48 protein-coding genes are annotated in these 50,842 nt (G+C 71.7%); 17 read left to right on the top strand and 31 right to left on the bottom strand.

From position 1 onward, the window contains the following. The 7 genes from hisIE to VFO26_RS04560 form a co-directional block, all read right to left on the bottom strand. Positions 1-494, bottom strand: a 494-nt coding sequence (gene hisIE / locus VFO26_RS04590) for a bifunctional phosphoribosyl-AMP cyclohydrolase/phosphoribosyl-ATP diphosphatase HisIE (protein ID WP_325113711.1), incomplete at its 3' end; no start/stop codon positions are given. Further along, positions 476-1,216, bottom strand: a complete 741-nt coding sequence (hisF, locus tag VFO26_RS04585; RefSeq protein WP_325113710.1) for an imidazole glycerol phosphate synthase subunit HisF — start codon at positions 1,214-1,216, stop codon at positions 476-478. The genes hisIE and hisF, both read right to left, overlap by 19 nt. Next, on the bottom strand, positions 1,198-1,800 hold the full coding sequence (gene hisH, locus VFO26_RS04580; RefSeq protein ID WP_325113709.1) for an imidazole glycerol phosphate synthase subunit HisH: 603 nt from the start codon (positions 1,798-1,800) through the stop codon (positions 1,198-1,200). The genes hisF and hisH overlap by 19 nt, the downstream gene beginning before the upstream one ends. A gap of 280 nt (positions 1,801-2,080) precedes the next feature. Beyond that, positions 2,081-3,667, bottom strand: a complete 1,587-nt coding sequence (locus tag VFO26_RS04575) for an aminotransferase class I/II-fold pyridoxal phosphate-dependent enzyme (protein ID WP_325113708.1) — start codon at positions 3,665-3,667, stop codon at positions 2,081-2,083. Next, positions 3,664-4,803 (bottom strand): histidinol dehydrogenase, encoded by a 1,140-nt coding sequence (hisD, locus tag VFO26_RS04570; protein WP_325113707.1) that lies wholly within the window; start codon positions 4,801-4,803, stop codon positions 3,664-3,666. The genes VFO26_RS04575 and hisD overlap by 4 nt, the downstream gene beginning before the upstream one ends. Beyond that, positions 4,800-5,687: an ATP phosphoribosyltransferase gene (gene hisG / locus VFO26_RS04565; protein ID WP_325113706.1), complete on the bottom strand. Its 888-nt coding sequence runs from the start codon at positions 5,685-5,687 to the stop codon at positions 4,800-4,802. The genes hisD and hisG overlap by 4 nt, the downstream gene beginning before the upstream one ends. Next, entirely contained in the window at positions 5,684-6,025 is a 342-nt protein-coding gene (locus VFO26_RS04560) for a YerC/YecD family TrpR-related protein (RefSeq protein ID WP_325113705.1), read from the bottom strand. Before VFO26_RS04560 ends, hisG begins: the two co-directional genes overlap by 4 nt. Before the next feature lie 22 nt (positions 6,026-6,047). On the opposite strand from VFO26_RS04560, the gene VFO26_RS04555 reads away from it, so the two are divergent. Beyond that, on the top strand, positions 6,048-6,776 hold the full coding sequence (locus tag VFO26_RS04555) for a 1-(5-phosphoribosyl)-5-[(5-phosphoribosylamino)methylideneamino] imidazole-4-carboxamide isomerase (RefSeq protein ID WP_325113704.1): 729 nt from the start codon (positions 6,048-6,050) through the stop codon (positions 6,774-6,776). Here VFO26_RS04555 and VFO26_RS04550 read toward each other — a convergent pair. Genes VFO26_RS04550 through VFO26_RS04540 form a run of 3 tightly spaced genes read right to left on the bottom strand, consistent with a single transcriptional unit; the run spans position 6,773 to position 8,254 of the window. Continuing rightward, positions 6,773-6,898 (bottom strand): hypothetical protein, encoded by a 126-nt coding sequence (locus VFO26_RS04550; RefSeq protein ID WP_325113703.1) that lies wholly within the window; start codon positions 6,896-6,898, stop codon positions 6,773-6,775. The genes VFO26_RS04555 and VFO26_RS04550 overlap by 4 nt on opposite strands. A gap of 39 nt (positions 6,899-6,937) precedes the next feature. Further along, the gene (locus VFO26_RS04545) at positions 6,938-7,279 is read right to left on the bottom strand and encodes a heme-binding domain-containing protein (RefSeq protein WP_325113702.1); all 342 of its coding nucleotides are present in this window, start codon (positions 7,277-7,279) and stop codon (positions 6,938-6,940) included. 57 nt (positions 7,280-7,336) lie between these two features. After that, positions 7,337-8,254, bottom strand: a complete 918-nt coding sequence (locus VFO26_RS04540; RefSeq protein WP_325113701.1) for a hypothetical protein — start codon at positions 8,252-8,254, stop codon at positions 7,337-7,339. Between the two features lie 185 nt (positions 8,255-8,439). On the opposite strand from VFO26_RS04540, the gene VFO26_RS04535 reads away from it, so the two are divergent. Next, positions 8,440-9,066: a hypothetical protein gene (locus VFO26_RS04535; protein WP_325113700.1), complete on the top strand. Its 627-nt coding sequence runs from the start codon at positions 8,440-8,442 to the stop codon at positions 9,064-9,066. Positions 9,067-9,113: 47 nt separating this feature from the next. On the opposite strand, the gene cofH is transcribed toward VFO26_RS04535, so the two are convergent. Then, the gene (cofH, locus tag VFO26_RS04530) at positions 9,114-11,477 is read right to left on the bottom strand and encodes a 5-amino-6-(D-ribitylamino)uracil--L-tyrosine 4-hydroxyphenyl transferase CofH (protein ID WP_325113699.1); all 2,364 of its coding nucleotides are present in this window, start codon (positions 11,475-11,477) and stop codon (positions 9,114-9,116) included. Between the two features lie 80 nt (positions 11,478-11,557). Between cofH and VFO26_RS04525 the strand changes: the two genes are divergently transcribed. Further along, positions 11,558-12,682: a hypothetical protein gene (locus VFO26_RS04525; protein ID WP_325113698.1), complete on the top strand. Its 1,125-nt coding sequence runs from the start codon at positions 11,558-11,560 to the stop codon at positions 12,680-12,682. A gap of 24 nt (positions 12,683-12,706) precedes the next feature. On the opposite strand, the gene VFO26_RS04520 is transcribed toward VFO26_RS04525, so the two are convergent. The 10 genes from VFO26_RS04520 to VFO26_RS04475 all read right to left on the bottom strand — a co-directional run bounded on the left by VFO26_RS04520 (position 12,707) and on the right by VFO26_RS04475 (position 22,094). Then, on the bottom strand, positions 12,707-13,951 hold the full coding sequence (locus VFO26_RS04520) for an ABC transporter substrate-binding protein (RefSeq protein WP_325113697.1): 1,245 nt from the start codon (positions 13,949-13,951) through the stop codon (positions 12,707-12,709). 70 nt (positions 13,952-14,021) lie between these two features. Beyond that, the gene (locus VFO26_RS04515) at positions 14,022-15,005 is read right to left on the bottom strand and encodes a branched-chain amino acid ABC transporter permease (RefSeq protein ID WP_325113696.1); all 984 of its coding nucleotides are present in this window, start codon (positions 15,003-15,005) and stop codon (positions 14,022-14,024) included. Continuing rightward, a complete protein-coding gene (locus VFO26_RS04510) occupies positions 15,002-15,886 on the bottom strand; it encodes a branched-chain amino acid ABC transporter permease (protein WP_325113695.1) in 885 nt (294 codons plus the stop codon). The genes VFO26_RS04515 and VFO26_RS04510 overlap by 4 nt, the downstream gene beginning before the upstream one ends. Next, entirely contained in the window at positions 15,886-16,593 is a 708-nt protein-coding gene (locus VFO26_RS04505; RefSeq protein ID WP_325113694.1) for an ABC transporter ATP-binding protein, read from the bottom strand. Before VFO26_RS04505 ends, VFO26_RS04510 begins: the two co-directional genes overlap by 1 nt. 25 nt (positions 16,594-16,618) lie before the next feature. Next, complete coding sequence (locus tag VFO26_RS04500; RefSeq protein WP_325113712.1) at positions 16,619-17,329, bottom strand: ABC transporter ATP-binding protein; 711 nt, start codon at positions 17,327-17,329, stop codon at positions 16,619-16,621. Positions 17,330-17,418: 89 nt separating this feature from the next. Beyond that, complete coding sequence (locus VFO26_RS04495) at positions 17,419-18,417, bottom strand: VWA domain-containing protein (protein WP_325113693.1); 999 nt, start codon at positions 18,415-18,417, stop codon at positions 17,419-17,421. Then, positions 18,414-19,142 (bottom strand): hypothetical protein, encoded by a 729-nt coding sequence (locus VFO26_RS04490; RefSeq protein WP_325113692.1) that lies wholly within the window; start codon positions 19,140-19,142, stop codon positions 18,414-18,416. Before VFO26_RS04490 ends, VFO26_RS04495 begins: the two co-directional genes overlap by 4 nt. Further along, on the bottom strand, positions 19,139-20,125 hold the full coding sequence (locus tag VFO26_RS04485; RefSeq protein ID WP_325113691.1) for a VWA domain-containing protein: 987 nt from the start codon (positions 20,123-20,125) through the stop codon (positions 19,139-19,141). The genes VFO26_RS04490 and VFO26_RS04485 overlap by 4 nt, the downstream gene beginning before the upstream one ends. Beyond that, the gene (locus tag VFO26_RS04480; RefSeq protein WP_325113690.1) at positions 20,122-21,051 is read right to left on the bottom strand and encodes a DUF58 domain-containing protein; all 930 of its coding nucleotides are present in this window, start codon (positions 21,049-21,051) and stop codon (positions 20,122-20,124) included. Before VFO26_RS04480 ends, VFO26_RS04485 begins: the two co-directional genes overlap by 4 nt. Further along, positions 21,048-22,094, bottom strand: coding sequence for a MoxR family ATPase (locus VFO26_RS04475; protein ID WP_325113689.1), 1,047 nt, complete (start codon positions 22,092-22,094; stop codon positions 21,048-21,050). The genes VFO26_RS04480 and VFO26_RS04475 overlap by 4 nt, the downstream gene beginning before the upstream one ends. Before the next feature lie 170 nt (positions 22,095-22,264). On the opposite strand from VFO26_RS04475, the gene VFO26_RS04470 reads away from it, so the two are divergent. The 7 genes from VFO26_RS04470 to VFO26_RS04440 all read left to right on the top strand — a co-directional run bounded on the left by VFO26_RS04470 (position 22,265) and on the right by VFO26_RS04440 (position 29,240). Next, positions 22,265-23,425, top strand: a complete 1,161-nt coding sequence (locus VFO26_RS04470; protein WP_325113688.1) for an acyl-CoA dehydrogenase family protein — start codon at positions 22,265-22,267, stop codon at positions 23,423-23,425. Between the two features lie 6 nt (positions 23,426-23,431). Beyond that, the gene (locus VFO26_RS04465) at positions 23,432-24,358 is read left to right on the top strand and encodes an acyl-CoA dehydrogenase family protein (protein WP_325113687.1); all 927 of its coding nucleotides are present in this window, start codon (positions 23,432-23,434) and stop codon (positions 24,356-24,358) included. Then, positions 24,358-25,974, top strand: coding sequence for a long-chain fatty acid--CoA ligase (locus tag VFO26_RS04460; protein ID WP_325113686.1), 1,617 nt, complete (start codon positions 24,358-24,360; stop codon positions 25,972-25,974). The genes VFO26_RS04465 and VFO26_RS04460 overlap by 1 nt, the downstream gene beginning before the upstream one ends. A gap of 9 nt (positions 25,975-25,983) precedes the next feature. Further along, on the top strand, positions 25,984-26,763 hold the full coding sequence (locus VFO26_RS04455) for an enoyl-CoA hydratase/isomerase family protein (RefSeq protein ID WP_325113685.1): 780 nt from the start codon (positions 25,984-25,986) through the stop codon (positions 26,761-26,763). A 42-nt stretch (positions 26,764-26,805) separates the two neighbouring features. Further along, a complete protein-coding gene (locus VFO26_RS04450; protein WP_325113684.1) occupies positions 26,806-27,720 on the top strand; it encodes a quinone oxidoreductase family protein in 915 nt (304 codons plus the stop codon). Then, positions 27,717-28,409 carry an SDR family oxidoreductase gene (locus VFO26_RS04445; RefSeq protein WP_325113683.1) on the top strand — a complete coding sequence of 231 codons (693 nt, stop codon included), beginning with the start codon at positions 27,717-27,719 and terminating at the stop codon, positions 28,407-28,409. The genes VFO26_RS04450 and VFO26_RS04445 overlap by 4 nt, the downstream gene beginning before the upstream one ends. Before the next feature lie 216 nt (positions 28,410-28,625). Next, positions 28,626-29,240 (top strand): transposase, encoded by a 615-nt coding sequence (locus VFO26_RS04440; protein WP_325113682.1) that lies wholly within the window; start codon positions 28,626-28,628, stop codon positions 29,238-29,240. A 123-nt stretch (positions 29,241-29,363) separates the two neighbouring features. Here VFO26_RS04440 and VFO26_RS04435 read toward each other — a convergent pair whose 3' ends face one another. Next, on the bottom strand, positions 29,364-30,569 hold the full coding sequence (locus tag VFO26_RS04435; protein ID WP_325113681.1) for an acyl-CoA dehydrogenase family protein: 1,206 nt from the start codon (positions 30,567-30,569) through the stop codon (positions 29,364-29,366). 18 nt (positions 30,570-30,587) lie between these two features. Here VFO26_RS04435 and VFO26_RS04430 point away from each other — a divergent pair, with 18 nt between their 5' ends. The 4 genes from VFO26_RS04430 to VFO26_RS04415 are packed head-to-tail and all read left to right on the top strand — an operon-like array spanning position 30,588 to position 33,780. Continuing rightward, complete coding sequence (locus tag VFO26_RS04430; protein ID WP_325113680.1) at positions 30,588-31,607, top strand: LLM class F420-dependent oxidoreductase; 1,020 nt, start codon at positions 30,588-30,590, stop codon at positions 31,605-31,607. Beyond that, positions 31,604-32,335, top strand: coding sequence for an ABC transporter ATP-binding protein (locus VFO26_RS04425; protein WP_325113679.1), 732 nt, complete (start codon positions 31,604-31,606; stop codon positions 32,333-32,335). The genes VFO26_RS04430 and VFO26_RS04425 overlap by 4 nt, the downstream gene beginning before the upstream one ends. Then, positions 32,332-33,069, top strand: a complete 738-nt coding sequence (locus VFO26_RS04420) for an ABC transporter permease (protein WP_325113678.1) — start codon at positions 32,332-32,334, stop codon at positions 33,067-33,069. The genes VFO26_RS04425 and VFO26_RS04420 overlap by 4 nt, the downstream gene beginning before the upstream one ends. A gap of 42 nt (positions 33,070-33,111) precedes the next feature. After that, positions 33,112-33,780 (top strand): histidine phosphatase family protein, encoded by a 669-nt coding sequence (locus VFO26_RS04415; RefSeq protein ID WP_325113677.1) that lies wholly within the window; start codon positions 33,112-33,114, stop codon positions 33,778-33,780. 70 nt (positions 33,781-33,850) lie between these two features. Here VFO26_RS04415 and VFO26_RS04410 read toward each other — a convergent pair whose 3' ends face one another. The 3 genes from VFO26_RS04410 to VFO26_RS04400 all read right to left on the bottom strand — a co-directional run bounded on the left by VFO26_RS04410 (position 33,851) and on the right by VFO26_RS04400 (position 38,899). Further along, positions 33,851-35,095: an ABC transporter substrate-binding protein gene (locus tag VFO26_RS04410; protein ID WP_325113675.1), complete on the bottom strand. Its 1,245-nt coding sequence runs from the start codon at positions 35,093-35,095 to the stop codon at positions 33,851-33,853. Positions 35,096-35,187: 92 nt separating this feature from the next. Beyond that, positions 35,188-36,981, bottom strand: a complete 1,794-nt coding sequence (locus VFO26_RS04405) for a M3 family oligoendopeptidase (protein WP_325113674.1) — start codon at positions 36,979-36,981, stop codon at positions 35,188-35,190. A 10-nt stretch (positions 36,982-36,991) separates the two neighbouring features. Beyond that, on the bottom strand, positions 36,992-38,899 hold the full coding sequence (locus VFO26_RS04400) for a thioredoxin domain-containing protein (RefSeq protein ID WP_325113673.1): 1,908 nt from the start codon (positions 38,897-38,899) through the stop codon (positions 36,992-36,994). Between the two features lie 78 nt (positions 38,900-38,977). Here VFO26_RS04400 and VFO26_RS04395 point away from each other — a divergent pair, with 78 nt between their 5' ends. Then, on the top strand, positions 38,978-39,382 hold the full coding sequence (locus VFO26_RS04395) for a hypothetical protein (RefSeq protein ID WP_325113672.1): 405 nt from the start codon (positions 38,978-38,980) through the stop codon (positions 39,380-39,382). On the opposite strand, the gene VFO26_RS04390 is transcribed toward VFO26_RS04395, so the two are convergent. Next, positions 39,379-40,047 carry a DedA family protein gene (locus VFO26_RS04390; protein ID WP_325113671.1) on the bottom strand — a complete coding sequence of 223 codons (669 nt, stop codon included), beginning with the start codon at positions 40,045-40,047 and terminating at the stop codon, positions 39,379-39,381. The two genes, VFO26_RS04395 and VFO26_RS04390, sit on opposite strands and share 4 nt — an antisense overlap. A gap of 64 nt (positions 40,048-40,111) precedes the next feature. Between VFO26_RS04390 and VFO26_RS04385 the strand changes: the two genes are divergently transcribed. After that, a complete protein-coding gene (locus VFO26_RS04385) occupies positions 40,112-41,308 on the top strand; it encodes a CoA transferase (protein ID WP_325113670.1) in 1,197 nt (398 codons plus the stop codon). Continuing rightward, on the top strand, positions 41,305-42,723 hold the full coding sequence (locus VFO26_RS04380; protein ID WP_325113669.1) for a malic enzyme-like NAD(P)-binding protein: 1,419 nt from the start codon (positions 41,305-41,307) through the stop codon (positions 42,721-42,723). Before VFO26_RS04385 ends, VFO26_RS04380 begins: the two co-directional genes overlap by 4 nt. 40 nt (positions 42,724-42,763) lie before the next feature. On the opposite strand, the gene VFO26_RS04375 is transcribed toward VFO26_RS04380, so the two are convergent. The 5 genes from VFO26_RS04375 to VFO26_RS04355 form a co-directional block, all read right to left on the bottom strand. Further along, positions 42,764-45,322, bottom strand: coding sequence for an ABC transporter permease (locus VFO26_RS04375; RefSeq protein ID WP_325113668.1), 2,559 nt, complete (start codon positions 45,320-45,322; stop codon positions 42,764-42,766). Positions 45,323-45,480: 158 nt separating this feature from the next. Further along, positions 45,481-48,060 carry an ABC transporter permease gene (locus VFO26_RS04370; RefSeq protein WP_325113667.1) on the bottom strand — a complete coding sequence of 860 codons (2,580 nt, stop codon included), beginning with the start codon at positions 48,058-48,060 and terminating at the stop codon, positions 45,481-45,483. Then, complete coding sequence (locus tag VFO26_RS04365) at positions 48,057-48,797, bottom strand: ABC transporter ATP-binding protein (protein ID WP_325113666.1); 741 nt, start codon at positions 48,795-48,797, stop codon at positions 48,057-48,059. Before VFO26_RS04365 ends, VFO26_RS04370 begins: the two co-directional genes overlap by 4 nt. 126 nt (positions 48,798-48,923) lie before the next feature. Continuing rightward, on the bottom strand, positions 48,924-50,390 hold the full coding sequence (locus VFO26_RS04360) for an aspartate aminotransferase family protein (protein ID WP_325113665.1): 1,467 nt from the start codon (positions 50,388-50,390) through the stop codon (positions 48,924-48,926). Next, a partial coding sequence (locus VFO26_RS04355; RefSeq protein WP_325113664.1) for an ABC transporter permease occupies positions 50,387-50,842 on the bottom strand: 456 nt, incomplete at its 5' end. The genes VFO26_RS04355 and VFO26_RS04360, both read right to left, overlap by 4 nt.

The following is a 50,842-nucleotide window of genomic DNA, read 5'->3' as shown; positions in this document are numbered from 1 at the left end:
GCGGCGAGGAGGACGTAGCTGTGGAACCAGAGGTCGGCGAGCTCCTCGACGAGCCGCTCGTCGGGCTCGGTGACGGCGGCAAGCGCCGCCTCGACACCTTCCTCCCCGACCTTGCGGGCGACAGCCGCGGGGCCGGCGTCGAGCAGCCCGCCGACGTACGACCCCTCAGGCCGGGTCGCCGCCCGTTCGGCGACGACGCGCCAGAGCCACGGCGCGAAGCACGACTCGGCCCCTGTGTGGCAGGCCGGCCCGCGCGGGTGCACCCGGTAGAGAAGCGCGTCCCCGTCGCAGTCGTCGCGGATCTCCTCGACGGCCATGGTGTTCCCCGACGTCGCGCCCTTGTGCCAGAGCTCCTCGCGCGAGCGGCTCCAGAACCACGCCTCGCCGGTCTCCCGTGTGCGGTTCAGCGCCTCCTCGTTCGCGTAGGCGAGCATCAGGACGCGATCGGTCTCCGCGTGCTGGACGATCACCGGGATCAGCGCCTGATCGCCCATCCCGCCTCCTCCAGCTCAACCTTGAGCTCGGGTAGCCGCTCGGGCCGCTCGTGCACGATGGACGCGATCAGGGCGGCCTCCGCACCGACCTCGAACGCCTCGGCGAGATGGCGCGCCTGTCCGGCGCCGCCCGAGGCGATCACCGGCACCTCGACCGCCGCGACGACCGCGCCGGTCAGCTCCAGGTCGTATCCCTCGCGCGTCCCGTCGGCATCGATCGACGTGAGCAGGATCTCACCGGCCCCGCGCTCGACGGCCTCGCGCGCCCAGTCGACCGCGTCGCGCCCGCGCGGCTCTCGCCCGGCGTGGGTGACGACCTCTCCCCCGCGCGCGTCGATCGCGCAGACGACGGCCTGGGCGCCGAACTCCCCGGCGAGCGCCGTGAGGATCTCCGGATCCTCGAACGCAGCGCGGTTGATCGCGACCTTGTCGGCGCCTGCGAGCAGCAGGTCGCGGGCGTCGCCCACGCTGGTGATCCCACCGCCGGCGGTGAACGGGATCGTGAGCTCCTCCGCCGCCCGGCCGATGACGTCGAGGATCGGCCCGCGGCCCTCGAGCGTGGCCGTGATGTCGAGGAAGACCAGCTCGTCGGCGCCGAGCTCGGAGTAGCGGCGCGCAAGCTCGACCGGCTCCCCCATCTCCCGCAGGTTCCGGAAGTTGACGCCCTTCACAACGCGGCCGTCGGCGACGTCGAGGCACGGGATCACGCGCTTCTTGACCATCGCACGAGGTTCTCGAGGACACGCGCGCCCGCCGGGCCGCTCCGCTCGGGATGGAACTGCGCGCCGGCGAGCGGCCCCGCTTCGACCGCCGCCACGATCGGGCCGTCGTGGTCGACGATCGCCGCGACGACGGCGGCGTCCGCCGGCTCGGCCGCGAAGCTGTGGGCGAAGTAGACGTCGGCGCCCTCCACGCCGTCGAGGAGCTCGCTCGGGCGCGTGGCCACCAGCGTGTTCCAGCCCATGTGCGGGACGCGCGGCGCACGCACGCGGCGGACGGGCCCACCGAGCAGGCCCAGCCCCTCACCGCCTTCCTCGCTCTCCCCGAAGAGAAGCTGCATGCCGACGCAGATCCCCGCGACGGGTCGGCCGTCGGCGACCCGCTCGCGGAGGGCGTCGTCGAGGCCGTGCCGGGCCAGGCCGGCGGCGGCGCTCTCGACGTGGCCGACGCCCGCGATCAGCGCCAGCGGGGCCTCCACGACGAGGTCGGGATCGGTCGTGACGATCGGGTGGACGCCCGCGCGGGCGAGCGCGGAGGAGAGCGAGCGGAGGTTCCCGGCCCCGTAGTCGGCGATCGCGACCCTCATGCGACGCTGGTGGTTGGCCGGGAAGCCGGTGTCAGACACCGTGCGCTGTCAAGAGCGAGCTGTGTCGAGGTCGTGCCGGTCGCTCCACAGGCCCCGGAGCAAGCGTCCCTGTTCGTTCGCCCGACGTGGTCACCATTCCCGCTGCCCCGACCAACTCCCGGTGACACCGGCGAGCCCATGGCCCACGCCGACGTGCGCCCTGTGGATCGATTGGAACGAAACCGGCACGCTTTGGGGTTGACAGAGAACGGTGTCTGACACCGTTCGGCCGCGCGCCCGCTCATGCCATGCCTTTTGTCGAGCGGATGCCGGCGGCCCCGGCAGCGACGGCCTGGCGCAGCGCCTGGCCGAGGGCTTTGTACGCCGCTTCCGCGACATGGTGGTCGTCCACTCCTGCGGACTCCACATGCACGGTGCAGCCGGCCTCGATCGCGAAGCGCTCGAGCGCGTGGCACACGAGCGACACCGCGAGCTCTCCCACCCGCTCGCCCCCGAACGCGAGGTCGATCTCCGCGTGGGCACGTCGGACGAGGTCGACGGCTGCGGTCGCGCGCGCCTCGTCCATCGGAACGACGGCCGACCCGTAGCGGGCAACGCCCTCCCGCGAGCCCAGCGCCTGGGACACCGCAGCTCCGAGACCGGCGTGGACGTCCTCGACCGTGTGGTGGTGGTCGACCGTGAGGTCGCCACCCGCCAGGAGGTCGAGGTCGAACCCGGCATGGAACGCGCAGAGGGTCAGCAGATGATCGAGGAAACCGATCCCCGTCTCGACGCGCGTACGGCCGGCGCCGTCCAGCGACAGAGTGAGGCGTATCGAGGTCTCGGTGGTCGTCCGCACGACCGTCGCCTCCCGACCAGGAGCGAGACCCGGCTCCGCCCCGAGTGCGCGCAGGAGCACGTCGTTCTCGGACGGTCGTCGGACGGTGATCCTGATCGCCCCCGGAAACGAGCGCACGACGATCCCCTGCGCCTCGAGGCGCTCGGCGAGCGGCTCGTCCGTCGGGACGTAGACGAAGTTCGTCGCCGTGGGCTCGCAGGTGTACCCGGCGGCTACGAGCTCGCCGCGGAGTCGCTCGCGTTCGACGATCGTCGCCTCGACGTCGCTGAGGCGAGGATCGCGGAGCGCGGCGGCGGCGATCACGGCCGCCGGACCCGCGATCGGAGCCGGCGCGCGGCGCTCCGTGAGGAGCCCGGCCGTCGCCGGGTGGGCGAGCGCATACCCGACGCGGAGAGCAGCAAAGCCGAACGCCTTCGACATCGTCCGCAGGACGACGAGGTTCTCCAGCTCGTCCACCCAGGGCGCGCACGAGCGGGCCCCGTATTCGACGTAGGCCTCGTCCACAACGACGATCGCGTCCACCCGGCTCCGCGCGAGCTCGACGATCTCCTCCGGCTCGACCCAGGTGCCGGTCGGGTTGTTCGGGTTGCAGACCCAGTGCAGATCGGCGTCGTCGAGCCGACCGACGACCTCCGCGCCGTGGAGCGTGGTGGCTATCCGGTAGAGCGCGTAGGTCGGCGGCTCGATCGCCGCGCGGGCCCCGGAACCGAGGAACGTCTGGGCCGCCAGCAGGATCAGGTCGTCCGCCCCCGCTCCCACGACGACATTCTCCGCAGAGAGCCCGACGTAGGAGGCCGCCGCCTCCCGCAGCTCACGATACGTCCCGTCGGGATACGCCTCGAGCCGTCCCATGCTCTGGGCGAGGGGCACCTGAGGCACGCCCGGGAGCGGCGGCGTGTTCTGGTCGAACTTGAGCACGGCCTCGCGCGGCACGCCGTGTCGCGCCGCGACCTCGTCCACACCCGGCGCCCACACGTACGGCGCGAAACCGGTCCCGACGGGCTGCGCCTTCACGCGCGCGGCGTTCACGCCCTCACCGCCGCGGCGTGCAGCGGGAGGCCCTCGACCCTCGCGAGAGGCGCGACGACCTCGGCGGCCAGGCGCGATCCGTCCTCGGTGGCGGTCACGACCTGGAGCGGCTTGAGAAACGCCTCGATGCCCAGGCCGCCCGTTGAGCGGGCGAGGCCGCCGGTCGGGAGCACATGCGTGGCCCCGGCTGCATAGTCGCCGACCACCGACGAGCAGCCGACGAACACCGAGCCGGCGTTCCGGATCCGCGGAAGCAAGGCAGCGGGGTCGGCGACGTGCAGCTCCAGGTGCTCGGGCGCGTACGCCTCCGACCGGGCCAGCGCCTCGTCGAGCGATGCCACACGCTCGACGCGGACGTTCGCGTGGGTCGAGACGAGCTCCGCGACGGCGCCCGCCAGCGCGGCGTCGTCGGTGAGGAGCAGCGCGTCGCTGTCATCGCCGTGCTCCGCCTGGGCGAGCAAATCGGCGGCCACCCGGCTCGGCTCGGCGCTCGAGTCCGCAATCACCACGACCTCGCTCGGCCCGGCAGGGAGATCGATTCTGACGCGGCTCGACACGAGCAGCTTGGCCGCCGTGACGTAATGGTTGCCCGGGCCGACGATCGCGTCGACGGGAGCGATGGAGTCGGTCCCGTAGGCGAGGGCGGCGACGGCCTGCGCACCCCCGACTGCATGGATCTCCTCGATCCCGAGCTCTCGCGCCGCGACGAGGGTGGCCTCCGCAGGGCTGGGCGTCACCACCACGATGCGGCGGACTCCCGCGACCCGTGCCGGCACGGCGGTCATCACGAGCGAGGAAGGAAGCGGTGTGCGCCCACTCGGCACACAGAGGCCAACCGCGTCGAGCGGCAGCCAGCGGCGCTCGGAGACGATGCCAGGCGCCGCTTCGACAGAAGTGTCGGCCGGTCGCTGCGCTTCGCTGAAGAGGCGGACCGCGTCGATCATCCGGCGCAGCGCGGCGAGAACGTCCTCGTCCACCTCGGCTGCGTCGATCTGTGCCCGCGGCACGCGGGGGCCGGTGGGCCGGGGCCCGTCGTAGCGCTCGGTCCATTCGAGCAGGGCGGCATCCCCGCGCCGACGCACGTCGGACACGATCGGCGCGACCGCGTCGAGAGCCTCGTCGAGCGATCTCCTCACGGGACGAGCCTTTCGATCGGCAGCACCAGGATCGAGGTCGCCCCCGCCTCGCGCAGGACGGGTAGGAGGGTCCAGACCTCGTCCGCGTCGACGGCCGCATGAACCGCGATCTCCCCTTCCTCGGCGAGCTGGAGCACGGACGGCGCACCCATCCCGGGAAGCACGTCGCGAATCGCCGGGAGGTCGTCGACGTGCGCGTTCATCATCAGGTAGCGCCGCCGGCGGGCGGCGACGACGCCCGAGAGCATCAGCTCGAGCCGGTCGACGAGGTCGCGCTGCGCCTCGATCGCGGCACGACCACCGACGAGCACGGCCTGCGAGGACAGCAGCTTGCCGACCGGGCGTAGCCCGTTGGCGCTCATCGTCGATCCGGTCGAGACGAGATCGACGATCGCGTCCGCCAGCCCGAGCCGGGGTGTCGCCTCGACGGATCCCGACACGGGGACGAGCTCGCACACGACGCCGGCCTCCTCGAGCAGCCGCTTGGTCGAGACCGGATAGGCAGTCGCGACGCGCAGCCCGACGAGGTCTGCGACCTCGCGCTGCGGCGCGTCGACCGGTACCGCCGCCTCGAGCGAGCAGCGCGCGAAGCCCAGCTCGGCGAGCGTCACGACGTCGGCGTCAGCCTCCACGACGAGGTTCGCGCCGGTGATCCCGAGATCGACGACCCCGTCCTGGGCGTACTCGGGGATGTCACTCGGCCGTACGAGAAGCAGGTCGACCGGCGCGTTCACGCACGGAACGACGAGCGAGCGCTCGGTCACCTCGAACGAGAGCCCCGCGTCGGCGCACAGGCGCATTGCGGGCTCCGCCATCCGCCCCTTCGCCGGGACTGCGAGCGTCAGCCGTCCGTTCTCGCCGGCACGCGTGAAGGGCACCGTCATCGGCGCCTCTGCGCGCGGCGACGCGTTCGCTCGAGCGCGATGCGGTAGCCGCCCGTCCCGTGGCGCAGCCACTGAGCGACGCGCGTGACCGTCGCGGTCGACGTCGGCACCCGCTGCGCGATCTCGACGTACGGAACGCCCTGCTCGAGCAGGAGCACCGTCTGCCAGCGATGCGCGAGCGCCTCGAGCTCCGGGAGCGTGCAGAGATCGCGCAGGAAGCGTGTGACCTCATCCTTTGTCCGCAAGGTCGTGACGGCGTCCGCCAGCGCAACGAGGCCCGGGACTTCCTCGATGTCCTGTACGCGAATCGTCGGCACGTCGGATCGTGTGCGGCGCATACTTTCATGTTATCATGCTAACGTGTTAGCACGCAAGCAGATGGAGGTCGTCCCCGCCGTCGACGTCCTCGAGGGTCGTGTCGTTCGGCTCTTCGAAGGCAGGCGCGACGCGGTCACGCTGGAAGGGGGCGACCCGCTCGAGCTCGCGAGGCGCTTCGCGGGCGACGGTGCGACGAGACTCCATCTCGTCGACCTCGACGGTGCGTTTTCCGGGCGTCCGTCGCTCGACCTCGTGACGGCGGTCGCCGACGCGAGCGCACTTCCGCTCCAGGTGGGTGGCGGCTACCGCACCCTCGAGGCGCTCGAAGCGGCGCTGGCTGCGGGTGCGGATCGCGTGATGGTGGGCACGGCGGCGCTGTCCCCGGCGTTCGTCGCGTCGGCGACGTCGAGTGTCGGCCCGGCACTCGTCGTGGCCGTCGACGTCCAGGAGGGCAAGGTCGCGGTCGAGGGCTGGACGCGCTCGTCGGAGCTCACCGCGGTCGAGCTCGCGAGTCGCTGTGCGGAGGCCGGAGTGGCCCGGCTGCTCGTGACTGCGACGTCGCGCGACGGGTCGCTGGCGGGGCCGGATCTCGACCTGCTCGCCCAGGTGCTGGCCGTGGGCCTCCCGGTCATGGCGGCGGGCGGGATCGCGTCGACGGCAGACCTGGTCGCGTTGCAGGAGCTGGGCTGTGAGGCTGCGATCACCGGCAGCGCGCTCCTCGCCGGTCGGTTCACGCTGCCAGGCGCGCGTTCGGCGCTCGTCTCGGGCTAGGCGCCACCGGCGATCGGCGGATCGGCGGCGAGGATCTTCTCGGGGCCTCGGACGAGCTCCGCCCGCTCCGCGTCGGAGAGCCACGCGCCGGCATGCAGCGGCTCGTACTGGAGCGGCGGCATCGACCCGTCCCGGACCGCCTCGACGATGTCGCCCGCCTCTCACTGCGGCCTGTCCCACTCCGAGAAGTCGACGTGCTCTCTGCCCCCTTCGACGACGCCGTACACGAGCCAGGAGACGGGCGCCACGTTCGTGTACCACGTCCAGTCCGTCAGGTTCGAGTGGCAGTCGACCACGCGCGCCTGCGGCGAGCTCGCGAGTGCGCGGCGAGCCCAGCGCACTTCTCGCCTAACGGGCGGATTCGTGTGATCGCGTCCGTAGGGCACGGCCTGGGCGACGACGAACAGCGACACGATCAGGACAACAGCGCCGATCAGCCGCTTCCGCACGTGCCGTGGCTCGACGTCGTCGGCGGTCCCGGCATCCGGAGTTCGACCGATCACGCGCGTGGTGAACTCCCGAGCCCTCGGGAGTCGGCCCCCGGACGAAACGACGCCGAATCAGCGCTCGTTGGCGCAGGCGCGGTCGTCCGTCCCGACGAGCCTGTCGAAGAGCGCGTCGTAGACGTCGTCTTGCGACCGGTCGTATTGGCCGAGGGGCGGACCCTCCCACGACACGTCGGGCGTCACGCCCGGCCCCATGACCGTCACCCGGTGCAGGTCGCCGACCGCAGGCCCCCGAGCAGCAGTGTCCGGGTAGCCGGGCGGCGGCGCCTGAGGGACGAAGCTGTAACAGAAGGCGCCGTTGCGGAGATGCAGCACCTTGCCCGCGTCGTGCTTCCAGCCGGGCCCGTAGACCGAGTTGCGCGTGTCGATGTAGACGTAGCGTCCGTACGTGTCGCGCTTGCTGGCGGTCGGCGTCCGCGTTCCGAAGACCGGCGCCCCCGAGTAGGTCAGCCGCCCGAAGAGCCCCTGCCACAGGCCACCGTAGGTCCAGTTCGGCGACACCTCGAGCAACGCCACTGGCCCTGACCAGTGCGACAGATGGAACTCCATCACCGCCTGACCCGCCCTCCAGGGGTCGAAGCCGCGCATCGGCAGCAGCCGCTGCCACGCCTGGACCGCCCAGTGCGTGCCGTCGGGCGCCGTGCACGCCACGACGAGGAACGGCAGCGGCGGTCCGGTGTACGGGCCACACCGATTCGGGAATGTGGCCCAGACGGCTTTCCCGCGCGACTTCCAGCCGCCGCTGTAGTCACGCCGAAAGGACGTCTGCGGGGTCGGCGATCCCGGCCCGAGCGCGTTGATCGCCCCCCACACGAGCAGGTGTCGACGCTTGCCCTTCGCGGTGTACGAGATGAGAGCGGTGGCGCCGTTGACCCGGAGCGTCACGTCAGTGGCATCGACGGCGAAGATCTCCGAGGCCGCAGCCGGCGATACGAGGATCAGCGCGGCCGCGACTACCACGAGCAGTCTCAAGTCGGCAAGAAGCGTAGCGCCCCTCGCAGACCTCTCGGCCGGCGCGAGCCGTGCGGATCTCGGCGCGAAGTCGGCACACACCCGTGACGAGATCACCGCTAGCGTGATACCAGGGACACCGGGGTGCCCCTGGGGGTGGTTGGGGCCGTTCACACCCGAAGCAGTCGGCCGCGTAGCCTTTCGTGATGGGCATTCGCTTCTGCGACGACCGGGGCGCGCGCGGGTTCTCGTGGATCGTCGACGAGCCCGCAACCCGCACCTCACACGCGCTTGCCGCCGACGGGCGCGTGTGGGTCGTCGACCCTGTCCGCCACGAGCCGGCGCTCGAGCGGGTGCGCGGGCTCGGCCAGCCGGCCGGCGTCATCCAGCTCCTCGACCGACACAACCGCGACTGCGCCGCCGTCGCGGCGGAGCTCGAGGTGCCACATCTCCTCGTCCCGGGCACGGTCCCGGGCAGCCCGTTCGAGACGATCCCGGTCCGGCACACGAGACGCTGGCACGAGGTCGCGCTCTGGTGGCGCGCCGAGCGGACGCTCGTGGTCGCGGAGGCGGTCGGCACGAACCGGTTCTTCCGGAGCGGGGACGATCCGGTGGGCGTGCACCTCCTGCTTCGGCTGAGCCCGCCGCGACAGGCGCTGGCTTCCCATGAGCCCGAGCACCTGCTCGTCGGCCACGGCGAAGGGCTTCACGGCCCGTCTGCGGCGACGGCGCTTCGCCACGCGCTCGACGACGCACGTCGCGGGCTGCCGTCGGTCGCGCTCCGGCTCCCCGCCCTCGGGGTCGACGCGGTGCGCCGACGGACCGGCCGCTGACGCGACCCACCCTCGCCGGCGCGGCAGCGCCGTGCCCCTGATCGGCCTCAGCCGGTGAGCGCGGCCGGCCGGAGCAACCGGGCGGGACGCCGCAGCCCTGCCTCCCGCACCGGAGGGTTGAGCGGCTCCGCGAGCGGCGCGGCGCCGAACGAGCGGCGGACCTGCTCCTCCGGCGGCGCGCCGTAGGTGGTCGTGCGCTGGCGCGGCACGCGCCCGGCGGAGCGGATCAGCTCCTCCATCTGCTCCGGCGGCAGCTCCTGCCCCCACTCCGACCCGGCCGCACGTGAGATCGACTCGTTCATCAGAGTCCCACCGAGGTCGTTGACGCCCGCGGCGAGGGCCTGGCGCACGCCGTCCGGCCCGAGCTTCACCCAGCTCGCCTGGACGTTCGTGATCAGAGGATGGAGTGCGAGCCGCGCAACGGCGTGCAGGAGCAGCGCCTCGCCGAAGGTCGGCCCACGCCGCGCGCGTCCCTGCAGGTAGATCGGCGCCTCCATCGGCACGAACGGCAGCGGCACCAGCTCGGTGAAGCCGCCGGTGCGCGCCTGCTGCTCGCGCGCCCGCAGCAGGTGCCGGGCCCAGTGCACCGGCCGCTCGACGTGGCCGAACATGAGCGTCACGTTGGAGTGGAGCCCGACGCTGTGCGCAGTCCCGTGCACCTCGAGCCACTGGGCGGTCGTGACCTTGTCCGGGCAGATGACCGCGCGCACCTCGTCGTCGAGGATCTCCGCCGCCGTCCCCGGGAGCGACCCGAGCCCGAGGTCGCGGAGCCGCGCAAGGTAGGTCTCGAGGTCGAGACCGAGCGTCGCCGCGCCCTGCCACACCTCGAGCGCGGAGAAGGCGTGGACGTGCATCCGCGGCACGGCCTCCCGGATCGCCGACACGACACCGGCGTAGTAGTCGCCCGTGAACGCCGGGTGGATGCCGCCCTGCAGGCAGACCTCCGTCGCGCCGCGCTCCCACGCCTCCTCCACGCGCCGGACGATCTCCCCCTCGGAGACGAGGTACGCAGGCCCACGGAGGTTCGCGGCGAGCTTGCCCTTCGAGAAGGCGCAGAACCCGCAGCGGAAGTAGCAGACGTTCGTGTACTGGATGTTCCGCGTCACCACGTACGTGACCGCGTCGCCACAGGTCTCGCGCCGGAGCCGGTCTGCCGACGCGAAGACGCGCTCGCGCTCCACTCCCCGGGCCGAGAAGAGCCGCACGAGCTCGGTCTCGCCGAGCTCGTCGCCCACGAGCCCGACGGGTGCGGGGTCGCGCGCGACGATGAACGGGACCTCGACGGGCGCGCCCGGGGCCCAGCAATCCTCCCGGGCGAGCCCCTGCGCGTCGGACGCCCGCCGGATGGCGGGCGCCACCGCGGGGTCGGCCCAGCGGTCGAGGTCGGCGACGTGCTCGGGGTAGAGGGGCAACCGCGGTGCGAGCTCGAGCCCGCGCGAGCGGCACGCCTCCCGGAGCCGCTCGACCTGTGGCCACGGTGCCTCCGGGTTGACATGGTCGACGGTCACGGGCGAGACGCCGCCCCAGTCGTCGATCCCCGCGTCGAGCAGCTGCGGGAAGTCGTCGTAGGCGAGGTTCGGCGGAGCCTGCACGTGGACGTCGGGCCCGAGGACGATCCGCGCGGCGGCGATCGACCACAGGTGCTCCTCCGTCGGGGCGTCGGGATGGCCGGCCATGCGCGTCCCGGGCTTGGCGCGGAAGTTCTGGACGATCACCTCGCGCAGGTTCCCGTGCTCGCGGGCGAGTGCCCGGAGGACGAGCAGCGCGTCGATCCGCTCCTCGCGCGTCTCGCCGATCCCGACCAGGATCCCGCTCGTGAACGGGATCGCGAGCTCGCCTGCGAGGCGCATCGTCTCGAGCCGCCGCGCCGGCACCTTGTCGGGCGATGCCCAGTGCGGGCCGCCCCGGGTGGCCAGCCGCTCCGCGGTCGTCTCGAGCATGATCCCCATCGAGGCCGCGACCGGTCGCAGGGCGACGAGCTCGTCGCGCGTCATCACCCCGGGGTTCAGGTGCGGCAGCAGGCCGGTCTCCTCGAGCACGCGCCTCGCGCACCGTGCGAGGTACTCGAGCGTCGTCGCGCAGCCGTGCGCCGCGAGCTCCTCCCGGGCGACCCGGTAGCGGGCCTCGGGACGGTCGCCGAGCGTGAACAGCGCCTCCGTACAGCCTGCCTCCACCCCCGCACGCGCGATTGCCAGCACCTCCTCCTCGGAGAGGTACGCCCGCTCGCCGCGACGTGGTGGCCGGGCGAACGTGCAGTAGCCGCAGACGTCGCGACACAGGGTCGTCAGCGGGACGAAGACCTTTGGCGAGTACGTCACGAGCGTGCCCGTGCCGAGCCCCCGCAGGCGCCGGGCCTCGGCCATCAGGTCGTCCAGCGGGACGGTGAGGAGCTCTGAGGAGAGGTCTGCCATCGGCGTGAGTTGTGTCGCCGGGCGGTCTCCTCGCGCCGGAGTGAAGAGCATACGCAAAGCCCTCGATGCAGAATCGCCGGGTGGCGGCACTCGGCGAGATCCTCGAGCTTCTCCACGACGCCGCCGAGCGAGCGCGCCCGGCACGGCTGACGGTGGTCGAGTGGCGTCATGGGCCGCGAAGCAGCGCGGCGTTCGAGCGCTACATGGCGGCTCGCCAGGGCAGCGCTGCGATGCAGGTCGCGTCGTCCCGCGGAGAGCCCGCCCCGGACGAGACGAGCTGGACGACGACGCTCGTGCTCGAGAGCGCCACGCGCTTTCGCGAGGAGGCAGCGGGCGTGCAGGCGGGGAGGCGCTCCCTGGTTCGCGACGGCGAGCGCTGGGCCTCGTGGGACTCGGACTGGGGTGCCGTGACGAGCGAGAGCGAGCAGAGCACCGCCTCGCCCTCGTCGACCTACGCGTTCCTCCTCGACCCCGTCGGCGTCCTCGGCTCCTTTCTGCTCGAGCCCTTCGGGCAGGCCGAGGTCGCGGGCAGGGACGCGTGGCGCGTGCGGGCGAGGGCACGCCCGGAGCCCGAAGGGTCGGGCTCGGTGGTCTTTCGGCTCGGCCCCGGCGCCGACCGCGTCGAACTGGCGATCGACGCCGAGCGCGGAGCGCTGCTGCGGACCGAGGCGTTCCTCGGGGGCGAGCCGTTTCACCGGCTCGAGGTGACAGAGATCACCTACGGCCAGCGCCCCTCGGAGGACTTCGACCTCACGCTGCCGGAAGGGGTGGTCGCGTCGCGCGGATGGGCCCGGCCCGAGAGGCTTCCGCTCCACGAGCTCGCGGGGGCCGCACCGTTCGCGGTCTTCGTGCCCGAGCGCGTGCCCGACGGCTGGCGGCTCTTCGAGCGCCTGTTCACAGCGGGGCGGGAGCGACCGCCCGTCGAGCCGGAGGTCTTCCTCGGCTACACGAGCCGCGAGGGAGCGTACGAGGTGGGTGTCCGCCAGCGCTCCTCGAGCTCGACACGGGCCGAGTGGCTCGACTGGCAGCCCGGCGACGACGGGCTGGAGGTCGCCGACGCCGGCGAGAACGTCGAGCCGCGCCACCACGTGCGCGTCGTGCGTGGCGGCACGCTCGTCGAGCTCTCCGGCGCTGACCGGACGCTCCTCACCGAGCTGGCACGCTCGCTCGTCCCGGCGCCCGCGGAGGCGCCGCGCCTCCAGTAGGCGAGGAGAACGAAAGCCGCGGTGCTACGACGCGCCGCGGTACCCCCACAGCCCGCCGAAGCTCTTCCAGGCGCCCTTGTGCCAGCGCTGCAGCAGCATCTGCTCGATCGGGAAGTGGTCGCCGGGCCCCGTCTTGAGCGCGATGCCGGGCAGCAGGAACGGGTTCCCCGAGAGGTTCATCCGCTCCGTCACCTCGACGAGCCCTTCCCGCGTCAGGTTCTTGCCGACCTTGCGGATCGCCTCGACGGCCGTCCACGCTGCGGACATGCCGTACACGTGGTAGACGTCGTTGACGTTCGCCCCCGGCGCGTAGCGCTTCATCACGCTGCGGTACAGCTTGATCGCCGCGTCGTTCTTCCAGCGCGGGTCGGTGGGGTCCTTGAGGAAGACGATCGAGACCGCTCCCTCCACGGCCTTGTTCGTGCCACCCTCGGAGGCGAGCTGCATGATGTTCGAGGCGGACGAGACCGCGTTGGCGAGCGACAGCTTCGGCTTCCAGCCCAGCTTGCTCGCGTACACGTAGGCCTGGATCGCGAACTTGGGTGTCGCGAACACCGCGAACGTGTTCGCGCCCGACCCGCGGAGCTTCACGACCTGCGTCTGGACGTCGCTCGCCGTCACCTCGTAGGGCTGTGCGGCAACGATTTTCACGCGCGAGCGCTGGATCCCCTTCTTCAGGCCGTTGAGGAGATCCTTGCCGTAGTCGTCGTTCTGGAACAGCACCGCCACCTTCGCGGCGCCCTGGGTGCGCGCCAGGTACTTGCCGAGCACCCAGCCCTCCGCCTGGTAGCTGGGCTGGAAGCCGATCGTGTACGGGTACTTGCCGGCCTCGGTGCCGAAGACGGTCGCGCCGGAGGCGGCGAACAGCTGCGGCACCTTCTGCGAGTTCAGGTACTCCCGGACGGCGAGGTTGTGCTCGGTGCCCAGCGCGTTGAAGATCGCGAAGACACCCTCCTGCTCCACGAGCTTGCGCGTCGCCTGGACCGTCTGCGCCGGGTTGTAGGCGTCGTCGACGATCTCGTACCCGATCTTCCGGCCGTTCACGCCACCCCGCGCGTTGACGTGCTCGAAGTACGCGTTCGCGCCGCGCGCAACCGAGGCGTACGCCGACGCGGTCCCCGAGAGCGGCGACGTCGCGCCGAGCAGGATCGACGTCGGCGTCACGCCCGGATCGGCCCCCGTGCGACTCGTGCCTGCGAACGCGGCCGTCACGCCGACGGCGAGTGTCAGTGCGAGCGCCGCGAGCGCGAACGCGAGCTTCCTGGTCATCGAAGAGGTGCTCCTTGGGGTCGGGATCGTCTCGGGACTGCGCGTGCCGCCCGATGGTAGCCGCGTGTTGTCAGCGCTTTGTGAGCGCTCGGAGACGAGCGACCAGCCCGGCGACGCCCATCGGCAGGACGAACATCAGCGCGATCAGGAGCACGCCCGAGACGACGGACGGAGCGCCCGGGGACTGCGACACGCGCTGCGACCAGTCCGGCAGGAACTGGATGAAGACCGCCCCGGCGATCAGGCCGACGAGCGAGCCGAGACCGCCGACGACGACGCCGACCAGGAGCAGGATCGAGAGCGCGATCGGGAAGGTGTCCGGGTTGACGAACGTCGTCGCGATCGCGAACAACGAGCCGGCGACGCCGGCGTAGGCGGCGCTCAGGCCGAAGGCGAGCGTCTTGTACCTGGGCAGGCTGACCCCGGAGGACTGCGCAGCGGTCTCGCTGTCGCGCACGGAGCGGAGAGCCAGCCCCGTCCGTCCGCGCAGCAGGAGCCACGCGAGGACGTAGCCGACGAGCGCCACGGTCCACGAGAGGTAGTACAGCCAGTCGTTGAACACGAGCTCCTTGCCGAGGACGGTGACGGGCGTGATCGACGCCGTCAGCTCCGGCGTCCCGAACAGGTTGATGCCGCTGCCCCCGCCGGTGAAGCCCTCGAACCGCTTGATGATCCCCGGTGTGGACACCGCGATCGCGAAGGTCGCGAGCGCGAGGTACAGACCCGACAGCCGGAGCGCCGGGATGCCGAAGAGGAAGCCGACGACGCCGGTGAGGACCGCGGCGATCGGGATCGTCCAGACGTCCTTCACGCCGTGGTCGGTCATCAGGATCGCCGTCGTGTACCCCCCGACCGCCATGAACGCGCCGTGGCCCAGCGAGATCTGGCCCGTGTAGCCCGTGAGGATGTTGAGGCCGATCAGCGCGACGAGGTAGATGCCGACGTAGGCCAGTTGCTGGGCGCGGAACGAGGAGACGAACGACGGCAGGACGGCCACGACGACGACGAGCACGACGAACGCGGCGGCAGCGGGGACCCAGCGGGGCAGCCTCATACCCGCTTCACCTCGCTTCGACCGAAGATCCCGGACGGCTTGACGAGGAGCACGACGAGGATCACGAGGAGCGCGACGGGGAGCCTGAGGTCGGCCCCCACGAAGTCGACGTACGTCCCGATCAGGTTGAGCCCGACGCCGAGGATCAGGCCGCCCACGATCGCGCCGACCGGCGAGTCGATCCCGCCCAGCACTGCCGCCGCGAACGCGTAGATGAGCAGCGCGGCCATGAGGTTCGGGTCCAGGAAGATGCTCGGCGCGGCGAGCATCCCCGCGACGGCGCCGAGCACCGCGGCGAGCCCCCAGCCGAGGGACAGCATCCAGGTCACGCGGACGCCGACGAGGCGGGCCTCGGCCGGGTTGACGGCGGCGGCACGCATCGCCAGGCCGATCTTCGTGTACTGGAACATCAGCCAGAGAACGACGACCGTTCCGAGCACGACGGCGATGGTGCCGATGTCCTGGAGCGAGACGACCACGCCCCCGAGCTCGATCGTCCCTGACGGGAACGGGCTCTGCACCGCCCGCACCTCGCCCGACCAGATCAGGATGACGAGCCCGTTGATCGCGAGCAGCAGCCCGATCGTGACGATCACGACCCGGAGCACCGAGCCCTTCTCGTTCGGGCGGATGATGCCCTGGTGGATCGCGGCCCCGCCCACGAAGGAGGCGCCGAGCGTGAAGGCGAAGGCGGGCCAGTATGCCCACCCGTGGTTCGTCGTCAGCGTCCAGGCAATGTAGGTCGAGAGCGTCGCCATCTCGCCCTGGGCGAAGTTGATCACCCCGGTCGCGCGGTGGATCAGCACGAGGGCGAGCGCGAGCGACGCGTAGATCGACCCGGAGGCGAGGCCCGCGACCACCTGCTGCATGAAGTCGGCCATCAGTAGCCCAGGTAGCTCCGCCGCACGGACTCGTTCTCCGTGAGCTCGAGGCTGGGCCCGGAGACCGCGACGCGGCCGACCTCGAGCACGTACGCGCTCGACGCCGACTGGAGCGCGATCCGCGCGTCCTGCTCGACCACGAGCACGGTGAGGCCCTCCTGCTGGTTCAGCTCGCGCACGATCCGGAAGATCTCGCGCACGACCATCGGAGCGAGGCCGAGCGAGGGCTCGTCGAGCATCAGCAGGCGCGGGCGGGCCATGAGCGCGCGCGCCACGGCCAGCATCTGCTGCTCCCCGCCGGAGAGCGTTCCCGCCGCCTGGTCCGCACGATCCGGGATCCACGGGAACCACTGCGAGACACGCTCGATGTCCGGACCGAGGTTTCGCTCGCGACGGACGTACGCACCGAGACGCAGGTTCTCGGTGACGGTCAGCTCGGTGAACGTGCCGCGCCCCTCCGGGACGTGCGCGATGCCCGCGCGCGCGACCGCCTCCGGCCCACCGCGCAGCGGCTTGCCCGCGAACGTGATCCGGCCCGAGTGGCGGACGGTGCCCGATACCGCGCGGAGCGTGGTCGTCTTCCCGGCCCCGTTCGCGCCGAGGACGGCGACGATCTCCCCCTCCGGCACCTGCAGCGAGATGCCGTGCAGCGCCTGCACCGGGCCGTAGCGCGCTTCCACCCCCTCCAGCTCCAGGAATGCGGTCACACGCGGCCCTCTCCACGCGGCCGGATCATTCCTGCACCCCGAGGTAGGCCTCGATCACCGCGGGATCGGCCTGCACCTGGGCGGGCGGGCCCGACGCGATCTTGCGCCCGAAGCTCAGGACGTTCACGTGATCCGAGACCCGCATCACCAGGCTCATGTGGTGCTCCACGAGCAGGATCGTCAGCGCGCGCTCGTCGCGGAGGCGGAGGATGAAGTCCCCGAGCGCCTCCACCTCCTCGTGGTTGAGCCCGCCGGCCGGCTCGTCGAGCAGCAGCAGCGTCGGCTGCGCCATCAGGGCGCGGGCGATCTCGACCCGCTTCTGGGTCCCGTAGGGGAGCGCCGCCGCCGGCTTGCCCGCCAGTGGCGCGAGGCCGACGACGTCCAGCGCCTCGAGCGCCTCCCGCTCGCCGGCGCTCCGCCCGAGCGAGTGGCCGCCGACGAGGACGTTCTCGAGCACGCTCATCGACCTGAAGAGGTTGATGTTCTGGAAGGTCCGGGCGATCCCGCGTCGTACGATCCCGTGGGCCGGCGTGCGGAGCAGGGACTTTCCGTCGAGCTCCACCTCGCCGGCGTCGGGCGCGTAGAGCCGCGTGATCACGTTGAAGACCGTCGTCTTCCCCGCGCCGTTGGGCCCGATCAGCCCCGAGACGACCCCGCGCGAGACGTCGAACGAGACCCCGTCGAGGGCGACGATACCCCCGAACCGAAGCGTGACATCGCGGACCGAGAGGAGCATCAAGGTGGGTGATCGTCTGTCGGGTGCGGTCGAACGCGGCCGCGGTGGGGCGCTGGTCGCGTGATCCTACGCGTGCCCGCGGCGGGGGTCTACGGCAGCCGGGGGGCGCTCAGCAGCGCGAGGCCCGCACCGCCCGCGAGCAGCAGCGCCGCCGCCGCGACGAACATCGCGGTCACCTCGCGCGGGCGGTCCTCGCGGCCGACCCGCGAGCCCAGCCCCGCGTAGACCTTCTCCAGTGCGTCCGCGCTCTCCGCGTCGAACGCCTGGGCACCGGTGTACTCGGCGATCGCGGCGAGCGTCTCGCGGTCGGGCGGGACGGGGATCAGCTGCTCCTGGCCCGGTGGGCCGGCGAGGATCGTGCCGCCCTCCGTTCCGAGCGCGATCGTGAAGACGGGGATCCCGGCCACCTGGGCGCGCTGCGCCCCCTGACCGGGGCTCAGCAGCCCGCGGGTCTGCGCTCCATCCGAGAGCAGGAGGATCGAGGCGAGCGAGCGCCCGTCGGCGTCCTTCAGCGCTGCCCCCTGGCCATCGCCCTCCGCGGCGGCACCGGTGGCCGAGCGCGCGAGGTCGACCGCGCGGGCCAGGCCGTCGCCGATCGCGGTCCCGAAGCCTGGCCCGAGCACGTCGATCCCCTGGTCGAGCATGGCGCGGTCGACCGTCGGCGAGACGACGACGTGCGGCTCGTCCGAGAACGAGACGACGCCGACGCGAAGGGAGTCGGGCGCCGAGTCCAGGAAGGAGCGCATCGCGTTCTTCGCCGCGGCCAGCCTCGTCGGCTTCACGTCCGTGGCGCGCATCGAGCCCGAGGTGTCTACGACCAGCACGACGCTCGCCCGCTCGTTCGGCGCCTTCACGGTGACCGTGGGTCGGGCGAACGCCACCGCGAGCGCGGCGAGCGCGAGGAGCAGCAACGCGGCGGGGACGTGGCGCTTCCAGGCACGGCGCCGGCCCGCAACCGCTGCGAGCACGTCGAGGTTCGTGTAGCGCACCGCGAAGCGAGGAGGTCGGCGCTGCAGGAGCCAGTAGCCGAGCGCGGCGAGCGGTACGACGGCGAGGCCGACGAGCAGCGCGGGCGCCTCGAAGCTCACCGTGTGCCCCGCGTGCAGAGGGCGTGGAGCTGCAGCTCGATCCGGAGCGACTGCGGCACGGAGGCGGCCACGGTCGCGACGGCGCTGACCGTGCGCCCCGACGTGGTGCGCCGGATGCGAACGGCGCGCAGGAGCGTCGAGCCGGGCTCGTCCGGGATGTGGAAGCCGTAGGCGTGTGTCGTCCCCAGCAGCCGCGTCCCCGCGGGACAACGTCCCACGGCCCGTACCGACGCACCGGAGACGAGCCGCTTGCGGGTCACGCGCCTGTCGATCGGCTTCGCCGGAACGTACGCGGCAGGTCGTCTCACCGCGGTCTCGCCCCGTGCCCCGCCCCCCGAGGTCGGGACGCAGCCGATGAACGGCTGGAACGACGTCGGACGCGGCAGGCCGCCCGTGTAGACGGCCGTGAACACGACCTCGCGCCCGGTCGTCACCCCCGGGCCCACCGGGGCGCCGTTCTCGCCGCGGATGCTCACGTCGGTCGCGCGGTCGGCGACCCGGGCATCGATGCCGGCGACGATGTAGCCCCGCAGGGGGCAGCGCATCTCCCAGACGACGGTGGAGACACCGCCGCGCGTCGGCGCCGGGATCACGACCCACGGCCCGGGGACCGGGAGGCACGTCTGCAGGCCGCGGCACTCGTCGGCCGCTCGGGCTGTTCCCGGGCGGGCGAGCCCCACGGCACACGCCAGCACCACGACGGCCACGATCGAGACCCGCTTCACAGCGCCCGCCTGAACCAGAGAGACGAGAGCGCGCCGCCGAGGAGCAGCAGCACCGCGCCACCCGCGGCGAAGGCGGAGGTGACCTCGACGCGCTTCCGGTCGCGGGCGAGCCGGGTGCCGAGCTCGCGATAGACGGCCTCGAGGCGTGCCGCGCTCGGCGCCTCGGAGAAGGTCCCGCCCGTCGTGCTCGCGATCAGGCGCAGGGTCGGCACGTCCGGGGCCACGACCACGCGCTCCTTGAGCCCGCCGGGCCGTGGCACCTCGACGACCGCCTCCCCCGTGCCGAGCGCGACCGTGGAGACCGGCACGCCGAGCCGCCGCGCCCGCTGGGCCGCCGGCCCCGGCCGGATGTCCCCGGCCGTCTGCGCGCCGTCGGAGAGGAGCAGCACCGCCGCAGGGGAGGCCTCGCCCGCCTGCGGCACGGGATCGGGCTCCTCGCCCGGCCGGCGCGCGAGAGCGAGGTCGACGGACCTGCTGATCGCAGTCCCGATCGCAGTCCCGGAGCCGAGGCGGAGCTCGGCGATCGCGGCTCGCGCCGCCTCGCGGTCGGCCGTCGGCGGGAGCACCGGGTCGGCCGAGGTCGAGAACGAGACGATTCCCACGCTGTAGTCATCGGGAACCTCGTCGATGAACGCGAGCGCGGCCTGCTTCGCAGCGTCGAAGCGGGTCGGCTGCACGTCCTGCGCCTCCATGGAGCGCGACGTGTCGATCGCGAGGACGATCGTCGCCTCGTCGCGGGTCACGTCCTGGACGAGGTGCGGTCTCGCGACACCGACGATCAGCAGCGCGAGCGCACCCAGGGCGAGAACCGCCGGGACGTGGCGCCGCCATCCGGGGGAGGCGGCGACGAGGTTCGGCACGAGCGCGGGATTGGCGAAGCGCTCGGCGCCGCGCCGTCTCCTGCGGTTGGCCAGCACGTGGAGGCCCGCCATGACCGGGATCGCCAGGAGGCCGACGAGCGCGATCGGCCAGGCGAAGCTCATCTGCGCTTCCTCCGGAGGAAGACGGCCAGGTCCCGCAACCAGTCTCGGTCGGTCGAGAGGGCGACGTGTGCCACGCCGGCGCTCGTGAGCTCTCGCGCGACCGCCGTGCGCTCCTCCGCCGCCGCCTCTGCGAACCGGGCGCGCAGCTTCCCGTCGTTCGTGTCGACCTGCAGCTCGTGCCCGCTCTCGGGGTCGACGAGCCACAGCGTCCCGACCGGCTCGAGTGCCTGCTCCCGCGGGTCGCGCACCTCCATCGCGACGACCTGATGCCTGCCCGCGAGCCGCAGCAGCGGCCGTCGCCAGTCGCGCGGCCCGCGGAAGTCGGAGACGACGACGACGAGCGCACGCTGTCGAGCGGCGCCGGCAACGCGCGTGAGCGCCTCGGCCAGGGGCATGCCCGAGCTCCCATCCGGCTCGTACCCGTCACGGAGCGCGAGCAGCAGGCCGACGAGCCCGGCCCGCCCCTGCGTCGGCGGCAGGACGCGCTCGGTTGCGCCGCCGAAGCCGACGAGCCCGACCCGGTTGCCGCGGACGGTCGCCGCATGCCCGATCGCGAGGGTCACCCCGAGCGCGACGTCCGCCTTGCGGCGGGCGGCGGTGCCGAACGCCATCGACGGCGACAGGTCGAGCACGATCCACGTGACGAGGACACGCTCGGCGAGGTGGACGCGGACGTGCGGCTCCGTCGTCCGGGCGGTGACGTTCCAGTCGATCAGCCGCACGTCGTCCCCCGGCACATACGGGCGGACCTGAGCGAGCTCGGTCCCGCGCCCGAGCAGCGCAGAGCGGTGGTCGCCCGCGAGCAGGCCGTCGACGCGGCGGGCGATCGTCAGCTCGAGCGCCTTCAGCAGGCCCTCGGGGACGGGACCGGGGCCGGGGCGGGACGGAGTCGGCTCCGCCCCGAGTGCCTTGAGGACGCGGATCACGCGGCCGCGGGTCTCCCGAGCTCGAGCCGCGGCTGCGGCACGGCCGCGATCACCGCGTCGAGGACGTCGTCGGCGGTCCGCTCCTCGGCGAGCGCCTGATAGGTCAGGACGAGCCGGTGGCGGAACGCGTCCTTGACGAGCGCGCGGAGGTCTGCCGGGATGACGTAGTCACGTCCGTGCACGAGGGCGAGCGCGCGCGCGCTCTGGACGAGGGCGATCGGGCCGCGCGGGCTCGCGCCGTAGGCGACGAACTCGGCGATGCCGTCGAGGCCGAACGTGGCGGGCTCGCGTGTCGCGGCGGCCAGACTGACCGCGTAGCTCACGAGACCGGGGTCGACGTAGATGTCCTTGACGCTGCTCTGGAGCGCCGAGAGCTCCGAGAGCGGCAGCACCTGGCGCACCTCGACGGGGTCCTCGAGGGAGCGGTTCACAACCGTCAGCTCCTCGTCGCGCTCCGGATAGCCGACGAGGATCTTGAGCATGAACCGGTCGACCTGCGCCTCGGGCAGCGGGTACGTCCCCTCGGACTCGATCGGGTTCTGGGTCGCCATCACGAGGAACGGCTGCGGCACGAAATGGGTGTCGTGGCCGATCGTGACCTGGCGCTCCTGCATCACCTCGAGCAGCGCGGACTGCACCTTGGCGGGTGCGCGGTTGATCTCGTCGGCGAGCAGGAAGTTGCAGAACACGGGACCGAGGTCGGTCTCGAAGTTCGCCTGGTCGGGGCGGTAGACTCGCGTCCCGACGAGGTCGGAGGGCACGAGGTCCGGCGTGAACTGGATCCGGCGGAACGAGCCGCCCAGAACCGCTGCGGTCGTCTTGATGGTGAGGGTCTTGGCCAGGCCGGGCACGCCCTCGATCAGCAGGTGGCCCCCTGCGACCAGGCACACGAGCACGCGCTCGAGCATCTCGTCCTGGCCGGCGATGACGCGCTTGACCTCGACGAGCGCCTCCTCCAGGAGGGCGCGCGGCGCGTCGGGGTCGCGTGCGGGCGGCGGGGACTCTGCTGCCGGGATGGTGGGCTCGCTCTCCGGTGCGGACATGTGCGCTCCTCGCGTCGACGTCGGACGGCGAGCGGCCGGCGGGCGGCGCGCCCGTCGCCCGATGGTAGACCGCCGCCCCCATCTCCATGTTGCGGGGCGGTTATTTCTCGCTGTGAGCAGGAAATGCGCCTCGGCGTGAAACGCGCGCCTCGAGGCTCTAGCATCGCCGCATGGACTTCCGCGACACGCCCGAGGAGGCGCGCTTCCGCGACGAGGTCCGTGCCTGGCTCGAGACCAACCTCCCGGACGAGCTCCGGGGCCATCGGGGCGGCGCGGCGAGGTTCGACGGGCCCGAGGTTCGTGCGTGGAGCCGCGCCCTCTACGACGGCGGCTGGGTCGGCATCTCCTGGCCGAAGGAGTACGGCGGCCGCGGGCTCGCGCCCCGCTTCCAGGCGATCTACCTCGAGGAGGAGGCGCGCGCGGAGGGGCCGCCGCACATCGGCGTGATCGGGCTCGGGATGGCAGGCCCGACGATCATCACCCGGGGCACGGAGGCACAGAAGGCCCGGTACCTGCAGCCCCTGCTGGCCGCGGAGGAGATCTGGTGTCAGGGGTTCTCGGAACCGGGAGCCGGCTCCGATCTGGCGGGCGTCCGCACGTCCGCGCGCCTCGAGGGCGACCGGTTCGTGCTCGACGGGCAGAAGGTCTGGTCCTCGTACGCGCATATCGCCGACTTCTGCATCCTCCTCGCCCGCTCGGACCCGACCTCGGAGCGTCACGCGGGGCTGACGTACGTGATCGTCGACATGCACGCGCCCGGGGTCGAGGTTCGGCCGCTCCGGCAGATCACGGGCGAGGCCGAGTTCAACGAGATCTTCCTGAGCGGCGTCGAGGTGCCGGTCGAGAACGTGATCGGCGACGTCGGCGGCGGCTGGGACGTCGCCATGACGACCCTCCTGCACGAGCGGGGGACGCTCGGGTTCGCCCTCGTGGCGCGGCTCGAGGTCCAGGTGCAGAAGCTCATCGGGCTCGCCGTCGACCGGGGTGCCACTCCGACGCAGCGCGAGGCGATCGCCCGCGAGTGGATCCACCTCCAGGCGCTGCGCGTCACCGCGAACCGGTCGCTGTCCGCACTCGAGCGAACCGGGATCCCCGGTCCCGAGGGCTCGATCCTCAAGCTCCAGTGGTCCGAGGGGAACCAGCGCGTGACGAAGCTGGCGCTCGAGCTGCTCGGGCCGGACGCGCTGCTGCTCGCGCCCAACGCGCCGTACGGTGGCTACTGGCCGACCCAGCAGCTCCGCAGCCGCGGGAACACGATCGAGGCCGGGACGTCGGAGATCCTGCGCAACATCGTCGCCGAGCGCGTGCTCGGGCTGCCGAGGTCGAGGTAGCCGAGGGTGGACCTCTCGTTCACCCCCCTCCAGGAGGAGCTCCGCGGGCAGGCGCGCGCGTTTCTCGAGGCGACGTCCGGGCCGACCTGGGCGCAGCTCGCCGAGCTCGGCTGGACCGGCGCGGGCGTGCCGGAGGAGCACGGCGGGGCGGGCCTCACGTTCGTCGAGGAGGCCGTCCTCCACGAGGAGGCCGGCCGCGCGCTGCTGCACGCGCCCCTCTGGTCGACGTCCTCCCTCCTCCCGTTCCTGCCCGGGAGCGACCAGGCGGCCGTCGCCGCGGGCGACGCGAGCTGGACGCTCGCACTCGGCCCGCTCGTCCCGGACCTCGACACCGCCACGAACGTGGCGGTCGTCGGCGGGGACACGATCTGGGAGCTCGACGGTGCCGACCGCGAGATGCTCCCGACGAGCGACGAGAGCCGACCGCTCGGCGTGGTCTCGGGCGGCGAGGCCGGGCGGGAGCTCTGCTCGTCCGACGTGCTCCCGACGCTGCGCTCGCGCTCGCTCGCGATCCTGGCGCTCGAGGCCGTCGGCGTCGGCGCCAGGGCGGTCGAGCTGACCGTCGGATACGTCGCAGACCGCGAGCAGTTCGGCAGGCGCATCGGCACGTACCAGGCCGTCTCGCACCCGCTCGCCAGCTCGCACGCGGAGATCGAGCTGGCACGCTCGCTCGCGTGGTGGGCGGCGTGGTGCGTCGCGCACGACGAGGAGGACGCGCCGGTCGCGGCCGCGGCGGCGAAGGCCGACGCCGCCGACGCGGCGGTGCTCGCGTGTGAGCGCGCGATCCAGGCGCACGGCGGAATCGGCTTCACCTGGGAGCACGTGCTGCACCGGCTGTACAAGCGCGCGCTCTGGATCCAGTCGTGGGAGGCTTCACCGGCGCAGCTCCGAGCCGAGGTCGCCGGCCATCTGCTCGACCGAGGAGGGACGTGATGCAGGGCCTGATGATGGACTACCAGCTCAACGTCCCGGCGATCCTCCGCCGCGGTGACGAGCTCTACGGCGATCGCGAGATCGTCTCGCGGCTCCCCGACAAGAGCTGGCATCGCTACGGGTACGGCGACTTCGCGTCCCGGGCGAAGCGCCTCGCGGTGGCGTTGCGCGGCCTCGGCCTGCAGGACGGCGACCGCGTCGGCACGCTCATGTGGAACCACCACGAGCATCTCGAGACGTACATCGGCGCTCCGGTCGGCGGGTTCGTCACGCACACGCTGAACCTCCGGCTCCACCCCGACGACAACACGTACATCGCGTCCCACGCGGGCGACCGCGTGCTGGTCGTGGACAAGGTGCTGTGGCCCCTCGCCGCGCAGTTCGTCGACCGGGTGGGGTTCGAGCACGTGATCGCCGTCGGCGCCGGCGACACACCCGACGGCGCGCTCGACTACGAGGAGCTGATCGCCGCCGCCGACGAGAGCGCCTTCTCCTACCGGGACATCGACGAGGGGCTCGCTGCTGCGATGTGCTTCACGAGCGGGACCACGGGCAAGCCCAAAGGTGTCGTCTACTCGCACCGCGCGATCGCGATCCACGCCCTGACGGCCGTCTCCCTGCTCGGGATCACCGAGGGCGACACCGTCCTCCCGGTCGTGCCGATGTTCCACGCGAATGCGTGGTGCTTCCCGTTCAGCTGTACGCTCGTCGGCGCGAAACAGGTCTTCCCCGGGCCTCACCTCGACCCGCAGAGCCTGCTCGAGGCCTTCGACTCCGAGAAGGTCACGGTCTCCGCCGGGGTGCCCACCATCTGGATGGGGATCCTCCAGGCGTTGGACGCCGACCCGGGCGGCTGGGACCTCTCCCGCATGCGGACGATGACGGTCGGCGGCTCTGCGCCGCCCCGCGCGATGATCGAGGCGTTCGGCGACCGCCACGGCCTGCACATCACGCACGGCTGGGGCATGACCGAGATGTCTCCGATCGGCACGATCTCGGGGGCGCCGGGACAGGAGCAGGACCTGGAGGGCGCCGCCGCCTACGACAAGCGCGCGCAGCAAGGCCCCCCGATCCCCTTCGTCGAGATCCGCGCGCGCGGCGTCGAGGGCCTCGTGCCGTGGGACGGCGAGAGCATGGGCGAGCTCGAGGTGCGAGGACCGTCGGTCGCATCGTCCTACTTCGAGGCGCCGGACGCGGCCGACCGCTGGACCGACGACGGGTGGTTCAGGACGGGGGACATCGTCACGATCGGGCGTGACGGCTACGTCGAGATCCAGGACCGTGCGAAGGACCTCGTCAAGTCCGGCGGCGAGTGGATCTCCACCGTGGCCCTCGAGAACGCCCTGATGGGGCACCCCGCCGTCGCCGAGGCGGCCGTGATCGCGGTGCCGGACGACAAGTGGTCGGAGCGGCCGCTCGCCGTCGTCGTCCTCCGCGAGGGAGCGACGGCGACCGACGAGGAGCTCCGCGACCACCTGGCGCCGTCCTTCGCGAAGTTCTGGCTCCCCGACCGGTTCGAGTACGTGGACGAGATCCCGAAGACCGCGGTCGGCAAGTTCCGCAAGACCGCGCTGCGCGAGCGGTTCTCGTCCGCCGTCGCAGCCGAGAATCGTTAGAACCCCCGCATGGGCACCTACGTCTCCACGGAGCGGCGCGACGCCGTCTCGCTCGTCACGATCGACAATCCGCCGATGAACGCGCTGTCGTCGGCCCTCCTCGACGAGCTCGAGGCCGAGGTCGACGCGCTCGACGCGGACGACGCCGTCCGCGCGATCGTCCTCCGCGGCGCCGGCGAGCGCGCGTTCGTCGCGGGTGCGGACATCAAGGAGTTCCCCGCGCTCCGCGAGTCCGCCTCGGAGGGCGGCTCGGCGCGCGGGATCCAGCGCCTCGGCCACCGGATGGACGCTGCCCGGACTCCCTTCGTCGCCGCGATCCGCGGGTTCTGCCTCGGCGGCGGGCTCGAGCTGGCGCTCTGCTGCGACGTGCGCGTCTGCTCGGACGACGCGCGGCTCGGGCAACCGGAGATCAAGCTGGGGCTGATCCCCGGCGGGGGCGGCACGCAGCGGCTGCCCCGCGTCGTCGGGATCGGCCGCGCGATGCTCCTCAACCTGACGGGCGAGTTCGTGGACGCAGAGACGGCGTACGCCTGGGGCCTGGTCGAGAAGGTCGTCTCGGTGGCCGAGCTCGAGGAGGCGGCACTCACGATCGCCGGGCAGATCGCCGCCCAGTCGCCGCACGCGGTCGCCGTGCTCCGCGAGCTCGCGAGGACGACGCGCGACCTCCCGCTCGAGGAGGGCCTGCGGCGCGAGGCGGACGGGTTCGTCCGCTGCCTCCGCTCCGAGGACGGCGCGGAGGGCGTCGCCGCGTTCATCGAGAAGCGGGCCCCCGTCTTCACGGGGCGCTGAGCCGCTCGTGTTGATCCGACACACGCGGTGTGGAGGCCCGCGATGAAGGCGGTCGTGCTCGACGAGGAGCGGCGGCTCGCGCTGCAGGAGGTGCCCGATCCGACCCCGGGGAAGGGCCAGACACTGGTCGAGGTGCGGGCCGCAGGCGTCAACTACGCGGACGTCCTCATCCGCGAGGGCCGCTATCCGCAGGCGCCGCCGCTCCCGTTCGTCCCGGGATCGGAGATCGCCGGCGAGACGCCGGAGGGACGCCGCGTGATCGCATTCGTGCGGGCCGACGGCGGCGGCTACGCCGAGAAGGCGGTCGCGGACGCCGACTGGCTGTTCGATCTGCCCGAACGCGCGTCGTTCGAGGAAGGCGCCGCGTTCCTGCTGGCGTTTCTCACCGCGTGGATCCCGCTCACGAGGCAGGTGCGGATCGCGCCCGGGGCGCGGGTGCTGGTGACCGCGGCGGCCGGAGGCGTCGGCAGCGCGGGCGTGCAGGTCGCACGCGCGCTGGGCGCCGAGGTCGTCGGCGCCGTCGGATCGGCCGACAAGGCAGAGCGCGTGCGCGCCCTCGGCGCGTCCGGCGCCGTCACGTACGAGGAGGTCGGCGGGCTGGAGCCGTTCGACGTGATCCTCGACCAGGTCGGCGGCGAGCTGTTCTCGGCCGGGGTCAAGCTGCTCCGTCCGCTCGGGACGATCATCGGGATCGGCTTCGCGGGCGGTGCGTGGCAGCCACTCGACCCGGCGCTGCTCGTCGGCCGGAACGTGTCCGTGGCCGGGTTCTACCTCGCTCGCTTCATGAAGCTCCGGCCCGAGGTCGTCCACGAAGCCGCGACCGAGCTCCTCGGGCGGTGGGCGAACGACGAGATCACCCCCGTCGTCGGCGCGACGTACCCGCTGGCGGAGGCGGACGAGGCCCTTCGGCTCGTGGCGGAGCGCCGCTCGACGGGGAAGGTCGTGCTCCTCCCGTGAGCCGTGCGCTGGTCACCGGCGGCGCGTCGGGCATCGGCGCTGCGCTCGTCTCCCGCCTCCGCTCGGAGGGCTTCGACGTCGACTCGCTCGACCTCGTGACCGGGTTCGACGTCAGCGACCCCGACCACTGGGATGCGGTCGGCCCGGTCGAGGTCGCGTGCCTCAACGCAGGCGTCCTGGGCGGCCCGGCCGACCCCGCGGCGCTGACCGTCGACGGCTATCGCCGCGCGATGGCCGTCAACGTCGACGGTGTCGTCCTCGGAGTCCGCCGGCTCGCCACCGTGATGCCGTCGCGTGGGCGGATCGTGTGCACTGCGTCGCTGGCCGGGCTGACCGCGGTACCCGACGACCCGGTCTACGCCGCGACGAAGCACGCGGTCGTCGGCTTCGTGCGAAGCGTCGCCGCTTCCCTCTCCGAGCGCGGGATCTCGGTCAACGCCGTGTGCCCCGGGTTCGCGGACACGCCCATGGTCGCGGGGTCGGCCCGCGAGCGCCTGACGGCGGCCGGTTTCCCTCTCATCTCGGCGGCTGACGTGGCCGAGGCCGCCTGGGTCGCTTTGCAGTCGGGCGAGACGGGGCACGCCTGGGTCGTCCAGCCCGGCCGCCCGCCGCTCGACTTCCGCTTCCCGACGCTCCCCGGCCCGCGGCGTGCGCACGAATCCGTCGGGCCGCCGCCGTCGCTGTCCTGAGCCGGCTCCCGGGACGTGCGCCTGCCCTCGCGCGACGCGACCCGGGCCGGGCGCCGGCCGTATGCCGAGGCGGTGCGTGAGGCGCGCGCCGGCGGGTCAGCGCGGGGCGAAGGGACGGTGTCAGACACCGATCCTCGTCAAGGCGGACGTGTGCCACGTGTGTGCCAATCGCTCCACACGACACCTGGAAGCGGCTGTTGCCTATACATTGAACGGATGGCGAGGCAGCCACGAGAGTGGATCGAGGGGTCGATCTACCACGTGTTCTCACGCGGGAGCAACCGGCAGGCGATCTTCCTGAACGAGGGTGACTACGTCGAGTTCGACATGCTCCTCGCCGCCGCCATTCGCAAGCACCGGCTCGAGAGCTTCGGCTGGTCGCTCATGCCCAACCACTGGCACGGGATCTTCCGCTGCCCGGCGGAAGGGCTCTCGCGGTTCATGCAACGCCTGAACCATCGGTATGCCCTGCGGTTCGACCGGCGCTGGGGTCGAACCGCGCACGTCTTCGACAATCGCTTCGGCGCCGTGCTCCAGCAGACGGAGGAGCAGTTTCTCTGGACGCTCCGTTACGTCGCGCGCAACCCCGTCGATGCCGGTCTACACGCGTCGCCGTTCGACGCTCGATGGACGAGCTTCGCGGCCACCGCCGGCCTCGTCCGCGCGCCCGAGTACCTGCGCGTGGGCGAGATCCTCGAGCACTTCGGACACGACCCCGCAACTGCTCGCCAGCGCTATGTCGAATTCATCCTCAGATCGCCCGCGGGCCAGATGGATACGGCGTTCGACACGGCAGCCGAGGCGGCGATGCACGCGGCGATCGCCGTCTGACCCAGCTCGGCAGGCGTTGTGGAGAGACTGGCACGGACTCGGCACGCTTCGGGCTTGACGGAAATCGGTGTCTGACACCGCTCGTCCGCCCCACGCCGACGCCCGGCGAGCGCGACCAGCCGCCTACGAGAACTGCCAGCCCTCGCCGTCGCGGAACGAGCGCAGGATGCGCCGCGCGACGACCATCCGGTGCACCTCGTCGGGCCCGTCGTAGATGCGGGCCCCGCGCGCCATCATCGCCATCACCGCGAGCGGCGTCTCGTCCGTCAGACCGCGCGCGCCGTGCACCTGGATCGCGCGGTCGATCACGTCACAGAGCGCCCGCGCGGCGTAGAACTTCAGGAGTGAGACCTCGACCCGCGCGTCCGAGCCCTCGTCGATCTTCCGCGCGGCATCCATGGTCAGCAGGCGACAGGCCTGGATCTCGGCGGCGGAGTCGGCGACCCAGTTCTGGACGGTCTGCTTGTCGGCGAGCGGGCCGCCGAACGCCTCGCGCTCGTTCGCGTACCGGCACATCAGCCCGAACGCGCGCTGCATCTGCCCGAGCCAGCGCATCACGTGGTGGATCCGCCCCGGCCCGAGACGCTTCTGCGCGAGCATGAAGGCGTCCCCCTCCCCACCGAGCGTGTTCGTCACCGGGACACGAGCGCCCGTGTATCGGACCTCGCAGTGCGTGCTCCAGCCGCGGCCCGAATGCCCCATCACCGGAACGGCTCGAACGACGTCGACGCCCGGCGTGTCGACGGGCACGAGGATCATCGACCCCCGCCGATGCGGCTCGGCCTCGGGGTCCGAGATCGCGAACACGATCGCGAAGGCGGCCCCGTCCGCCCCGCTGGAGAACCACTTGTGCCCGTCGATCACCCACTCGTCGCCGTCGCGCGTCGCCCGCGTCCTGAGCAGCGTCGGGTCCGAGCCGGAGACCTCGGGCTCGGTCATCGAGAAGAACGACCGCACCTCGCCCGCGACGAGCGGGCGCAGGAAGCGCTCCTTCTGCTCGCCCGTGCCGAACAGGTGGAGGATCTCGGCGTTTCCCGCGTCCGGCGCCTGGCAGCCGAACACGAGCTGCGCGTACGTCGACCGCCCGATCTCCTCGTTGAGGCAGGCGTAGTAGAGGAACCCGAGACCGGTGCCGCCGGCCTCCGACGGGACGTGGGGCGCCCACAGGCCCTCGTCGCGGGCACGGGCGCGCAGATCCTCGAGCAGCGCCATCGCCGCGTCGTCCTCGCGTCCGATCGCGGCCTCGTTCGGGTAGACGTGCTGCTCCATGAACGCGCGGTAGCGGGCACGCGCCTCGAGGTACTCCGCGGGGAAGAGGGTCTCGGTCATGGGACTAGGATCCTGCAGATGCGCCTCGGCCTGCAACTGGGATACGACGATCCGGGCTTCTGGGTCGGCCTCGCGGAGGAGGCGGAGCGGTGCGGATTCCACTCGGTGTGGACCTCGGAGGCGTACGGCTCGGACGCGGTCTCGCCGCTCGCCTGGATCGGAGGGCGCACGAGGGAGCTCAGGCTCGGCACCGCGATCATGCAGATGCCGGCGCGGACGCCGGCGACGACCGCTGCGACCGTCGCCACGCTCGACCTCCTCTCCGGCGGGCGGGTGCTCCTCGGTCTCGGGACCAGCGGCCCCCAGGTAGCGGAGGGCTGGCACGGGCAGGCCTGGGGGAAGCCGCTCACGCGCACGCGCGAGTACCTCCAGATCGTGCGCACGATCCTCCGGCGGGAGGAGCCGCTGGAGCACCATGGCGAGCACTACGACATCCCCTACTCCGGCCCCGGCGCGACAGGGCTCGGCAAGCCGCTCAAGCTGATCGTGCACCCCCCGCGCGCCGACGTGCCGATCTACCTCGCGGCGATCGGCCCCAAGAACGTCGCGCTGGCGGCGGAGATCGCGGACGGCTGGCTGCCGATCTTCTTCTCGCCCGAGCGGTTCGGCGAGACGCACGAGCCGATGCTCGCCGAGGGGTTCGCACGTCGGGGCGGCCGTCCGGACGGCTGGGACCTGGCCGCGCACGTGCCGGTCGTCGTGACCGACGACGTCCAGGCGGCGCGAGACTTCCTCAAGCCGCTGCTCGCGCTGTACGTCGGCGGGATGGGCGCGAAGGGGCAGAACTTCTACACACGCCTCGCCGAGCGGTACGGCTACGCCGAGGCCGCCGCGACGATCCAGGATCTCTACCTCGCCGGGAAGAAGAACGAGGCGATCGCCTCCGTCCCCGACGCGCTCGTGGACGAGGTCGCGCTCGTCGGCGACCGCGAGCGGATCGCCGACCGGGTGGCGGCCTTCAGCGAGTGCGGCGTGACGACCCTCGTGCTGCAGGCGCGCCAGCCGGAGGCACTTCGGCTCCTCGCCGACCTCGTGTGACCGCCCACGCGGTCGAGATCGAGGCGTTGCGCGTCATCCGCGGCGAGCGCGCCGTCCTGGACGGGCTCTCGCTGCGCGTGCCCGCCCGGATGGTGACCGGCCTCCTAGGGCCGTCGGGCTGCGGCAAGACGACGCTGCTGCGCTCGATCGTCGGCGTCCAGGTCGTCGCCGGGGGCTCCGTCCGCGTGCTCGGACTCCCGGCCGGCTCGGCCGGCCTGCGCTCGCGCGTTGCCTACGCGACCCAGGCCGCGTCGGTCTACGACGACCTCAGCGTCCGGGAGAACCTCCGGTACTTCGCCGCTGTGCTCGGCGCCCCGTCGGGCGACGTCGCGCGGGTGGTGAGCGAGGTGGGGCTCGAATCCCACGCCGACGAGGTCGTCGACCGCCTCTCGGGCGGGCAGCGGTCACGCGCCTCGCTGGCGGTCGCTCTCCTCGGCGCTCCGGAGCTGATCGTGCTCGACGAGCCCACCGTCGGGCTCGACCCCGTCCTTCGCGGGGAGCTCTGGGACCACTTCCACCGGCTCGCCGAGGGTGGCCGGACGTTGCTGGTCTCGAGCCACGTGATGGACGAGGCCGCGCGCTGCGACGAGCTCGTCCTGATGCGGGACGGCGCCGTGCTGGCGCAGGAGACACCCGAGGCACTCCTCGCGCGCACGGGAGCGGCCGACACCGAAAAGGCGTTCCTCGCGCTCGTCCGGGGCGCCGACCAGGCGGCCGTGACCCCGTGAGCCCCGCGAGGACGCTCGCGACGACCCGCCGCGTCCTGACGCAGCTCCGCCGCGATCCACGCACGATCGCGATGTTGCTGGTCGTCCCGATGGTGCTCCTCTGGCTGCTCGACCTCGTGTTCGACGGGCAGCCGGGGACGTTCGACCGCATCGGGCCGGCGCTGCTCGCGCTCTTCCCGTTCGTCGTCATGTTCCTCGTCACCTCCGTGACGACGCTCCGGGAGCGGACGTCGGGCACGCTCGAACGCCTGCTCTCGATGCCGCTCGGCAAGCTGGATCTGCTGCTCGGCTACCTGCTCGCCTTCGGCCTCGTCGCCGTCGTGCAGGCGCTGCTCGCCTCGGGGCTGATGCTGTGGCTGCTCGATCTCGACGTCGCGGGGCCCGCGTGGCTGCTCGTCCTCGTCGCAGTCGTCGACGCCGTGCTCGGCTGCGCCCTCGGCCTGTTCGTGAGCGCCTTCGCGCGCACCGAGTTCCAGGCCGTCCAGTTCATGCCCGCGATCGTGCTGCCCCAGTTCCTGCTCTGCGGGCTGCTCGTCCCGCGCAACGAGATGGCCGGCTGGCTCGAGGCGATCTCCGCCGTGCTGCCGCTCTCGTACGCGGTGGACGCGATGCAGCGGATCACCGTCGAGCCCGACGTCTCGGGCCGGATCGTCGCGGACCTCGCGATCGTGCTGGCCGCGATCGTGCTCGCGCTCGCACTGGGCGCAGCGACGCTGCGACGCCGCACCGCCTGAACGGCAGGGCTATCGTCCGGGCGTGAGGATCGCGCGCAAGAGGTGAGACGGCGGCTCTACCTGATGCGCCACGGAGCGGTGGCGTACTTCGACGACGACGGCCGCCCGGTCGCGCCCGACGACGTGCCGCTGACGGACGAGGGGCGTGAGCAGGCCGAGGCCACCCGCGAGCTGCTCCAGGAGGAGCGAATCGACCGCGTGCTCTCGAGCGGCCTGCCCCGGACGGCCGAGACGGCCGCGCTCGTCGCACCCGGGCACGAGGTCGAGACCTGGCCGGACCTGCGCGAGATCATGGGCGCGAGGTTCTCCTCGATCCCGCCCGCCGAGCTGGAAGAGGCGTTCGTCCACGCGTTCCGTGGGGTCGTCCCCAACGACAAGCGCTTCATCGGAGGCGAGACGATCGGCGAGCTCTTCGACCGCGTGCTCCCGGCGCTGGAGCGCCTCGTGGAGGACGAGACGTGGGACACGGCCCTCGTCGTCGCACACGGAGCCGTGAACCGGGCGATCCTCTCCTACGCGCTCACCGGCGAGCGCATGTTCCTCGGCCGCTTCGAGCAGGCGCCGGGCTGCCTCAACGTCCTCGACGTCGGCGACGAGTGGGTCGTCCGCGCGGTCAACGTCGCCCCCGGTGACCTGGTCCACCGCTCCACTCGCCTCACGCAGATGGAGCAGTACTGGCTGCAGTACCGACCGCACGAGCTCATGGAATGAGCGAGGGGCGGGATCGCTCCCGCCCCTCGTATTTTCTTCAGCTTCCGACTCGGGTCGGACGCCGGGTTGCCTACGCGGCCGCCCCCGGGCACTTCAGCTTCGAGACGGTCGTGAACGTGCCGTTCGTGAACTTGACGATGCGCTCGCACGCGACCGCTTGCTGGTCGTTGCCCGACGTGCGCTGCCGATTGCCGGGCAGCAGGAACGGGTTCGTCTCGTCCCAGTTGCGGAACGCGCGCATCAGCGCGGCCCGCGTCGGGTTCCGGCCGGCCTTGTACATCAGCTGCACGAATGCGTGCGCGACGGCGACACCGTAGTAGTTGAGCCCGTCCGTCACGCGACCGCCGGGTCGGTACTTCGCCATCACCTGCTTGTACAGCTTCATCGCCGCGTCGTTGTCCCAGGTCGGGCTCGCGGGGTCCTTCAGGTACTGGACGGTGAACGTCTTGTCCACGAGGTCGCCACCGCCCGAGCTCCTCGAGAGCGTCAGGAAGGTGTCGGTCGCCGCGACCGAGGACGTGTAGATCACGGCCGGCGACCACCGCAGCGCGTTCGCGATCGGGTACGCGGGGATCGCGTACGTCGGGATCGCGAAGATCACGAGGATCGTGGCACCGGTCGCGCGGAGCTTTGCCATCTGCTGGCGAACGTCCACGGCGCCGAGCTCGTACGACTCGAGGCCGACGATGTTGGAGGCCTTGGCGCCGAGCCCCGCCCGGAATCCCCGGAGGTTGTCCGCGCCGAAGCTGTCGTTTTGGTACAGCACCGCGATCTTCGCGTTGGGGCTGTTGCGCGCGATCGCCGTGCCGTAGATCCGTCCCTCCCACTCGTAGTCGGGCTGCCAGCCGCCCGTCCAGGGGTACTGCTTCGCGTCACGCGCCCACGTCGAGGCGCCGGTAGCGTTCAGAAGCTGCGGGACCTTGCCCTGGTTGAGGTATGGCCGGATCGCCTCGTTGTGCTCCGTCCCCAGCGAGCCGACGACCGCGAAGACCTTGTCCTCCTCGACGAGCTTCCTGGTCTGCTGGACGGTGTTTGCGGGGTTGTAGCCGTCGTCGTAGATCTTGAAGACGATCTGACGGCCGAAGACGCCACGCCGTCCGTCGGGGCCCTTGCGCGAGTTGATGTACGAGAAGTACGCCTTCATCGCGGCCGGAATCGGGGCGTAGACGGATGCACGGCCGGTGAGCGGGAACGTTCCGCCGATGGTGATCGTTCGGGCGGTGATCCCGTTCTCGCTCGACGCCGACGTCGCGCTCGACGCCATGGTTCCGAGCACGACGACGAGCGCCGCCGCCAAGAGCACGACCTTCCTCATTCGAACTCCTTTTGGTGGTGGTGCGATGGCGGCGAGCCTACCCCCGCCGCAGCGTGTTTGCCAATACTCAGACGCCCGGCGGGGTCGCCTGGTTAGGTGAGGCCGATCTCCACGGCGAGGCGCTCGGCCTCGTCCATCTCCTCGGACAGGGCGTCGATCCCGCTCGCCCAGATCGCGGGATCGGTGAGATCGAGCCCGACGAGCTGCGCCAGCTCCTCCGGCGAGCGGGACCCGCCGGCGCGCAGCAGGTCGAGGTAGGGCTCGATCATCGACTCGCCCTCCTTGACGTACCGCCGGTAGATCGCCAGCGAGAAGAGGTAGCCGTAGGCGTACGCGTAGACGTAGCCGGGCGTCCCGGTGAAGTGCGGGATGTAGCTCCACCACGGCGTATACCCCTCGGTCGAGACGGAGTCGCCGAAGAGGGCGTTCTGGGCCCCGAGCCAGAGCTCGCCGATGCGCTCCGACGAGATCTCTCCGTGCTCCCTCCGCTCCGTGTGCACCGCATGCTCGAAGCGGTTCATCGCGATCTGCCTGAACGTCGTGGCGATCGCGTCCTCGATGCGGCCGGTGAGGAGGTCGAGGCGGCGCCGCGGATCGTCCTCTTCGGCCAGGAGCACGTCGAACGTGAGCGCCTCGCCGAAGACCGAGGCCGTCTCGGCGGTCGTCAGCGGCGTCGAGGAGTTGAACAGGCCGAGGGGCTGCGCGAGGACGCCGTGGAGCCCGTGGCCGAGCTCGTGGGCGAGGGTGAGGACCGAGCGCCGGTCGCCCGTGTAGTTCATCAGCACGAAGGGGTGCACGCCCGGGACGGTGGTGGCGCAGAACGCGCCCGTCCGCTTGTCGGGTCGCACGGGCCCGTCGATCCACTGGTCGTCGAAGAACTGCGCGACGATGCCGCCCGCCTCCCCGGAGAACTGGGTGTACGCGTCGACGACGATCCGCCGCGCCTCGTCCCAGGAGACCTTGACCGTGTCGGTCGAGACCGGCGCGAAGCGGTCGTAGTGGTCGAGCCGGTCGAGCCCCAGGAGCTTCGCCTTGAGGCGGTAGTACCGCTGCGCCACGTCGTAGCGCGACGTCGTGGCCTCGACGAGCGCCTCGACGGCCTCGTCGGTCGTCTCGTTCGCGAGGTTGCGCGAGGAGATCCAGGTCGGGTAGCCGCGGAGCCGGTCGTCGATCGACTTGTCCTGCAGGATCGTGTTGAAGACGAACGTCCGCGTGCGAAGCCCGGGGCCGAGCGCGTCGGTGACCGCCTCGGCGGCCGCACGACGGACGTCCCGGTCGGCGTCGTAGAGCCGTGCCATCGCCGTCTCCAGCGACAGCTCCTCGCCGTCGAGCTGGACACGGAGCGCGCCGAGCAGCTCCTCGTAGAGGCGCGACCACGCCGACACGCCGGAGACGGTCTTCTCGGTGACGATCCGCTCCTCCGGCTCGGACAGGAGGTACGGGCGGAACTTGCGCAGCGACTGCAGGTGATGGCGCCAGTCGTCGAGCGCGGGATCGACGAGCAGCGCCTCGGCGACGTCGTCCGGGGCGCCCGCCCACTCGAGCGCGAAGAAGAGGAGCTGCGTCTCGAGCGCCGCGGCCTTCTCGCCCAGCCGCGCGACGAGCGCCCCGTGCGCGGGCTCCGCCATGTTGGCCGCGAAGACGAGGTGCGCGTAGGTCAGCGGGCGGACGACCCTCGACTCGATCCGCTCGTGCTCTGCGACGGCCTCCGCGAGGCTCGCTGCATCGAGCCCGGCAACCCTCCCGTGGTAGCGCTCGCGGAACGCGGCGGAGTCGGCCTCGGCCTGTGCGACGTCCGCGTCGATGCGTGGATCGTCGATCGCCTCGTAGAGGTCGGTGAGGTCCCACGCGACCTCTTCCGCCCCCGTGATCTCCGTGATCGCCATTCGGGAGAATCTAGCGATCGAGCTCGTCCGGCCGCGTCATGGGCGCGCGGCATGCGAAGCGCTCGCACACGTAGACGGCAGGCGCCCCGTCGACGAGCCCCTTGCCGGCGAGCAGAGGGACGTCCTCGGAGGGTCCGACGGCCACGACCGTCTCGGGCGCGAACGTCCGGAGCGCGGCCCGGGAGACCTCGGAGCGGACGTCCCCGACGATCGCGACCTCGCGCGGCGGGGACAGGTGGAGGTGGAGCGCGCAGAGTGCCCAGGAGAAGGCGCGTGGGACACGCTCCATCGCCGGGGCGAGGAGGCGGAAGACGCCCTCGCCGCGCTCGACCAGCGCGTCGTCGCCCCAGATCCGGCCGAGGCGGACGAGCAGCGACGCCATCATCGAGTTCCCGGACGGGATCGGCTCGTCGTCGAGGTCCTTGGAGCGCGCGGCGAGCACCTCCCCGTCCCGCGCGGCGAGGAAGAACCCTCCCCGCTCGTCGTCGGCGAACAGATCGACGGCGACGTCCACGATCCGCCGGGCCTCGAGCAGCCAGCGGACGTCGCCGGTGGCGAGGTGGAGCTCGAGCAGCCCGTGCGCGACGTTGGCGTGGTCGTCGAGGAAGCCGCCCCCGCTGACCTTCCCCGCCCGGATGCTCCTGAGGACGCGCCCGTCGTCTCCGCGGAGAGGGCCGAGCAGGAACTCGCCGAGCGCCACGGCCGCCGAGAGCCAGTCAGCGCGGTCGAGCCGCCGGGCCGCTTCCGCGAGAGCCGCCAGCGTGAGGCCGTTCCAGGAGGCGATCGCCTTGTCGTCCCGGAACGGCTGCGGCCGCTCTGCGCGGACCGTCAGCAGGCGGGCCTTCGTGTCGGCGTCGAGCTCGCCGCGCACGATCTCGCGTCCGTGCTCGAACGGCTCCAGGAGCGAGCCGTCGAGCCCGAGCGCCTCCCACTCGGACCGCGTCCAGGTGTAGGTGAGCCCTTCGACTCCGTCCGTGTCCGCATCCTGCGCCGACGCGAGGCCGCCGCTTTCGAGCAGCATCTCCCGGAGGAGGTAGGCAACGGTCTCCTCGACGACGGCGCGGTATCGCTTCCCGCCCGTCACGACCCAGGCGTGGAGGTACGCCGCGGTGAGGAGCGCGTTGTCGTAGAGCATCTTCTCGAAGTGCGGGACGACCCAGCGGGCGTCGACCGAGTACCGGTGGAAGCCGCCGCCCACGACGTCGTAGAGGCCGCCGGCCGCCATCCCGTCGAGCGTGCGCCGCACCATCCCCAGCGCCTCCGGGGAGCCGCGGCGGAGGAGGAGCTCGATCGCCGACGAGGGCGGGAACTTCGGCGCGGTCCCGAAGCCGCCGAACGCGGGCTCGTAGTCGCGCGCGAGGGCGCGCTCGGCCGCGTCGAGCAGCGCGGGTGAGAGCTCCGCGTCGGTGGCCTCGAGCCTCGCGGCGCCCCCGAGGGCGGACGCGAGCCGGGACGACTGCGCCTCGAGGTCGTCGCGACGCTCGTGCCAGGTCTCCGAGATCGCCTGTAACAGCTGCCGGAACCCCGGAAGCCCGTGTCGTGGCTCCGGCGGGAAGTACGTGCCCGCATAGAACGGCCTCCCGTCGGGGGTCATGAAGACGGTCGTCGGCCACCCTCCCTGGCCGGTCATCGTCACGCAGGCCTCCATCGTGAGCGCGTCGACGTCGGGCCGCTCCTCACGGTCGACCTTGACGTTGACGAAGCGCTCGTTCATCAGGGCCGCGGTCGCGGGGTCGGAGAACGACTCGTGCTCCATCACGTGGCACCAGTGGCACGAGCTGTAGCCCACCGAGACGAGCAGCGGGAGATCTCGCTCGCGCGCCCGGGCGGCGGCCTCTTCCCCCCAGGGGAACCAGTCGACCGGGTTGCCCGCGTGCTGCAGGAGATACGGGCTCGATGCGTCGGCGAGGCGGTTCACGACGCGTTCTTACCCCGAGCGCGAGGTCGCGACCCACACGTCCTCCCTCCGGCCGACCGGTGTCGTATGTTCGCCCGCATGAGACGAACACCGTTGTGGGTGGTGCTGGCCGGTGGCGCGATCACGGTCGTCGGCGTGTTGATCCAGGCCTTCACGATCGCCGCATACGTGCGCGGCGCAGGCGAAGGCGCGCTCGACGCGCACGGCGGCTTCTCGATGCTCGTCCACGTCGGCGAGCTGCTGATCGTGATCGGCGCGATCTGGGCGTGGTGGGGCAACTGGAACGCGGTCGGGCTCGCGGTCGCATTCCTGATCCTGTCCGTCGCACAGCTCGCGTTCCTCGGCGACACGGAGGAGGAAGGCGGCTGGATCAACGGCCTGCACGGCTTCCTCGCTCTGGTGATCCTGCTCACGGGCGCCTGGTACTTCAGCCGGGCGCGGCGCGAGCTCGGGCTCGGGACAGCCGGCACCGTCGGCACCTAGGGCGAATCGGCGTCGGCGGGGGCCGTCTCGGCGGTCCCCTCGCGCCGCCGCTGCCTGCGGTGGCGGACGAGCTCGACGGCTCCGGCGACCGCCGCGGCCACCACGAAGGCGAGGATCAGCCCCTTCCACGGCTGGTCCTCGAACGTCTTGCCGCCGAAGTACCCGAGGCACGCCGCGTACGTCCCCCAGATGAACCCCGCAAGGACGTCCGCCATCAGGAACTTGCGGTAGGGGAACGAGTGGACGTACCCGGCCGAGAAGGTCACCGCCGTCCTCCCCCCGGGGATGAAGCGGGCCACGATGATGAGGTACGTCCCGCGCTCGGCGAGCTGGCGCTCGGCCCACTCGAAGCCCCGGTGGCTCCTGTCCCCCGTGAAGACGCGTTTGACCGTGTGCTCGCCGAGCCAGGTGCCGAGCCCGTAGGAGATGTTGTCGCCGAGGATCGCACCCGTCGAGGCGCAGAGGATCACGAGCGGCAGGCTCAGGTCGCCGGAGCCCGCCAGCACGCCGGCGCTGATCACGACCGTCTCGCTGGGCACCACCGGGAAGAACGCGTCGATCGCCGCCACCGCGAAGATCGCGAGGTAGGCCCAGTCGCTCGTCACCCATTCCTCGAACTGGTCGAACACGGCGAGGAGGTCGGGGAGGAACGCGAGGAGCGCCACGCGGCCATCCTCGCAGAGACGCCTCCCGCCACGGCTGCCGGCAGGCGCAGCGATGATGCGCGGCGTGACCCGCCTGCCGCTTCGGGGAATGCGCGTGCTCGACGTGACGACGTCGATCGCGGGCCCGTACTGCGCGCAGATCCTGGCGGCTCTCGGCGCGGACGTCGTGAAGGTCGAGCGACCGGATACCGGCGACGACGGCCGCGCCTGGGGCCCGCCGTTCTGGGACGGCGAGGGCACGATCTTCCTCTCCGCCAACGCCGGCAAGCGGTCGCTTGCGCTCTCGCTGCGCGACCCGCGGGGCGCCGAGGCGCTGCTCCGGCTCGCCGACGGCGCCGACGTGTTCCTCCAGAGCCTCCGGCCGGGGCTCGCTGAGGAGCTCGGGCTCGGCGCCGAGGCGCTGCGCGCCCGCAACCCACGCTTGGTCTACTGCTCCTTCGGCGCCTACGGCCACACGGGGCCGCTCTCGCGGGAGCCGGGGTACGACGCGCTGATGCAGGCCGCGGGAGGGCTGATCTCGCTCACCGGCGAGCCGGGGCGGCCGGGCGTCCGGGTCGGCGCCTCGCTGATCGACCAGGGAACCGGCACGTGGGGAGCGCTCGGCGTGCTCGCCGCGCTGCTCGAGCGGGAGCGCACGGGCGAAGGCTGCGTCGTGGACGTGTCGCTGTACGAGACCGCGATCGGCTACATCGGCTACCACCTCGCCGGCTACCTCGCCGACGGCACGATCCCGTCAGGTGAGGGGACGCGCTTCCCGATGGTCGCACCGTACGAGGTGCTCCCCACCCGCGACGGCGCGTTGATGATCGGCGGCGGGAACGACCGCCTGTTCCGTGCGATCTGCGGCGTGCTGGGCATACCCGGGCTCGCCGACGACGCGCGGTTCCGCACGAACCCCGACCGTGTCCGCAACCGCGACGAGCTCGCCGCGCTGCTCGTCGAGCGCCTCCGCGAGCGCGACACGGAGACGTGGCAACGCCTGCTGACCGGGGCCGGGGTGCCGGTCGCCCCGGTCGCAGACGTTCGGGACGTGGCGCAGTCCGAGCAGACGACGGCCCTGGGGATCCTCCAGCCCGTCCCCCACCCCCGGATCCCCGACCTCACGCTCCCCGCCCTCCCGCTGTCGTTCGACCGTGAGCGGCCGGCCTATCCGAGCGCCCCCCCGGGCGTCGGCGAGCACTCGGCCGAGGTGCTCCGCGAGGCCGGCTACGGTGAGGACGAGATCGCGGCCCTAGCGGCCGAAGGGGTGGTGGGCGCGTGAGCTCTCCGCACCTCTCTCCGTCGTTCAGCGCCACCCTCCGGGTGCACCTCCCGGATACGCCCGGCTCCTTCGCGCGTCTCGCACAGGCGATCGGCGAGGCGGGCGGCCTGCTCGGGGCGATCGACATCGTCCGCGTCGAGCCCGGGTTCAAGGTGCGGGACGTCACCGTCGAGGCGGCCGACGCCGACCACCTCCATCGCATCGCGGACGCCGTCCGGAGCCTGCACGGCGTCGAGGTCGAGCGCGTCTCCGACCGCACCTTCCTGCTCCACCTCGGCGGCAAGATCGAGATGCGCGCCAAGAGCCCGATCCGCACGCGCGACGACCTGTCGATGGCCTACACGCCCGGCGTCGCCCGCATCTGCGCCGCGATCGCCGACGACCCGAGCGCTGCCTGGACGCTGACGACGAAGCAGAACACCGTCGCGGTCGTGACCGACGGTACCGCGGTCCTCGGGCTCGGCGACATCGGGCCCGCGGCCGCGCTGCCGGTGATGGAGGGCAAGGCGGCCCTGTTCAAGGAGTTCGGCGGCGTCGACGCGTGGCCGATCTGCCTCGCGACGACCGAGACCGACGAGATCGTCGCCGCCGTGAAGGCGATCGCACCGGGCTTCGGCGGCATCAACCTGGAGGACATCTCCTCGCCACGCTGCTTCGAGATCGAGCGCCGGCTGCGGGAGGAGCTCGACGTGCCCGTGTTCCACGACGACCAGCACGGCACCGCGATCGTGGTGCTGGCGGCGCTCCTCAACGCCCTGCGCGTCGTCGGCAAGGAGCTCGCGGACGTCCGGATCGTCACGACCGGGGTCGGTGCCGCAGGGATCGCGGTGACCGACATCCTGCTCGCGGCCGGGGCGCGCACCGTGATCGGGTGCGACGAGGGCGGTGCCGTCTGCCGCGGGCGCGCTGGGCTGTCGGCCGCGAAGGCGGCCTACGCCGAGCGGACGAACCCCGACGGCGAGCAGGGCACCGCGGACGAGCTGCTCGCAGGCGCCGACGTCTTCCTCGGGCTCTCGGTTCCCGGCGCGATCTCCGAGAAGGGCGTCGCCCGCATGGCGGACGACGCGATCGTCTTCGCGCTCGCCAATCCGATGCCCGAGATCGCCCCCGAGGACCTGCCGCCGGGCAAGGTCGCCGTCGTGGCCACGGGCCGCTCGGACTACCCGAACCAGATCAACAACGTGCTGGTCTTCCCGGGGCTCTTCCGGGGCGCGCTCGACGTGCGCGCGTCCACGATCACCGACCGCATGAAGCTGGCGGCATCGAGCGCCCTCGCAGGCGTCATCCCGGCCGAGGAGCTGGGCGCCGAATACGTCGTCCCCAGCGTGTTCAACCGCGACGTCTCACCGGTCGTCGCTGCAGCGGTCGCGGAGGCGGCGGAGCTCGACGGCGTCGCGCGCAGGTCCCGCACGTAGGCGACCCCTTTTTCCCTACGAACAGCGGGCGCGCCGCACGCTACTCGTAGTGCAGCGCCTCGAGCGGGTTGAGCTTGGACGCGCGACGTGCCGGGAAGATCGCCGCGAGGATCCCCACGACGATCGCGGCGACGGCGAAGATTACGACCTGCGTGGTGGGGAACGTGAACTCGATGAAGTCGACGCGCGCGATCAGCAGCGCGGCCAGCACGATCCCGAGGATGATCCCGAGCGCCGCGCCGATCAGGGCCGTGATCACGCTCTCGTGGCGGATCATCCGGCGGACCTGGCGGCGGGTCATCCCGATCGCGCGCAGCATCCCGATCTCCCGCGTCCGCTCGAAGACGGTGAGGACGAGCGTGTTGATGATCCCGAACAGGCTCACGACGATCGAGAGCGCCAGCAGCACGTAGAGGATGTTGAGGATCGAGCTGAGCGCACCGATCTGGTTGTCGATGAAGGTCTCGCGATCCTGCGCCTTGGCGTTCGGGAAGTCGGCGAGCGCCTCGTCGAGCTTCGCCTGGTTCGCGTCGGTCGCTCCGCCCGTCATCTTCACGAACGAGTAGAGGTTCTTCGGCCGGGGCACCTCCGCGTCCCAGGCCTCCGCGGAGAGCGTGACCGGGCCGAACGGAGACCCTCCGCTCGGCGGGTCGAAGATGCCCCGGATCATGAACGTCCGTGTCTCGCCGCTGGGGAAGGTGACCCGTACGGGCGATCCGAGACGCAGGTCGTGGTCCTTCGCGAAGCCGTCGTCGGTGAAGGCGCCGTCGTCGCCGAGCGTCGCCAGCACCTCCGGTGAGCCTTCGACCCAGTCCATCGAGATGACGTCCTTCATGCCGGGGTCGACCGCGGTCGTGAACTGGGTCTCGCCGAAGACTCGCGTCTCCCCGGTGCGCACGTTCCCCACCGATGTGACGCCGGGGACGCGCGCCGCGGCCTCCGCGGCGGCAGTCGGGATCGGCGAGAAGTTGTTCTGCGCCGTGATCGCGTAGTCGCCCGTGAACAGGTCGTTGACCGCGTCCCTGAAGGAGTTGACGATCCCGGCGGCGAGCGTCGCCACGAGGGTGACGAGCGCCAGGCCGATCATCAGCGCGGCGGCGGTCGAAGCCGTGCGCTGCGGGTTGCGTTGCGCGTTGTCCCGCGCGAGGAGCCCGGCGGCGCCGCCGATCCTCGTCGCCGGCCAGCCGAGCACGTGCGCCAGAGGCCGGACGAGGCGCGAGGAGAAGAGCGCGACGCCGAGGAAGATGAGGAGCGCCCCGAGGCCCATCCAGATCAGCACCTGCGTCGTCCCCAGGTCGTTGCCGAAGAGGCCGTACAGGAGCGCCGCGAACCCGAGGACCGCAGTCAGCGCCGCACCGACCGAGCGCAGCCGCGCGAAGCGTCCCGGCGGCAGGGTGGCGCCTTCGCGCACCGCCGCGATCGGCGGCACGCGCGTCGCACGCAGCGCCGGCCGCAGGCTCGCGAGGAGCGTGACGAGGATGCCGACGAGCAACGCGACGACCACCGTGCGCGGCTCGAGTGTGAGCCCGGTGTTGGGGAGCGTGAAGCCGACGGCGTCGAACAGCCAGAACAGACCCGAGGCGAGCGCGAGGCCGAGAAGGAGCCCCACGACCGATGCGACGATCCCCACGATCAGCGCCTCGATGATCACGGAGACGAGCACCTGGCGGCGCGACGCTCCGAGGGTGCGCAGGGTCGCGAACTCGCGGATGCGCTGCGCAATCGTGATCGCGAGCGAGTTCGCAATCACGAAGGAGCCGACGAAGAGCGCGATCCCTGCGAACGCGAGCAGGAACCCACGGAGGAAGGAGATGAACTCGTTCGTCTCGGCCGCGTCCTCGGTGGCCTGCTGCTGGCCGGAGAGCGCCTGCGCGTTGGGAGGCAGGATCTCGCGAACCTGTGCGAGGAGCTCCTGGTCGCTCACGCCCGGCCTCGAGGCCACGGCGATCTCGTCGAGGCGCCCTTCCTTCTGGAACAGCCGCTGCGCGGTCGCGAGATCGAAGCCGGCGAGGGTGGCGCCTCCGATCGAGAGATCGGTGCCGAACTCCACGATCCCGGAGATCCGGAGCCGCTCGACCGGGCCCTCCACCTGCACGCCGATCTCGTCTCCGATCGCGAAGTCCTCCTTGTCCGCGACGCCGGAGTCGATCACGATCTCGTCCGATCCCGGCCAGGAGCCGGCAACGAGCCGGAGCGGGTTGAAAGGAGAGTCGCCCTCCTCGATCGAGAAGCCCAGGTTGGGCGCCCCGCCGTAGACGATCGCCTTGCCGTCCTTGCCGATCAGCGACGTCGAGTCGCTGTTCACGCCGCCCTCGGCCTGGGCGACGCCCGGCAGCTGCCGCACCTCCTCCACCAGCGACTCGTCGAGCGTCGGCTCGGAGACGCCGCTGCCCTCGGACAGGTCGAACGCCGACTTGCCGGTGATGACGACGTTCGAGCCCTCGCGGACGTCCGTGAAGATCTGGTCGAACGCGCTGTCGATCGAGTCCGTGAGGACGTACGTGCCGCTGATCATCGCGACGCCGAGGACGATCGCGAGGGCCGTCAGCGCGGTGCGGAGCTTCCGCGTGAAGAGGCCCTTGATCGCAAAGCGTGTCATCTACCCATCAGCCTTGTGGACGTCGTGGTCCAGCGCATCTCGGGCTCGCGAGTGTGGCGGCCGGAGGCCGGCTGCGCAGGCCGGGAGGCCCGACAATGGCTCGGCGCTGCCGGCCGCTGGAGAAGGGGGCTCGTGGGGGAAACATGGTTTCCCCCACGTCATTCGTAGTGGAGTGCTTCGAGCGGGTTCAGCCTGGCCGCACGGCGGGCGGGCGTGATCGCCGCGAGCAGGCCGACGATCACCGAGAGCACGACGAGGAAGACGAGCTGGCCGGTGGGCACCTCGAAGCGGATGTCGAACTCGCCGAGCGCCCGGGTCACGAGCACGGCGAGGAAGATCCCGAGCGGGAGCCCGAGGGCCGCGCCGATCAGCGCGGTGATCACGCTCTCGTGACGGATCATCCGCCGGGTCTGGCGGCGCGTCATGCCGACGGCCCGCAGCATCCCCACCTCGCGCGTCCGCTCGAACACGGAGAGCACGAGCGTGTTGACCATCCCGAACAGGCTGATGATCACCGACAGCGCCAGCAGGACGTAGAGCATCGTCAGGAACTGGTCGAACTCGCGGTCCTCCTTGTCGATCCACTCCTCGCGCGTCTGCACCCTCGCGTCGGGGTACCCGTCGGTCGCCTGCTCGAGCTGGGCGCGACTCGCCTCGCTCGGCCCGCCCGCCACGTTGACGAACGTGTACTGGTTGCGCGGGCGCTCGATCAGGTCGTCGAACGCCGCGATCGTGATGCTCGCGTTCCCGAGCAGCGGGTAGAAGGGCGGCGGCTCGTAGATGCCCTTGACCACCGCCTGCATGGAGGTGGTCTCGCCCGTTCGGACGGTCACCTGCTGCCCGACGGCGAGGTCGTGGTCCTCGGCGAAGTTCTCGTCGACGATCATCCCGTTCTCGCCCATCTCCGCGAGGGTCGCGTCCGAGCCCTCCGTCCAGTCGAACGAGTACCCGCTCGTGATCAGCTCGGGGTCGATCCCCGTGAGGTAGCCGCCGTGACCTGCGATCTCCGCCACCTCGGAGCGGACGTGTGTGACGGTCTCCGCCGAGGACGCGTCGGCCGCCGCGTCACCCGCCGCCGCCACGAACGGCGTGTACCCGTCCTGCGAGGTGATGATGAAGTTCGCTGTGATCTGATCCTCGATCGCCTTGCGGTTCGAGGCCTTCATCCCGTTGGCGAGCGTGGCGACGAAGGCCACGAGGGCGACGCCGATCATCAGCGCCGCAGCGGTCGCCGCCGTGCGTCCCGGGTTGCGGATCGAGTTGCGTCGCGCGAGCCCTCCCGCGGCGCCGCCGACCCAGCGGGCGGGCAGGCCGACGACGGCGGCGAGCGGCCGCACGAGCTTCGACGAGATCATCGCGACCCCGACGAACAGGAGCAGGACGCCGCCTGCGATCGCGAGCAGCCGCTCGGCGGTGCCGACGTCGTCGACGAACATCGCGTACCCGAGCAGGCAGAGCGCGAGCGCGATGAGGGCGACCGCGACGAAGGGCGTGAACCGGGAGAACCGCGAGCGGGGCAGCTCGGCACCCTCGCGGACGGCGGCGATCGGCGGCACGCGGGTGGCCCGGATCGCCGGGAACAGGCCGGCGACGACGGTGATCACCGTGCCGACGATCAGGGAGACGACGATCGTGCGCGTGGCGAAGACGGTGTCGGCGAGCGGGAGCTCGAGGTTGAGAGCCCGGAACAGCGCCTCGAGGCCCTTCGCGAGCCCGAGCCCGAGGAAGAGGCCGACGACCGACGCGAGGAGCCCGACCACGAAGGCCTCCAGCAGCACCGAGCGCAGCACCTGGCGGCGCGACGCACCGAGCGTCCGGAGCGTCGCGAACTCGCGTGTCCGCTGAGCCACCGTGATCGACAGGGTGTTGAAGATCACGAACGACCCCACGAACAGCGCGATTCCGGCGAAGGCGAGGAGGAAGTAGCGGATGAAGTTCGTGAACTCGCTGAGGTCGTCCTTGTCCTCCTGCGCCTCCTGGACACCGGTCTTCACCTGCGCGTCGGCCGGGAGCAGGGGCCGGATCTCGTCGATCAGCTGCTGCGGCGTGGTGCCTTCCTTGCCTGCCACCGAGATCGCGTCGAACTGCCCGCGCCGCTCGAACAGCGTCTGCGCGGTCGCGACGTCGAAGATCGCGAAGGTCGTGGTGCCCAGCGACTTGACGTCGCCGTAGCGTGCGATACCGACGACCTCGAAGTCTCGCTTCGGCTCGAGCGTCGAGATCTCGATCGTCTGGCCGACGACGAAGTCCTCGCGGTCGGCGGTGCCGGCGTCGACCACGACCTCGCTGCCCGTCCTGGGCCAGCGGCCCTCGAGGAGGTTGAGCGGGTTGAAGACCGAGTAGGCGGGCGTCGTGTCGATCCCGAACCCGAAGCTCGGTGCGCCCTGCGTGTCGACCGCCTTTCCGTCGTCCCCGATGATCTTCGTGTTCAGCTCGTCGTAGATCCCGCCCATCGCGAGGTCGACCGACTCGAGGCCGCGGATCTCCTCGAGCAGCGAGGCGTCGACGGGGGGCGCGTCGGGCGTGTCCCCGAAGATGTCGATGTCGGCGGTCTTGCCGCTCACGACCACGTCCGTGCCGGCGTACGACTCGTCGAAGATGCTCGAGAACGCCTTGTCGATCGTGTCCGTGAGGACGTAGGTGCCGCTGATCATCGCCACGCCGAGCACGATGGCGAGCGCGGTGAGGGCGGACCGGAGCTTGCGCCCGGCGAGGCTCTTGAGCGAGAAGCGGGTCAAGCCGCGGAGATCTCCTCCATCGCCTCCGTGATCTCGTGCTGGCTCGCTCCGGAGAGCTCCTTCACGATCACGCCGTCCGCGAGGTACAGCACGCGGTCGCCGATCGCAGCGGCACGCGACTCGTGGGTGACCATCACGATCGTCTGGCCCAGCTGCTCGACGGAGTGGCGCAGGAGCTCCAGGATCTCGTTCCCCGTGTGCGAGTCGAGGTTGCCCGTCGGCTCGTCGGCGAACACGACGTCCGGCTGGGAGACGAGTGCGCGCGCGATCGCGACCCGCTGCTGCTGGCCGCCGGAGAGCTCGGACGGGCGGTGCGAGAGGCGGTCCTTGAGGCCCACGGAGGAGACGAGCTCGTCGAAGAACGCCTGATCCGGCTTCTCACCCGCGATCGCGAGCGGCAGGGTGATGTTCTCCTCGGCGTTCAGCATCGGGAGGAGGTTGAAGAACTGGAAGACGAACCCGATGTGCTCCCGCCTGAGCTTCGTCAGGTCGGAGTCCTTGAGGGTCGTGATCTCCTTGCCGGCGATCGTGACCGAGCCGGAGGTCGGCTTGTCGAGCCCGGCGAGGATGTGCATCAGGGTCGACTTGCCCGACCCGGACGGGCCCATCACTGACGTGAGCCTCCCTCGCGGAACCTCGACGGAGATGCCCCGGAGCGCGTCGACGGCGGTCTCGCCCTCGCCGTAGCGCCGCGTCACGTCGCGCGCGACGACGACGGTCCCGTTCTCAGTGCTCATCTGTCGTCTCTCCTCGATGTCGGTGTACACGCATCCAGCGTGCCCGCCCTCGGGACGGGCCAGGGTGCGGGAAACCCTACTCCTGCCTCGGTGCCAACGGTGGCCCGGACGGGGGCCCAGCGCCGCCTAGCGACCCATCCGCCGCTGGGCCTCGGTCAGTACCTCGCCGAGGATCCCGACGATCTCGTCCATCTCCTTCTCGGTCGCCACCAGGGGCGGCGAGATCTGCACCACGGGGTCGCCGCGGTCGTCGGCGCGGCAGATGAGGCCCGCCTCGAAGAACGCGGGCGAGAGGTACCCGCGGAGCAGCGCCTCGCACTCGTCGTCGTCGAAGGTCTGCTTCGTTCCGGCGTCCTTCACGAGCTCCAGCGCATAGAAGAACCCTGCGCCGCGGACGTCGCCGACGATCTCGAGGTCGAGCAGCGTCTCGAGCTTGGCCCGGAACGTGCTCTCCTGGTCGCGGACGTGCTCGACGACCCGCTCTCGCTTCATGATCTCGATGTTCTTGAGCGCGATCGCGGCCTGCACGGGATGGCCGCCGAACGTGATCCCGTGGGTGTACATCGACGCGTCCTCGAGGAACGGCTCCGCCACGCGGTCGGTCGCGAGCACCGCGCCGATCGCCGCGTACGAGGACGAGAGCCCCTTGGCGCAGGTGACGATGTCCGGGCGGATGTCGTAGCGCGCCGAGGCGAACCAGGCGCCGATCCGCCCGAAGCCGGTGATCACCTCGTCGGCCGAGAGGAGAATGTCGTAGCGGTCGCAGAGCTCGCGGACACCCTTCCAGTACCCGATCGGCGCCGTGAACGCGCCGCCCGAGTTCTGCACCGGCTCCATGTGCACGAGGCAGACGGTCTCGGGCCCCATCGCCTCGATCGTCCGCTCCAGCTCGTCGAGCAGGTCGGCGGTGAACTCCTCCTCGGTCTCGCCCTCGGGCCGGCGATAGCGGTTGGTGTTGCGGACGTTTCGCACCTCGGGCACGAGCGGCTCGAACGGGACGCGGATCGCGGGGATCCCGGTCAGCGAGAGCGCGCCGAACGTCGTCCCGTGGTAGGCGGTCTGCCGCGTGATCGCCTTGTAGCGGCGGGGCGGCGTGCGGAGGTTCGCCGCGATCGCGTCGTGCTCCCGCTCGGGGGCGGATCCGACCCGTGAGCGCAGCCGCTTCTCGCCGCGGGCGAGGTAGAACTGGCGCGCGAGCTTCCAGGCCGACTCCACGGCCTCGGAGCCACCGGAGACGAAGAACGCGCGGTTCAGGTCGCCGGGCGCGAGCGAGGTCACCTCGGCGGCGAGCTCGATCGCTCGCGGATGGGCGTACGTCCAGTTGGTGTAGAACGGCAGCTCGCGCATCTGCTCGAGCGCCGCCTGGCCCATCTCCTCCCCGTACGAGTAGCCGAGGTTGACCGAGAAGAGGCCGGCGAGCGCGTCGAGGTAGCGCCGTCCGTTCGTGTCCTCGAGGTAACAGCCGTCGCCGCGCACGATGATCGGCACGTCCGCCTGGGCGTAGCCGCCCATGCGCGTGAAGTGCATCCACAGGTGCTCGCGCGCCGCGCGCTGAAGCTCTTCGTGGGAGAGCGCGGTGGAGGTGATGCTCATGCGGGCGACTCCTTTCGGCGCTGGAGCAGGACGTTGGCGAGCATCAGGACGATCGCGACGGCGAAGATCGCCGTCCCGATCACGTTCACCTGGGGCGGGACGCCGACCCTGGCCGCGCCCCACACGTAGAGCGGGAAGGTCACGGTGGCGCCGGCGTTGAAGTTCGTGATCACGAAGTCGTCGACGGAGAGTGCGAACGCGATCAGCGCGCCGGCGACGATCCCGGGCGCGATCAGCGGCAGGGTCACGCGCCAGAAGGTCGTCCACTCGTTCGCGCCGAGGTCCATCGCGGCCTCCTCGAGGTTCCGGTCGAAGCCGGCCATCCGGGCCCGGACCGTCACGACGACGAAGCTGATGCAGAACATGATGTGGGCGAGCACGATCGTCCAGAACCCGAGCACCGTGCCGAGGTTGAGAAAGAGCGTGAGAAGCGATGCGCCGAGCACGATCTC

This window comes from Gaiella sp. (assembly GCF_035710885.1).
In the GTDB taxonomy this organism is placed as follows: Bacteria; Actinomycetota; Thermoleophilia; order Gaiellales; family Gaiellaceae; genus Gaiella.
Note: the sequence above shows the minus strand (reverse complement) of the source record. Positions and strands in the feature narration are given on the sequence as shown.

Coding starts and splice junctions, on each gene's coding strand:
- VFO26_RS04450 (WP_325113684.1), top strand. CDS start 26,806: ATGAAGGCGGTCGTGCTCGACGAGGAGCGGCGGCTCGCGCTGCAGGAG.
- VFO26_RS04360 (WP_325113665.1), bottom strand. CDS start 50,390: ATGAGCATCACCTCCACCGCGCTCTCCCACGAAGAGCTTCAGCGCGCG.
- VFO26_RS04410 (WP_325113675.1), bottom strand. CDS start 35,095: ATGAGGAAGGTCGTGCTCTTGGCGGCGGCGCTCGTCGTCGTGCTCGGA.
- VFO26_RS04430 (WP_325113680.1), top strand. CDS start 30,588: ATGCGCCTCGGCCTGCAACTGGGATACGACGATCCGGGCTTCTGGGTC.
- cofH (WP_325113699.1), bottom strand. CDS start 11,477: ATGGCAGACCTCTCCTCAGAGCTCCTCACCGTCCCGCTGGACGACCTG.
- VFO26_RS04515 (WP_325113696.1), bottom strand. CDS start 15,005: ATGAGGCTGCCCCGCTGGGTCCCCGCTGCCGCCGCGTTCGTCGTGCTC.
- VFO26_RS04510 (WP_325113695.1), bottom strand. CDS start 15,886: ATGGCCGACTTCATGCAGCAGGTGGTCGCGGGCCTCGCCTCCGGGTCG.
- hisH (WP_325113709.1), bottom strand. CDS start 1,800: ATGAGGGTCGCGATCGCCGACTACGGGGCCGGGAACCTCCGCTCGCTC.
- VFO26_RS04455 (WP_325113685.1), top strand. CDS start 25,984: ATGGGCACCTACGTCTCCACGGAGCGGCGCGACGCCGTCTCGCTCGTC.
- VFO26_RS04435 (WP_325113681.1), bottom strand. CDS start 30,569: ATGACCGAGACCCTCTTCCCCGCGGAGTACCTCGAGGCGCGTGCCCGC.
- VFO26_RS04395 (WP_325113672.1), top strand. CDS start 38,978: ATGAGACGAACACCGTTGTGGGTGGTGCTGGCCGGTGGCGCGATCACG.
- VFO26_RS04440 (WP_325113682.1), top strand. CDS start 28,626: ATGGCGAGGCAGCCACGAGAGTGGATCGAGGGGTCGATCTACCACGTG.
- VFO26_RS04550 (WP_325113703.1), bottom strand. CDS start 6,898: ATGCCGCCGCTCCAGTACGAGCCGCTGCATGCCGGCGCGTGGCTCTCC.
- VFO26_RS04560 (WP_325113705.1), bottom strand. CDS start 6,025: ATGCGCCGCACACGATCCGACGTGCCGACGATTCGCGTACAGGACATC.
- VFO26_RS04535 (WP_325113700.1), top strand. CDS start 8,440: ATGGGCATTCGCTTCTGCGACGACCGGGGCGCGCGCGGGTTCTCGTGG.
- VFO26_RS04485 (WP_325113691.1), bottom strand. CDS start 20,125: ATGAGCTTCGCCTGGCCGATCGCGCTCGTCGGCCTCCTGGCGATCCCG.
- hisG (WP_325113706.1), bottom strand. CDS start 5,687: ATGACGGTGCCCTTCACGCGTGCCGGCGAGAACGGACGGCTGACGCTC.
- VFO26_RS04500 (WP_325113712.1), bottom strand. CDS start 17,329: ATGCTCCTCTCGGTCCGCGATGTCACGCTTCGGTTCGGGGGTATCGTC.
- VFO26_RS04460 (WP_325113686.1), top strand. CDS start 24,358: ATGCAGGGCCTGATGATGGACTACCAGCTCAACGTCCCGGCGATCCTC.
- hisF (WP_325113710.1), bottom strand. CDS start 1,216: ATGGTCAAGAAGCGCGTGATCCCGTGCCTCGACGTCGCCGACGGCCGC.
- VFO26_RS04475 (WP_325113689.1), bottom strand. CDS start 22,094: ATGTCCGCACCGGAGAGCGAGCCCACCATCCCGGCAGCAGAGTCCCCG.
- VFO26_RS04375 (WP_325113668.1), bottom strand. CDS start 45,322: ATGACACGCTTTGCGATCAAGGGCCTCTTCACGCGGAAGCTCCGCACC.
- VFO26_RS04405 (WP_325113674.1), bottom strand. CDS start 36,981: ATGGCGATCACGGAGATCACGGGGGCGGAAGAGGTCGCGTGGGACCTC.
- VFO26_RS04365 (WP_325113666.1), bottom strand. CDS start 48,797: ATGAGCACTGAGAACGGGACCGTCGTCGTCGCGCGCGACGTGACGCGG.
- VFO26_RS04470 (WP_325113688.1), top strand. CDS start 22,265: ATGGACTTCCGCGACACGCCCGAGGAGGCGCGCTTCCGCGACGAGGTC.
- VFO26_RS04520 (WP_325113697.1), bottom strand. CDS start 13,951: ATGACCAGGAAGCTCGCGTTCGCGCTCGCGGCGCTCGCACTGACACTC.